Source organism: Rhodococcus sp. ACS1, assembly GCF_002300155.1.
GTDB lineage: Bacteria > Actinomycetota > Actinomycetes > Mycobacteriales > Mycobacteriaceae > Rhodococcus_F > Rhodococcus_F koreensis.
In genome coordinates this window covers 518,703-575,415 of the sequence record NZ_NSDZ01000006.1, presented here as the reverse complement: position 1 = coordinate 575,415, position 56,713 = coordinate 518,703, and the positions used below count along the sequence as shown (strand labels likewise).

Annotated in this window: 53 protein-coding genes and 4 pseudogenes (1 of these 57 running past the window's edge); 25 read left to right on the top strand and 32 right to left on the bottom strand. The window is 65.8% G+C overall.

Annotation, left to right across the window (positions count from 1 at the left end; genetic code table 11):
* Positions 1–257 precede the first annotated feature (257 nt).
* Positions 258–419, top strand: a complete 162-nt coding sequence (locus CJ179_RS52200; RefSeq protein WP_218834848.1) for a hypothetical protein — start codon at positions 258–260, stop codon at positions 417–419.
* Here the strand turns inward: CJ179_RS52200 and CJ179_RS31250 are convergent.
* Both CJ179_RS31250 and CJ179_RS31245 read right to left on the bottom strand, forming a co-directional pair.
* On the bottom strand, positions 401–838 hold the full coding sequence (locus CJ179_RS31250; protein ID WP_072943351.1) for a carboxymuconolactone decarboxylase family protein: 438 nt from the start codon (positions 836–838) through the stop codon (positions 401–403). The genes CJ179_RS52200 and CJ179_RS31250 overlap by 19 nt on opposite strands.
* A gap of 32 nt (positions 839–870) precedes the next feature.
* A complete protein-coding gene (locus CJ179_RS31245; RefSeq protein WP_095863978.1) occupies positions 871–1,509 on the bottom strand; it encodes an HD domain-containing protein in 639 nt (212 codons plus the stop codon).
* Between the two features lie 130 nt (positions 1,510–1,639).
* Between CJ179_RS31245 and CJ179_RS31240 the strand changes: the two genes are divergently transcribed.
* The gene (locus CJ179_RS31240) at positions 1,640–2,620 is read left to right on the top strand and encodes a GlxA family transcriptional regulator (RefSeq protein ID WP_244163809.1); all 981 of its coding nucleotides are present in this window, start codon (positions 1,640–1,642) and stop codon (positions 2,618–2,620) included.
* 48 nt (positions 2,621–2,668) lie between these two features.
* Here CJ179_RS31240 and CJ179_RS31235 read toward each other — a convergent pair whose 3' ends face one another.
* Positions 2,669–3,319, bottom strand: a complete 651-nt coding sequence (locus tag CJ179_RS31235) for a TetR/AcrR family transcriptional regulator (protein ID WP_072943283.1) — start codon at positions 3,317–3,319, stop codon at positions 2,669–2,671.
* Positions 3,320–3,507: 188 nt separating this feature from the next.
* Between CJ179_RS31235 and CJ179_RS31230 the strand changes: the two genes are divergently transcribed.
* Together CJ179_RS31230 and CJ179_RS31225 are read left to right on the top strand one after the other, a co-directional pair.
* A complete protein-coding gene (locus CJ179_RS31230; RefSeq protein WP_072943282.1) occupies positions 3,508–4,020 on the top strand; it encodes a DUF4863 family protein in 513 nt (170 codons plus the stop codon).
* Between the two features lie 23 nt (positions 4,021–4,043).
* Complete coding sequence (locus CJ179_RS31225) at positions 4,044–4,793, top strand: nitroreductase (protein WP_095863977.1); 750 nt, start codon at positions 4,044–4,046, stop codon at positions 4,791–4,793.
* 51 nt (positions 4,794–4,844) lie between these two features.
* Here CJ179_RS31225 and CJ179_RS31220 read toward each other — a convergent pair whose 3' ends face one another.
* On the bottom strand, positions 4,845–5,357 hold the full coding sequence (locus CJ179_RS31220; RefSeq protein ID WP_072943280.1) for a DoxX family protein: 513 nt from the start codon (positions 5,355–5,357) through the stop codon (positions 4,845–4,847).
* Positions 5,358–5,767: 410 nt separating this feature from the next.
* On the opposite strand from CJ179_RS31220, the gene CJ179_RS31215 reads away from it, so the two are divergent.
* The 5 genes from CJ179_RS31215 to CJ179_RS31195 all read left to right on the top strand — a co-directional run bounded on the left by CJ179_RS31215 (position 5,768) and on the right by CJ179_RS31195 (position 10,577).
* Positions 5,768–7,141: an MFS transporter gene (locus CJ179_RS31215; RefSeq protein WP_095863976.1), complete on the top strand. Its 1,374-nt coding sequence runs from the start codon at positions 5,768–5,770 to the stop codon at positions 7,139–7,141.
* A 164-nt stretch (positions 7,142–7,305) separates the two neighbouring features.
* Positions 7,306–7,686: a hypothetical protein gene (locus CJ179_RS31210; RefSeq protein WP_095863975.1), complete on the top strand. Its 381-nt coding sequence runs from the start codon at positions 7,306–7,308 to the stop codon at positions 7,684–7,686.
* Positions 7,687–7,728: 42 nt separating this feature from the next.
* Complete coding sequence (locus CJ179_RS31205; RefSeq protein WP_257015867.1) at positions 7,729–8,412, top strand: methyltransferase; 684 nt, start codon at positions 7,729–7,731, stop codon at positions 8,410–8,412.
* A 48-nt stretch (positions 8,413–8,460) separates the two neighbouring features.
* A complete protein-coding gene (locus CJ179_RS31200; RefSeq protein ID WP_095863974.1) occupies positions 8,461–9,936 on the top strand; it encodes an MFS transporter in 1,476 nt (491 codons plus the stop codon).
* On the top strand, positions 9,933–10,577 hold the full coding sequence (locus tag CJ179_RS31195; RefSeq protein WP_072943275.1) for a TetR/AcrR family transcriptional regulator: 645 nt from the start codon (positions 9,933–9,935) through the stop codon (positions 10,575–10,577). Before CJ179_RS31200 ends, CJ179_RS31195 begins: the two co-directional genes overlap by 4 nt.
* Positions 10,578–10,599: 22 nt before the next feature.
* Here CJ179_RS31195 and CJ179_RS31190 read toward each other — a convergent pair whose 3' ends face one another.
* The 6 genes from CJ179_RS31190 to CJ179_RS31165 form a co-directional block, all read right to left on the bottom strand.
* The gene (locus CJ179_RS31190; protein WP_095863973.1) at positions 10,600–11,901 is read right to left on the bottom strand and encodes a S9 family peptidase; all 1,302 of its coding nucleotides are present in this window, start codon (positions 11,899–11,901) and stop codon (positions 10,600–10,602) included.
* Positions 11,902–12,023: 122 nt separating this feature from the next.
* A complete protein-coding gene (locus CJ179_RS31185; RefSeq protein ID WP_072943271.1) occupies positions 12,024–12,509 on the bottom strand; it encodes an SRPBCC domain-containing protein in 486 nt (161 codons plus the stop codon).
* A 3-nt stretch (positions 12,510–12,512) separates the two neighbouring features.
* Positions 12,513–12,854 carry a helix-turn-helix transcriptional regulator gene (locus CJ179_RS31180; RefSeq protein WP_072943269.1) on the bottom strand — a complete coding sequence of 114 codons (342 nt, stop codon included), beginning with the start codon at positions 12,852–12,854 and terminating at the stop codon, positions 12,513–12,515.
* Between the two features lie 393 nt (positions 12,855–13,247).
* Positions 13,248–13,526, bottom strand: coding sequence for a hypothetical protein (locus CJ179_RS31175; RefSeq protein ID WP_072943267.1), 279 nt, complete (start codon positions 13,524–13,526; stop codon positions 13,248–13,250).
* A 170-nt stretch (positions 13,527–13,696) separates the two neighbouring features.
* A complete protein-coding gene (locus tag CJ179_RS51510; protein ID WP_167372227.1) occupies positions 13,697–13,837 on the bottom strand; it encodes a hypothetical protein in 141 nt (46 codons plus the stop codon).
* A 539-nt stretch (positions 13,838–14,376) separates the two neighbouring features.
* Positions 14,377–15,399, bottom strand: a complete 1,023-nt coding sequence (locus tag CJ179_RS31165) for an AraC family transcriptional regulator (RefSeq protein WP_095864048.1) — start codon at positions 15,397–15,399, stop codon at positions 14,377–14,379.
* 205 nt (positions 15,400–15,604) lie between these two features.
* Between CJ179_RS31165 and CJ179_RS31160 the strand changes: the two genes are divergently transcribed.
* From CJ179_RS31160 to CJ179_RS31145, 4 genes and pseudogenes are all read left to right on the top strand, one after another.
* Positions 15,605–17,212: a bifunctional 3-(3-hydroxy-phenyl)propionate/3-hydroxycinnamic acid hydroxylase gene (locus CJ179_RS31160; protein WP_095864047.1), complete on the top strand. Its 1,608-nt coding sequence runs from the start codon at positions 15,605–15,607 to the stop codon at positions 17,210–17,212.
* On the top strand, positions 17,209–18,312 hold the full coding sequence (locus tag CJ179_RS31155; protein ID WP_257015866.1) for an alpha/beta hydrolase: 1,104 nt from the start codon (positions 17,209–17,211) through the stop codon (positions 18,310–18,312). The genes CJ179_RS31160 and CJ179_RS31155 overlap by 4 nt, the downstream gene beginning before the upstream one ends.
* Positions 18,302–18,733 (top strand): annotated as a pseudogene (locus tag CJ179_RS31150) (iron-containing alcohol dehydrogenase); the annotation flags it as partial. The gene CJ179_RS31155 and the pseudogene CJ179_RS31150, both read left to right, overlap by 11 nt.
* Positions 18,727–19,320: pseudogene (locus CJ179_RS31145) on the top strand (hydroxyquinol 1,2-dioxygenase); the annotation flags it as partial. The pseudogenes CJ179_RS31150 and CJ179_RS31145, both read left to right, overlap by 7 nt.
* Here CJ179_RS31145 and CJ179_RS52995 read toward each other — a convergent pair.
* Positions 19,317–19,892, bottom strand: a complete 576-nt coding sequence (locus CJ179_RS52995; RefSeq protein ID WP_143548930.1) for a histone-like nucleoid-structuring protein Lsr2 — start codon at positions 19,890–19,892, stop codon at positions 19,317–19,319. The pseudogene CJ179_RS31145 and the gene CJ179_RS52995 sit on opposite strands and share 4 nt — an antisense overlap.
* Positions 19,893–20,139: 247 nt before the next feature.
* Here CJ179_RS52995 and CJ179_RS31135 point away from each other — a divergent pair, with 247 nt between their 5' ends.
* Positions 20,140–21,051 carry a MurR/RpiR family transcriptional regulator gene (locus tag CJ179_RS31135; RefSeq protein ID WP_095863972.1) on the top strand — a complete coding sequence of 304 codons (912 nt, stop codon included), beginning with the start codon at positions 20,140–20,142 and terminating at the stop codon, positions 21,049–21,051.
* A gap of 78 nt (positions 21,052–21,129) precedes the next feature.
* Here the strand turns inward: CJ179_RS31135 and CJ179_RS31130 are convergent, their stop codons facing one another.
* Positions 21,130–22,545: an amino acid permease gene (locus CJ179_RS31130; protein WP_257015865.1), complete on the bottom strand. Its 1,416-nt coding sequence runs from the start codon at positions 22,543–22,545 to the stop codon at positions 21,130–21,132.
* 454 nt (positions 22,546–22,999) lie between these two features.
* On the opposite strand from CJ179_RS31130, the gene CJ179_RS31120 reads away from it, so the two are divergent.
* The 5 genes from CJ179_RS31120 (at position 23,000) to CJ179_RS31100 (ending at position 29,184) form a co-directional block, all read left to right on the top strand.
* Positions 23,000–23,773 carry an enoyl-CoA hydratase/isomerase family protein gene (locus CJ179_RS31120; protein ID WP_095863970.1) on the top strand — a complete coding sequence of 258 codons (774 nt, stop codon included), beginning with the start codon at positions 23,000–23,002 and terminating at the stop codon, positions 23,771–23,773.
* Between the two features lie 2 nt (positions 23,774–23,775).
* Complete coding sequence (locus CJ179_RS31115) at positions 23,776–25,962, top strand: acetate--CoA ligase family protein (RefSeq protein WP_095863969.1); 2,187 nt, start codon at positions 23,776–23,778, stop codon at positions 25,960–25,962.
* Complete coding sequence (locus tag CJ179_RS31110; protein ID WP_095863968.1) at positions 25,959–26,759, top strand: crotonase/enoyl-CoA hydratase family protein; 801 nt, start codon at positions 25,959–25,961, stop codon at positions 26,757–26,759. Before CJ179_RS31115 ends, CJ179_RS31110 begins: the two co-directional genes overlap by 4 nt.
* The gene (locus CJ179_RS31105; protein WP_095863967.1) at positions 26,756–27,877 is read left to right on the top strand and encodes a C45 family peptidase; all 1,122 of its coding nucleotides are present in this window, start codon (positions 26,756–26,758) and stop codon (positions 27,875–27,877) included. The genes CJ179_RS31110 and CJ179_RS31105 overlap by 4 nt, the downstream gene beginning before the upstream one ends.
* A gap of 110 nt (positions 27,878–27,987) precedes the next feature.
* Positions 27,988–29,184 carry an MFS transporter gene (locus CJ179_RS31100; RefSeq protein WP_257015864.1) on the top strand — a complete coding sequence of 399 codons (1,197 nt, stop codon included), beginning with the start codon at positions 27,988–27,990 and terminating at the stop codon, positions 29,182–29,184.
* A gap of 69 nt (positions 29,185–29,253) precedes the next feature.
* Here the strand turns inward: CJ179_RS31100 and CJ179_RS31095 are convergent, their stop codons facing one another.
* The 8 genes and pseudogenes from CJ179_RS31095 to CJ179_RS31060 all read right to left on the bottom strand — a co-directional run bounded on the left by CJ179_RS31095 (position 29,254) and on the right by CJ179_RS31060 (position 36,420).
* A complete protein-coding gene (locus tag CJ179_RS31095) occupies positions 29,254–29,766 on the bottom strand; it encodes a 2-oxo acid dehydrogenase subunit E2 (protein ID WP_257015863.1) in 513 nt (170 codons plus the stop codon).
* A gap of 249 nt (positions 29,767–30,015) precedes the next feature.
* Positions 30,016–30,516 (bottom strand): MaoC family dehydratase, encoded by a 501-nt coding sequence (locus CJ179_RS31090; protein WP_095863966.1) that lies wholly within the window; start codon positions 30,514–30,516, stop codon positions 30,016–30,018.
* Entirely contained in the window at positions 30,513–31,286 is a 774-nt protein-coding gene (gene fabG, locus CJ179_RS31085) for a 3-oxoacyl-ACP reductase FabG (protein WP_095863965.1), read from the bottom strand. Before fabG ends, CJ179_RS31090 begins: the two co-directional genes overlap by 4 nt.
* Before the next feature lie 17 nt (positions 31,287–31,303).
* Positions 31,304–31,512, bottom strand: a pseudogene (locus CJ179_RS31080) (hypothetical protein); the annotation flags it as partial.
* Positions 31,513–31,739: 227 nt separating this feature from the next.
* Positions 31,740–32,576 (bottom strand): SDR family oxidoreductase, encoded by an 837-nt coding sequence (locus CJ179_RS31075; RefSeq protein WP_072943250.1) that lies wholly within the window; start codon positions 32,574–32,576, stop codon positions 31,740–31,742.
* A gap of 130 nt (positions 32,577–32,706) precedes the next feature.
* Positions 32,707–33,636: an AraC family transcriptional regulator gene (locus CJ179_RS31070; protein WP_257015862.1), complete on the bottom strand. Its 930-nt coding sequence runs from the start codon at positions 33,634–33,636 to the stop codon at positions 32,707–32,709.
* A 110-nt stretch (positions 33,637–33,746) separates the two neighbouring features.
* Complete coding sequence (locus tag CJ179_RS31065) at positions 33,747–35,267, bottom strand: long-chain fatty acid--CoA ligase (protein ID WP_095863964.1); 1,521 nt, start codon at positions 35,265–35,267, stop codon at positions 33,747–33,749.
* Between the two features lie 52 nt (positions 35,268–35,319).
* Positions 35,320–36,420 (bottom strand): polysaccharide deacetylase family protein, encoded by a 1,101-nt coding sequence (locus CJ179_RS31060; RefSeq protein WP_257015860.1) that lies wholly within the window; start codon positions 36,418–36,420, stop codon positions 35,320–35,322.
* A 102-nt stretch (positions 36,421–36,522) separates the two neighbouring features.
* Here CJ179_RS31060 and CJ179_RS31055 point away from each other — a divergent pair, with 102 nt between their 5' ends.
* A complete protein-coding gene (locus CJ179_RS31055; RefSeq protein ID WP_095863963.1) occupies positions 36,523–37,539 on the top strand; it encodes an NADP-dependent oxidoreductase in 1,017 nt (338 codons plus the stop codon).
* 577 nt (positions 37,540–38,116) lie between these two features.
* Here CJ179_RS31055 and CJ179_RS31045 read toward each other — a convergent pair.
* From CJ179_RS31045 to CJ179_RS30985, 12 genes and pseudogenes are all read right to left on the bottom strand, one after another.
* A complete protein-coding gene (locus CJ179_RS31045) occupies positions 38,117–40,183 on the bottom strand; it encodes an FUSC family protein (RefSeq protein WP_095863962.1) in 2,067 nt (688 codons plus the stop codon).
* Positions 40,184–40,520: 337 nt separating this feature from the next.
* Positions 40,521–41,206, bottom strand: a pseudogene (locus tag CJ179_RS54100) (IS701 family transposase); the annotation flags it as partial.
* A 225-nt stretch (positions 41,207–41,431) separates the two neighbouring features.
* On the bottom strand, positions 41,432–42,745 hold the full coding sequence (locus CJ179_RS31030; RefSeq protein ID WP_083395864.1) for an MFS transporter: 1,314 nt from the start codon (positions 42,743–42,745) through the stop codon (positions 41,432–41,434).
* Positions 42,746–43,062: 317 nt separating this feature from the next.
* A complete protein-coding gene (locus CJ179_RS31025; protein ID WP_095863961.1) occupies positions 43,063–44,232 on the bottom strand; it encodes a CaiB/BaiF CoA-transferase family protein in 1,170 nt (389 codons plus the stop codon).
* Between the two features lie 45 nt (positions 44,233–44,277).
* A complete protein-coding gene (locus tag CJ179_RS31020) occupies positions 44,278–45,069 on the bottom strand; it encodes an enoyl-CoA hydratase/isomerase family protein (RefSeq protein ID WP_072943237.1) in 792 nt (263 codons plus the stop codon).
* Positions 45,066–46,316 carry an NAD(P)/FAD-dependent oxidoreductase gene (locus CJ179_RS31015; protein WP_095863960.1) on the bottom strand — a complete coding sequence of 417 codons (1,251 nt, stop codon included), beginning with the start codon at positions 46,314–46,316 and terminating at the stop codon, positions 45,066–45,068. The genes CJ179_RS31020 and CJ179_RS31015 overlap by 4 nt, the downstream gene beginning before the upstream one ends.
* 47 nt (positions 46,317–46,363) lie before the next feature.
* On the bottom strand, positions 46,364–47,521 hold the full coding sequence (locus tag CJ179_RS31010; protein ID WP_095863959.1) for an acyl-CoA dehydrogenase family protein: 1,158 nt from the start codon (positions 47,519–47,521) through the stop codon (positions 46,364–46,366).
* Positions 47,518–49,089 carry a long-chain fatty acid--CoA ligase gene (locus tag CJ179_RS31005; RefSeq protein ID WP_072943234.1) on the bottom strand — a complete coding sequence of 524 codons (1,572 nt, stop codon included), beginning with the start codon at positions 49,087–49,089 and terminating at the stop codon, positions 47,518–47,520. Before CJ179_RS31005 ends, CJ179_RS31010 begins: the two co-directional genes overlap by 4 nt.
* 70 nt (positions 49,090–49,159) lie before the next feature.
* On the bottom strand, positions 49,160–50,062 hold the full coding sequence (locus CJ179_RS31000) for an SDR family NAD(P)-dependent oxidoreductase (RefSeq protein WP_095863958.1): 903 nt from the start codon (positions 50,060–50,062) through the stop codon (positions 49,160–49,162).
* A gap of 64 nt (positions 50,063–50,126) precedes the next feature.
* Positions 50,127–50,918, bottom strand: coding sequence for an acyl-CoA thioesterase domain-containing protein (locus tag CJ179_RS30995; RefSeq protein WP_241031239.1), 792 nt, complete (start codon positions 50,916–50,918; stop codon positions 50,127–50,129).
* Positions 50,919–51,073: 155 nt separating this feature from the next.
* A complete protein-coding gene (locus tag CJ179_RS30990) occupies positions 51,074–51,280 on the bottom strand; it encodes a ferredoxin (RefSeq protein ID WP_072943341.1) in 207 nt (68 codons plus the stop codon).
* Positions 51,281–51,298: 18 nt separating this feature from the next.
* On the bottom strand, positions 51,299–52,531 hold the full coding sequence (locus CJ179_RS30985; RefSeq protein ID WP_072943231.1) for a cytochrome P450: 1,233 nt from the start codon (positions 52,529–52,531) through the stop codon (positions 51,299–51,301).
* 314 nt (positions 52,532–52,845) lie between these two features.
* On the opposite strand from CJ179_RS30985, the gene CJ179_RS30980 reads away from it, so the two are divergent.
* The 5 genes from CJ179_RS30980 to CJ179_RS30960 all read left to right on the top strand — a co-directional run.
* Entirely contained in the window at positions 52,846–54,033 is a 1,188-nt protein-coding gene (locus tag CJ179_RS30980; RefSeq protein ID WP_095863956.1) for a lipid-transfer protein, read from the top strand.
* A gap of 3 nt (positions 54,034–54,036) precedes the next feature.
* A complete protein-coding gene (locus CJ179_RS30975; protein ID WP_072943227.1) occupies positions 54,037–54,492 on the top strand; it encodes a MaoC family dehydratase N-terminal domain-containing protein in 456 nt (151 codons plus the stop codon).
* Positions 54,489–54,884 carry a MaoC/PaaZ C-terminal domain-containing protein gene (locus CJ179_RS30970; RefSeq protein ID WP_095863955.1) on the top strand — a complete coding sequence of 132 codons (396 nt, stop codon included), beginning with the start codon at positions 54,489–54,491 and terminating at the stop codon, positions 54,882–54,884. Before CJ179_RS30975 ends, CJ179_RS30970 begins: the two co-directional genes overlap by 4 nt.
* Before the next feature lie 26 nt (positions 54,885–54,910).
* Entirely contained in the window at positions 54,911–55,714 is an 804-nt protein-coding gene (locus tag CJ179_RS30965) for an SDR family NAD(P)-dependent oxidoreductase (RefSeq protein ID WP_095863954.1), read from the top strand.
* A 69-nt stretch (positions 55,715–55,783) separates the two neighbouring features.
* On the top strand, positions 55,784–56,713 hold the 5' portion of the coding sequence (locus CJ179_RS30960; RefSeq protein ID WP_072943220.1) for a thiolase family protein. 240 nt of this gene lie beyond the right edge of the window; the window shows 930 of its 1,170 coding nt (coding positions 1–930); it begins with the start codon at positions 55,784–55,786; its stop codon lies beyond the right edge, outside the window.

The window sequence follows — 56,713 nt, the reverse complement described above, 5'->3', positions numbered from 1 at the left end:
TGTGCAGGCCGACGCGACCCAGTCGCGTCGGCCTGTCGTTGCGCGGACAGTCCGCACAGTGCATTACTGAGACATGTTCGGAAAGAACAGAATTCGTCGCTGTTCGGCCGCTGAATGCGAGTAACATTCAGTGTGTGCTGCAAGTTCGATGCAACCGATCCAGCGGCATGTCGGCCCCCGCTCACTGCCCCAAAAGCGGTGGCGGGGGCGCGTCGCGCGTACTGCCCCTAACCGTATCGGTAGTGCATCATGCCGTGATGGCCGCCCCCATGGGTGATGACCGCGACGGCGACCAGGATTCACAGGATCACGAAGAGGAGCAGCAGACCCGTGAAGATCCACAACGAGAGTTGCCCGAGCCGACGAACAACGACCCGTCGCCGGACAGTATCGTGCGACTCTACGGCGCAACCGGGTAGTGGCTGCTGACCGCGACCCGGTTCCAGGCGTTCATCACCGTCGCGAGCCAGCTGATCGCGGACACCTGCTCGTCAGTGAGCGAGCCGTCATCCCAGGTGCGCCGTTCCGGAACGGCGAGAGCGGTGACCTGTTCGGCGAGAGCGAGCGCGGCACGCTCCTGGTCGCTGAAGTACTGCGCCTCCCACCACGCCGCGACGACCGCGAGTCGATCGGTCGTCTCTCCCTTGGCCAGGGCGTCGCGGGTGTGCATGCGAAGGCAGAAGGCACAGCCGTTGAGTTGGGAGACGCGAATCTTCACCAACTCCACCAGGAGCGGGTCCACTCCCGCCGTTTCCAGGGCAGCCTTCACATCCGCGTCCAGCTTCATCAGACTCTTGTATACGGACGGGTGTTGCTTGCTGAGATTCACGCCGGTCATGATGTTCCCTTCGAGTAGGCGGTGCGTGCCGGTCATGCAGACCAGGCCGAGTCCATGATCCGCTCCACCATGCTCACGCGGCGGAAACCCGGGACGAAATGTTCGAGCACGTCGGCATTGACGGTGCCGTAAGTCGTGTCCGGCCGGTAACTGAGCCCGTCGACGAAGGCACGCAGAAACTCGTTCTTGAAATCGCCGCGCGGATGAACAGCGGTGATCTCCTCCACCTGCCCCGGATCCATACCGTCCAGACCCAACCCGACCACATCGGTGAGGACACCGAAGTTGGTGGCAGCGACCTCATCCCCCATCCGGCCCGGAATCCCCGGCGTGGTGTGCAACGCGATCGCCGTCCAGACCACCTCGGCAGCAGCACCCGAGAATCCCCGCTCGAGCAGGAACTGGCGAGCGTGATCGGCTCCGTCGAGCTCGAACCGCTGCTCGACATCCGAGAACGGACGCAGCAGACCCGTGTCATGAAACAGCGCAGACAGGTACAGCAGCTCCGGGTCCGGCCGCAGGCCGAGCTCACGGCCTCGGAGCGTGCTGAAGAGGAACACCCGCCGCGAGTGATGGAAGATCAGCGGGTTCGTCGTCTCCCGGATGAGGCGTGTCGCCTCCGCCGCCGCCGGCGTCTCGGGAATTTCCACTCCTGCGATGATCTCGGACATGGGCCCTGCCCTTCCAGATGTCGATGTTGTAGAACGGACGGTGTGCCCGTCCCCTTACGATGCCGAACATCCCGGGCCGGCGCCGCCCAGACCCGGCCATGAAGCACCCGAATCCGGACAGGCGGTAAGCGTGGACACCAGCCCCCACCCGCATCGGGTCGCGATCCTCGTCTACGACGGCGTGAAACTGCTCGACGTCGCCGGCCCCGCCGAGGTGTTCGCTGAAGCGAATCGCTGCGGCGCCGACTACCGGATCGTGCTGCTGTCACCGACCGGCGCCGACGTGGCGTCGTCGATCGGCATCCACCTCTCCGTCGACGGCGACGCCGAATCGGAACCCGCCCCCGACACCTTCCTCGTCGCCGGCGGCGACATCTACCCCCGAACCGCCATCGCCCGCGACCTGATCGACGCCACGAACACTCTCGCCACGCGAGCCGCCCGGGTCGGGTCCATCTGCACCGGGGCGTTCGTCCTCGCCGCGGCCGGACTGCTGGACGGCAAACGCGCCACAACACACTGGAAAGTCGCACACCAACTCGCGGCCCGGCACCCCACGACGCACGTCGAACCCGATTCGATCTACGTTCGCGACGGCACCACCTACACCTCCGCCGGTGTCAGCGCCGGCATCGACCTGGCACTGGCACTGGTCGAGGAAGACCACGGCCCCGAGCTGACCCGCGACGTAGCCCGACACCTGGTGGTCTACCTGCAGCGCGCCGGCGGACAATCACAATTCTCCGCCCCACTCCAGGGCCCGCCACCACGAACACCGGCCCTGCGCCGCATCGTGGACCTGGTGACAGCGGACCCCGCCGGGAACCACTCCCTCACCGAACTCGCCACACACCTCAACGTCAGTGCCCGACACCTCACACGCCTGTTCCGAACCGAACTGTCCACCACCCCGGCCCGCTACGTCGAACTGATCCGCTTCGACCTGGCAAAGGCCCTCCTCGACCAGGGACACAACGCAACACAGGCAGCATCACTCGCCGGATTCCCCAGTTACGAAAGTCTCCGACGAGTCTTCGTGCGAGAGCTGTCGATGTCACCGACCGTCTACCAACGCCGCTTCGGCACCGCACACCGCGCCGACGCGGAGTAACTCGACGCAGGCGTGAGGTGGTTGCAGCCGGGCACGGGACTGTCGTGGCTACGTTTGCACGACCGCAATTCCCGGCCACAGGGTCGCCGCAACCTTCTCGGCCAGATCCTCGCGATCGCTGTCACCTCGGAGAAAGGCGGCGTAATAGCTGCCGAAGCAGATGGTGGCCAGGGTGTGGGTGTCGATGTCCTCGCGTACTTCGCCGCGACTTCGGAGATCGTCGAGCACGCGTTCGACCAGATCTACCCGTGGTTCCACTGCGTGTTCGCGCACGATCTCGAGCAGTTCGGGCGTGCGGAAGGCCTCGCCCATGAAGTTGCCCATGAGAATCATGGCGTCCGGATTGAAGTAGCACGGGTCGACCCGCCGGATGGCCTCGGTGAAGGCTTCGAACGGTCGCAATTTCGCGAGTTCCAGGTTCGGGTAGGTCGCACGTTGCGCGCGGAAGCCGAAGTCGAGGGCGTCGACGACGAGTTCGAACTTTCCCGGCCACCGCCGGTAGAGAGTGGGGCGGGTGACGCCTGCATCGGATGCGATGTCGCCCAACGTCATTCTTGAGTACCCGTCGACGACCAACCGTCGCCGAGTCGCCTGGATGATGGCGTCGTCAAGGGATGGATTGCGGGGCCGGCCCCCGCGGGCGGCGGCCTCTGCGTCGGCACCCTCCTGCGAATCCGTGCCGACTCCCTTTTCCGCCATGACCACCCCTTCGCTCGTTCCGTTACGGTCGATAATCGTAACCGAGCCTGCTCCCCGCTTCGGGATCGCGCTGTCACCTCGATCGAGCCGCCGTTCGCAGTTACGTTACACCACTTGACTGTAACTTAACTGCGTCATAGTCTGGCTGTAGCCACAGACGTGGCGGAAGTCTCATCCAGGAGCGCGTCATGAATCCCAGTCAGGCCCTGATCGATCGCAGCATCCCGTTTCTCGACGAGGTCAAGAACCGGACCGCGGGCGGAGAGTTGGAGGGGTGGCTCAACACCAACTACGGGCCCGGGACGGAGTTGTACGACGACCTGGCTCGGATGATCACCGAAGGCGTCGACGACGGGTGGGCGGCGAATGTGGAGCTCGACGGACCGAGGTATCGCCGCAGCCGAATCGCATCGCCGAGCGAGGAACTCCACTATTTCAGCGTCACCGCGGTCTACATGAACAGCATTTCCCGGTACCGGGGCCAGTACCACCAGCATCCGTATGGCGAACTCAACCTGGTAGTGCCCCTTGATCCCGGCGCCGAGTTGGCCGGTCCGCGCGGATGGTGCGGCGCAGGCTGGACCGCACCCGGGCCGGGGAGCCACCACTACCCCGAGGTCCGAGGCGGTGCCCTGATCGCTCTGTTCTACCTACCGGCTGGGCGGATCTCCTACGACATCACGCCCGCCGCCACCGTCTGATCAATGAAAGGGGCGCATGCTCCATGAGTGATGTGACCACCACCGCCCCGCGAACGTCCCGCGCCGTACGCCTTGCGATCGAACACATGACAGTCGAGCAGGCGTTACTGAGCAGGCGAAGTGTTCGCGCCTTCCTGCCGACACCGGTACCCCGCGACGACATCGAACACTTACTCGAGTTGGCCGCACGGTCGGCCAGCAATTCGAACTGCCAGCCGTGGCAGGTTCATGTCGTAACCGGCTCAGTGAAGACGCGCCTGACATCAGAACTTCTCGCCGCCCACGACTGCGAGGACCGTGTAAGTACGCGGGAGTACAACTACCAGCCCAAGCCGAACGAATGGGCGGAGCCGTTTCGTACTCGTCGACGTCGATTCGGTGAGAGCCTGTACGGCAACGCCTTAGGCATCGCGGCAACCGACTCGGCAGCCAGGCTGGCCCACCATCGCCGCAATTACGACTTCTTCGGCGCTCCCGTCGGAATCATCCTGACGGTCAGTCGGAATCCGCTCGACGGTGCGCTCGTAGATGCAGGCCTCTTCCTGCAGGCATTGATGCTCGCTGCCCGCGGCGCCGGGCTCGACACTTGCCCTCAGGCATCGTTCATCGACTTCTACCCGGTTCTGCGCCGGCACCTCGACATCCCCGACGACCAGCTGATCGTCTGTGGACTTGCACTGGGTTACGCAGACAACGAACACCGGCTCAGCCGGCACCACACTCCCCGAGAAGCCGTCGCCTCATTCACCACCTTCTACGAAGACTCCCCATAGGACGGTGGCCCCCACGCGTTTCGCGTGGGGGCCACAACCGGTTTCACATTCCTATGCGCCCACCGTGACCTTCGAGGGCCGATAGAACAGCGCCAATTGTCCTACTCCGCCGAGAATTCCCGCACCGGCCGCAATGACGAGACCGGCCCATCCATCGACCGGATTGCCACCGAACACCCACTGCTCGAGACTGACTCGTCCTGCACCGAGCACCGCAACACACACCGCCGATACCGCTATGACAAAAGTGTATTCCCAACCTGAGCCCATGACATAGAAGCCCTTGGTGCGGTGCACCGTCCACGCGGCAACCAGCATCAGCGCCACCACCACTGCCGCCGCAGCGGTGGTGAAGAGGCCCGCCGCCAGGCCGAGACCCGCGACGATCTCCGTCCCGGCAGCCACCCGAGCATGCAGCATGCCTGGACGCATACCCAAGCTTTCGAACCACTTGGCGTTACCTGAAATTCGGCCACCGAGAAAGATCTTGTGGCATCCATGAGCAGCCATTGTCAGGCCGAGTGTGACGCGCAGCAGCAGCATGGCGAGATCGAACGAGTTCATCGCTGCAACCTCCCAGCGACCGGCCCCACAGAGACGGCTTCGACTTCTCCGATCACCCGTGTCGACGACAGACGATGTACCACGCGAATCGCCTCTGCGACCGCATCTTCCGTGCTCAATGGTTTCTCCTTCGGGATGTTGGGTAGATCGGCCGCGGCGGCATCGAGTGCCCCGCACCGAGTTCACGCCGATCTCCAGCGGTCGAAGCCTAGATTCACGTATCGTTACAGTCAAGATGCGTAACGTAATTGGTGTTTCGTTACAGCTATTGACTGTAACGAAAGACGCCTCTATGGTTCTCATCACCGGCCCCGATCCACCGTCCGCACCCAGAACAGCTGACAACGCGTGACGAGGGCCTCTGAACCAACAATCAACTCAACTCGCACCTGAGCGAAAGTGAAGTCGCAATGGCCTCTGAACTCTCCAGTTCGCATGCATCCGTCACCGGGGTCCGCGTCGGTGAACTCATCGACGGGCGGCCCGTGGGCCGCTTCCACTACCTCCTCCTCGCTCTCGCAGGCGCAGTCATGTTTCTCGACGGCTTCGACACCCAGTCGATCAGCTTCGCGGCCCCGGCCATCGCACGCGAGTGGGGGCTGCCCGTTTCCTCCCTCGGGCCAATCTTTTCCGCGGCCATCGTCGGCCTCATGGTCGGCTACCTGTGCCTGGCACCGCTCGCTCATCGATCCGGACAGCGACGCGCGGTCATCGTCTGCACCGCGATGTTCGGTATTTTGACCCTGCTGTGCGCATTCGCAGAATCGCCGCTTCAATTGATCGCACTGCGATTCCTCACAGGGGCTGGACTCGGCGCTGCCATTCCCAGTCTCGTCGGAATTGTCAGTGAGTTCACACCGGCACGGCGACGCTCGTCCTTCGTGATGTTCATCTATTGCTGGTACGCCTTAGGATTCGTCGCAGCCGGGGTCGTCTCCGGATTCGTCATTCCGCTGTGGGGATGGCGCGCGATGTTCATCGTCGGGGGCACCGTACCTTTGGTGCTGTTGATGTTCTTGCTGCGTTACTTTCCGGAGTCCCCCCGATACCTGCTCCTACGCGGCGCCGGCGATCGCGCAAATGCCACTCTGCGCCGGCTCGATCCCGCCTTGCCCTCCAACGCCATCGTCCTGACAGACGCAACAGACAACAGCCACCCCGCGGGAGAGGGGAAAGCCTCGATGATTCTCGACTTCGTACGAGGTCGGTGGTTGCTGAACACCCTTCTGCTCTGGCTTGCCTTCGGCGCGAATCTGGCGGCGTTCTATGCCATCCAGAGCTGGCTTCCGACAATCGTCGGCTCTCTGGGTGAATCATCACGCGTAGTCATCGCTTGCACTGTTCTCACTACTGTGGGTGGCATCGCCGCGGCCATGTTCATCGGCCCTGCCATGGACCGCACCAGTCCTTTTCGCACACTCGGAACGGTCTATCTCGTCGGCGCCGGATTCGTGGCCCTGCTCGGATGGGCGCTCGGCGGTGGCAGCACCGTGGCCCTTCTGGTCGCGGCGTTTCTCACGGGGACATGCGTCACCGGCGGTCAGATGAGCGTGATTGCCCTGGCGACAGTCCTCTATCCGACCGACATGCGCTCGACCGGAGTGGGGTGGGCACTCGGAATCGGCCGACTCGGCGGAATCGCCGCCCCTCTGATCGTCGGTGCCGCGCTGAGCGCCGGCATTGCGCCCCGCGAGGTCTTCCTCGCGATGGCGATTGTCCTCGTCGTCGCCGGCTTCTGCGTGCTGGCCCTCGAACGGCGCGTGCAGGCTGTTCGACAGCCGTAGCACCGAACCGCTGTCCTCCGAGGAACCACCCCGAGGGGTGGATTTCGACCCCGTACAGGGTGGCGGGATGACCACCCTGTCGGTGTTACCACCGGCCCGCTCCCGGAGCAGAGTTGGTGTCGTTCGCAAGACGCGGACTTCACCCACCAGGCAGGAGTAACACGATGACCTCGATCAAGACCCGCACCGCCGTCGCAGCCGCCGCAGGCGTCGCCGTAGGACTGGGGGTGTTGATGGCGCAAGGTGCCACCGCTGGCGCCGCACCCGCCGACGGGGTCGCTCCACACGCGGTTTCCCCGTACACCGTCCAGGTACGAGACCGCATCGGATGCGCCGACGCCTGGCCCATGGTCTCCTGCGACGCCCCCGACGAGGACCGGCCCCCGCAGGTCACCTTGGTCGAGCCCGGCACCACGCTGACCCAGCCGGGCGGCACCGACCTCTTCGGATCCTCGAGCGCCCAGTTCCACCCGGCGAACTACCCCCTCGAGCCCGACGACGGCGTGATCTCCCACCCGCTCGATCCCGACATGCCGTGGATGTGAACCCAATATCGTGGAGTGGTGGGCGACGACAGCTGAGAAAGTTTGGCCGACCATTTCGCCGACGAGGCCTACGCCTCGGCAAAGGGGCTCGTGCGCACCACTGTGTTGCACCAGCAACTGCTCGAGCATCTCCCGGCACCACCGGCGGCGGTGCTCGACGTCGGAGGCGGCGCCGGCCATCAATCGTTTCCGCTCGCCCGAGCCGGCTACGACGTGACCCTGCTCGACCCGTCCGCGGCGATGCTGGGCAAAGCCCAGCAGCGACTCCGGAAATTGCCCGATGACGCCCGGCACCGGGTGACGCTCCTACAGGCCGACGGCGAGAACGCCGACGAGGCACTCGACGGCCGACGCTTCGCCGCTGTGCTGCGTCATGGCGTGCTCGGATACCTCGAAGACCCGGAACCGTTGATCGACCAACTGTGCCGGTGCGCTGATGCCGGCGGAGTCGTCTCGATCATGGCAGGCAACGCCCACGCGATGGCGGTGCGCCCGGCTCTCGAACGACGGTGGGACGACGCCCTGGCCTCGTTCGATGCCAGCAGCGAGATCGGGGTGCTGGGAGTTCCGACCCACGCCCACACTGTCGAGGAACTCAGCGACCTCATCCGAGACCGCGGGATCGAGCCGGCGAGACCCTTACCGCCAACTCAGCCGAATCTTCCACCTCGTCGGACGCCAAGGTCCCAACTGACCGGGATCGCGCACCCGCATCGCGTCGAATGATAGATTCCCGATATGCGGAGTGAACGCTCCGCTTTGTTGGGAGTATTCATGAAAACCGCTTCGCCGCGGACGCACTTTCAATTGACATTTGCCGTTCTCACTATCGGTGTCGGCGCCTTTGCCCTTCTGCAGTCGCTGGTGATTCCGGTGCTGCCGACCCTCGAGTCGGCGCTGGGCACGACTCAGGCCGACGTCACGTGGGTGTTGACCGCCTACCTGTTGTCGGCGTCGATCTCCACCCCGGTCATGGGACGCCTCGGCGACATGCACGGGAAGAAGCGCGTGTTCGTCGTTGCACTCACCGCACTGGCGGTGGGGTCCCTGCTCGCCGCCCTCGCCACGTCCCTGCCGGTGATGATCGCGGCTCGGGTGATCCAGGGCATCGGTGGCGGTGTGCTGCCTTTGGCGTTCGGCATCATCCGCGACGAGTTCCCCGAGGAGAAGGTGGCGGGAGCAGTCGGCATCATCGCCGCACTCACCGCTGTCGGTGCAGGTCTCGGCATCGTCCTCGCCGGTCCCATCGTGACGGTGCTGAGTTACCACTGGCTGTTCTGGATTCCGCTGATCATGGTCGTCCTCGCGGGGGTGGCCGCGCACATCCTGATCCCCGACTCCCCCGTGCACACTGCCGGCAAGATCAACTGGCTCACCGCGCTGCTGCTGTCCGGGTGGCTGGTCGCGCTACTACTCGGTGTGAGTCAGGCGCCCACGTGGGGTTGGGGCTCACCGATCGTCGTCGGGCTTCTGGTGGCCGCCGCGGTCGTCGTCGTGACGTGGGTGGTCGCCGAAGCGCGATCCGCCAACCCGCTGATCGACATGCGGATGATGCGGGTCCGCAGCGTCTGGGCGGCCAACCTGCTGGCTCTGCTGATGGGCGTCGGCATGTATGCCGCATTCGGCTTCCTGCCGCAGTTCCTGCAGACACCCACGTCCGCCGGATACGGCTTCGGCGCTTCGGTCACCGAGTCGGGTCTGATGCTGCTGCCCCTGAGTGTGGGAATGTTCCTGCTCGGACTCGCCTCCGGCCGCCTGGCGGCTCGACTGGGTTCGAAAGTCCTGCTCATCGCAGGGTCGATCGTGGGTGCGATCGGCTACTTCGTGGTGGCGTTCGCGCATGACACCGAGATCGACATCTACCTCGCCACGTCATTGATCGGGATCGGCTTCGGACTGGCCTTCTCGGCGATGTCGAATGTCGTCGTCGCAGCGGTACCACCCGAACAGACCGGTGTCGCCAGCGGTATGAACGCGAACATCCGCACGATCGGCGGCTCTGTGGGCGCTGCACTCATGGCCAGCATTGTCACCGCGGGGGCGTCGTCCGCGGGAGTTCCGCCGGAATCCGGTTACACCCATGGATTCGTCATGCTGGGCACAGCAGTGGGCCTCGGCGCCGTTGCGGCCATGTTCATCCCGGCGATGAAGCGGGACAAGACCACGCGTCTCGAGGAGTCGGCCGCACTGCGGCACCCGGAACTCGCGATGGTCGCGGGAGGCACTCTGGTGGGCGACGAATCCGAATGAAGTCCGACATGAGGGTTCGGGGAAGCGAAAGGGCGCTGCGCCGCGACGCCGCGGAGAATCGGCAGCGGCTACTCGACGCGGCAGCGACCGTGTTCAGCGAGCGCGGCCTGGATGTGGGAGTCGACGAGATCGCCCGGGTCGCCGGCGTCGGAATCGGCACCCTCTACCGCCGGTTCCCCACCAAGGATGCATTGGTCAGTGAGCTCGTTCGCCAGGTATACGACGACTTCCTGGCCCTTGCCGACGAAGCCCTGTCCGCGCCGGACGGCGAAGGCCTCGAGCAGGTTCTGTATGGTACCGGTGCCATCCTGGCGTCGAACCGAGGATGTTTGTCCCGTATGTGGAACGACGACGAGACCACGATTCTGCGGGACGAGTACCGACGGATCCTGTTCGAACTCCTGGCGCGAGCCAAGCAACACGGGCGCATCCGCGAGGATGCCGCCGACGCCGACCTGGATCTCATCTTCTGGTCCGTGCGCGGCGTCGTCGCGACAACCCGCGGCGTCACCGACACAGGGTGGCGCCGGGCCATGGCGATCATGATCGCGGGACTGCGGCCCGGCGCGGACACCCTCGACGAGAGCCCGATGAGCGCCCAGCACGTCGCACAGATCATCGACAACCTGTCGGCCCGATAGCGTACGGCGGATCCCTACTGCTTCAAGCACGCCGCAGGTGGCCGGCGGTCCAGTCGGCCACCAGCGACAGCACCTCCGGATCCACGGCGTCGCGCACGAGTCGCCGATAGGCGCGCAGCGACGGCGGGGCCGTGTCACGTCGGATCAGATGCGTCAGGTCCGGAACCCGGACGGTGTCGACCTGGCCGGGCGCGAGTTCGGCGATCGCCGTGAGATCAGCCGGGTCCACCTGCACGTCCTTGGCTCCGGTGATCGCAAGGACCGGCGCGGGGTTCTCCCGCAACAGCGGTTTCGGGTCGAAGTCGAGAAACTCTCGGAACCAGCGCGCATTCACCCGGCGACCACCCATCCGCGCGGTGTCGGTGGTGCTCCGGGACAGCTTCTCGAGCGCCGCGCGTTGCCTTTCCTTCACATCGATGCGCAGTGCCCGCAGGACCGCCCGCACCGGAGCGGGCAGGCCGTCGACGGCCTTGCCCGACTGCCATTGCAGCACCTGCCGCCCCGTCACCGCCGGACACGCGAGAAGCACCACTGCCGCCGGGTCGACCCCCCGATCTGCTCCCAGCGCCACTGCGAGGCAGGCGCCCTCGCTGTGCCCGATGACCGCGATCGAATTGCGTCCGAATCCCCCTGTCGTGCCCAACCAGTCGACGGCGGCAGCGGCGTCCGCGATGTTGTCCGACAGGCCAGCCGACAGGTAGTTGCCGCCCGAGTGCGCGACCCCGCGCTTGTCGTATCGCAGCGAGGCGACACCTTTCTCAGCCAACGCGTCCGCGAGGGCACGGCTCACACCGATCGGGAGCTTTGCGTGGTCGCCGTCGCGATCGAGTCGGCCGGACCCGGTGAGGATCACCGCCGCCGGCCCGCCCTCGGCACCCGCCGGAACCGTCACAGTGCCGGTCAGTACGGTGCCGTCGCCGGACCGGAACCTCACCTCGCGTTCGGGTACTCCCACTCGTTCGACATCGAGCACGTCGCGGATCTGCGCCGCGACGCGAACGGCATCGGGCACGGTCACGATCAGTTCGTCGAACTCCGCTCCCGAGCCCCGTCCGAGGGTGCGCACGCGAATCGCCGGGACACCCGACCGCGCCGCGACGAAGGAGCGCACTCCCCTGCCGCGCCAGGTCCCGATGCACAGACGCCGCGGAATTCCCAGACCCGGTGCCCGCACACCCCGGATGTTCGCGAACGGGTCGGCTATCACCTCGGCGCCTCGAATCAGCGGCATGGGGACGGCGACGTCGCCGTGCAATCCGGCGAATTTTTCGAACCTGGACAATGCGAGACGTACCTCGCTCGCGCTCACGCTGATCTCGGCCATCGGACGCCCTCCCGTCGGTGCTGCCCCATGACGATCTCATCACTGTGTGACCGCATCCCGCACCGGATTGGAGGCGCCGCCTCGCACACGGACGGCGAGGCGGCGACAGTGAACCGGTACGCTCAACCCCTGATGAGATCGTCGATCTGGCCGATCGCCTGCGAGGAACCCTCGACTACGCCCATGTCGAGCACCTGCTGGAGACCTTCGGCGGTCGCATAGGTACTGACGTAGGTGGCAACGGTGCTGCCGCCTTTGTCCTCGAAGGAGAACTCGTTGGTGGACACCGGCATCGATTCGATCGGAGTGTAATCCGCATCGGCGAATCCGTCGGTGAAGGTGAAGCCGGTCGGTTCGTCGACGGAGACGATGTTCCAGTAGCCCGCATGCTTGTCACCCTCGGGGCCGGTCATGTAGTACGTGACCCGACCGCCGGGGGCGAACTCGTGGTCGACGACCGTCGCCGGGTACGTCGGCGGGCCCCAGATCTTCTCGAGCTGGCGGGGATCGGCATAGATCTGCCAGATCCGTGCTCGGGGTGCGGCGAACTCGGCGGTGATGGTCAGGGTCAATGCATCGGTGTCCTGGCTGACATTGGTGACAGGCATCGTTCATTCCTTCCATTGCGGTTCCGTTGCGATCAGTTCGTCGATGCGGGCGATCCGTCCACGCCACACCTGTTCCAACTCGGCGAGCATGGACGACACCGCGCGCACTGCTTCCACATCGCCCGTGGCGAGTTGTTCACGGCCGCTGCGTCGCTTGACGAGTAAGCCGGACTTCTGGAGGACGGCGACGTGCTTCTGGACGGCAGCGAAACTCATATCGTACTTCGCTGCCAGTGCCGAGACGGAATGTTCTCCGGCCAGCACGCGACGCATGATGTCGCGCCGCGTTCGGTCGGAAAGCGCGTGGAACAGGGCATCGGCCCGGTCCTCATCTGTCTCTGACACACCCAAAACATACAACCAATCGGTTGTATGTGCAAGACCGAAACTCCCCCGATCCCCGAAGGAGCCCATCGCCCGACACGGAAATACCTGTGTGGCATAGATCACACCTCTGCGATGCGGCCCGCCGGTGGATCTACCATTTCCTCGCGACGGTACACACCCAGTGCACCGCGCCGATGCACTCTTCGCCCGCCAAATCCATACCGGCCGAGGGTGATTGAAGCAGTCCGTTGCGCTGCGATCCACCGACCGCACGAGCGCGGCGGGGACCGAAGCGGTGTCTTTCCATACGTCACGGCGAGGCCCGGTCAGAGCGGAAATCCACTCCGACCGGGCCGCTTCGGTTCACCCGACCGATCACCGCATTCACAGACGGATCGGCGCCCGCCGTCCTCACCCGACGCAGATCAGCACACCCACGACCACCACCGCGACCAGCGAGGCGCCGCCGCAGATCAGCCACGCCTGGGTGGCGAGTTGCCGCCACTGATCGCACCGGCCGGTCATTTCCGCGACCGCGACCGATCGCCCCTCATTCGCATCGGACGCAGGTGGCCCCGACAGACGGCGGGCCTTCGCATCCGCACGTGCCGCCACACCGAACGACACGGGAACCACCAGCAGCGCAACCACCAGCAGGCCCACCATCGCGCCCAAACCCGTCCCGAACATTCTCAATTCCTTCCACACCACACGACGCCCGCCACAGGTGCCGCACGTCTGTCACCGCCCACCCGCACCCACGGGCACAACCAATCCCCGTCAGCTATATCGCCACACGGCCGCCCGATGTTGCACCCTCGGACCGCCGGAACTAGCGAAGGACAAGAGTCACCGCCGGCCTACACGCCCGGCACCGGGAAATTCCACATCGCCACGACGATCACGCCCATGACCAGTCCGGCGCACACGACGGTGCCAACGACACTGACACGCAACGCATCCAATAGATCGGCCCCCGATTTCTTGCTGATCCGTGCCATGACAAACTCTTTCTTTCACATGCAGGGGTTCTGACTGCCACGTCGGTGACGGTGCACCACATACACTCACCCGAGTTCGCCACCGGCACAACGGCCGATATACCTACACCCATACCCCTGTCGGGCCTCGAGAAGAGACAGCACCACAACTCGCTCCCGAACGTCGGACTTCTCCGCAGAATTACGTGTGTTTCATGTCACATGTTCGCGTTTCGCCTTGGTTGCCGGATAACGGACTTCGGAATTGCACCTACCGGTCGGTAATTCAGGCAGTCGGAAAACTATGCAATGGCATAGGTCACACTCTATGGACTTCCACGCTGCGTCTCACGAAAATCACTGATACGCCGCTCGTCACGACGTGCAGGCTGTCCGTGTAGCGCCCCTGCCAGCTGATTCCCATCGTTGGCGGGGGCTGCGCCTGGCTGCACCACGAACCCGCACAACTCCCACGTCGCCTCAGTGCGGACCGTACAGCCTTGCATTGCAGCACAATTCACCCCGGCATCACGAGAAGCCTACATCCACTGATCCACGCATCAATGGTGATTCGCTCGGAGCCTTGTGGCAGAGGGGGTTTCGCCGTACCGCCGCCGGTATGCGGCCGCAAATCGGGAAAGGTGAACGAAGCCCCACCGGTAGGCGATGTCTGTCACCGACCCCGTGTCCGGCCCGTTCGGTGCGAGAAGATCCTCCCGGACCCGGGCCAGTCGAAGCGACTCGAGATAGCGACTCGGTGACGTGCCCAGATCCTCCTGGAACGCGCGTTGCAGCGACCGCACGCTGACACCGACGTGCTGGGCGACGTCACCGATCGTCATCGACTCGGTGAGGTGTTGTTCGTAGTACTCCACGGCGCGGGCGAGTGCGCGGGGGGCGAGCCGAGGCTGATCGTGGTCGTGGAGGACTGCCGAGTAGGTGTGTGGCTGTGCGAGGAGTAGACCGGTGAGCAGCATGTCCTGCACGCTCGCGGCGGCGAGGGGGTGGGCGGTGAGTCCACTCTCCGCGTCGAGGTCGCGGATCACTACCTGCAGTGACGACATCCAGGTGGACAGTTGGGGCGTCGTCAGATCCACGGACAGATCGAAGATCACCGGCCCGGGAGCGGACCGTCCGATCAGGCACTCCAGTCGACGGTCGAGGGCGTGTTGTTCGATGCGCAGATGCATCTGCCGGTAGGACGCGTCCATCTGCATCCGGGCGCGCATCCTCGGCGACAGCAGTGCGGCGTGTGCAGGCCCGACGTGTGTGCGAGCGTCGTTGCAGGTGATCTGGTTGGTGCCCTCCACTGCGAGCATCAGGTCGTAGTAGTCGAGGTGTTCGAGGATGTCGACGTCGATACCGATGCCTTGTTCCAGATAGACCAGTTGCAGATCGCCGAGCGACGCCGCGCGCACCCGGCCCCGGAACGGCGCCGTGTCGACCGCGTCGATGCGACGGATGCGGTGTTCGCTGAGCAGGCTGGAGGCCTGGTGGCGGAACTCGTCGACGCTGGCGGTGGCGAGTGTGTCGTGGCGCGCCAGTGGGCCCGGCAACGCGGAGGCGTGTCCTGGATCGTGCATATCGAATTGGTGAATGCCCACGTCAACCTCGTCCGATCGAGCGCCCGGTCATCCCGATGGTATCCCCGGCGGGCACCGGGACCGCCGCCGCCGGAAGTTCGTGGCGTGATGCGGCTACCTCTGGCGCGTTGCGGATAGCGACCTGGATCACACCCTCGTAGCTTCATCGCATCGGGCAGAAAGCCCCAGGTAGCAAGGAGTTGTGGTGTCTGCAGATTTCGATGTCGCGGTGGTCGGATACGGGCCGACCGGTCTTGTGCTCTCGTCGCTTCTCGGTCGCGCGGGCCACCGAGTGGTGGTGTTCGAGCGGTGGCCGGATCTGTACGGTCTTCCGCGCCTGACTCACATCGACGGCGAGACCGCGCGGATCGTTCAGGCCGCCGGCGATATCGAGTTCGCGCTGCGTGATGCGTCCCCGAAGCAGGTGTACGAATGGCGCGGATGCGACGGCGAATTGTTGCTCGAAGTGGACTGGTCCGGGCGGTCCAGTGGGTTCGAGGCCCATTACTCGATGTACCAGCCGGATATCGAGTCGGCGATCGATCAGCGCATCCGGTCGTACCCGAATGTCGAGGTCAACCAGGGAGTCGGTGTCGTCGCCGTCGAGCAGGAGCCCGACCAGGTGACGCTCGTGGTCCGGCCGTGGAAGCGGGACCGGGACGAGCAGTGGGCCAGCGGATCCGAGGACCGGACCGTGACAGCGCGGTATGTGGTGGGCGCGGACGGTGCCAACAGCTTCGTGCGCAACGCGCTGGGCGTCGAACGCTCGGATTTACACGTCGAGGACCGCTGGTTGAACATCGACACCGAGTGTCTCCGTCCGCTCGGCCCCGAGTTCGAGGTCACTCGGCAGTATTGCGATCCGGCGCACCCGAACATGTTCATGCCGATCGGACGCAGCCGACAGCGATTCGAGGTCGCGGTGTTGCCGGGCGACGATCCCGAGAAGATGGAGTCCACGGAATTCGCGTGGTCGTGGTTCCGTGAGCGGCACGGCCTGGGACCGGACGACATCCGGATCTTGCGGCAGATCATCTACACCTTCTCTGCCCGCACCGCCGACAGGTGGCGCAGCGGCCGGGTACTGCTCGCCGGCGATGCCGCGCACACGATGCCGCCGTACATGGGCCAGGGCGCGTGCTCCGGGATGCGAGACGGGATCGCGCTGGCATGGAAATTGGATCTGGTCTTGTCCGGGCGTGCGGGCCACGGTCTGCTCGATACCTACGAGACCGAACGCCGTCCCCACGTCGAGGTCATCCAGCGGTGCGCGGTCGAACTCGGCCGGGTCGCGAATCTGAAGGATCCCGAGGCTGCGGCCGCCCGCGATGCCGCGTTCCGGCGCGGCGACATTCCGCCGATGCCACCGTTTCCCATCGTCACGACCGGGGTCATCGCCACCCGGGAGGACAAGACTCCGCAGTCGTTGGCAGGGACGTTGTCACCGCAAGGCGTCATCGCGGTCGGAGACCGAGTGGGCCGATTCGACGATGTATTCGGGTGGGGCTTCGTCGTTGTCACGACAACCGATCCCCGCGCGGTGCTCGATGCCGACCACCTGGCCTTCCTGAATTCGCTCGGCGCCGTCCTCGCAACCACCGAGCCGGGCAGCGCGCATTCGATCACCGACGTCGACGGGACCTACACCGACTACCTGGCCGCGCACGGAATCGAGGCGTTCCTCGCGCGCCCCGATTTCCATCTCTACGGAGCCGGAACGATGCACGAGCTTCCCGGACTCGTCGATGGCCTGCGTGCCGCATTGGGAACTGTAGGAGTGCCGACCCGCCGACCCGAAGGAGCCGCACTGTGACCGACACCGTAGTCGACACTGCGCTCTCGGCGGAGAATGCGGCGCACTGTCGCGCGATGCCGACGACCCGGTTGCTCGACGGCGGCATGCTCCACGCCGACGTCATCCTTCTCGAGCAGGCGATCGTCGCCGGTGACCGCTGGGATGTGGCCGCCGAGCGCCTGGGTGAGCACCGGTTGGAGTTGGCCGAGTGCGCGCTGGGGTCCGGACACGCGGTGACCGCCCGGCGCCAGTTCCGGGCCGCGGCCGCCGCCTTCGTATTCGCGCAGATGGCGATCAATTCGGACACCGACCGCAAACGGGAGCTGTACGACAGATTCGGCGCCGCAGTCGCCGCGGCAGCCGCGGTGGTTCCGTCATCGATGCGGAAGGTCGAATTGCCCTACGCACGTGGCTCGTTGGTCGGCTGGCATGTCCAGCCGGCAGGCACTCCGGTGGGCACAGTGGTGGTGTTCGGCGGCCAGAGCGGGTGGGGTGCGACGTATCTGCGCTATGCCGACGCGCTCGCCGAACGTGGAGTGGCGACCATACTGGCCGAGGGCCCCGGGCAGGGCGAGACGCGGCTGCGGCACCGAATCTACCTGGACGTCGACGTGGCCGCCGCGTACGGCCACTTCGTTCGCTACGCGACCGAGCAGTCCGGTGGCCCGGTCGGGGTGTGGGGCAACAGTGTCGGTGGACTGTTCGCGGCACTGACTGCCGCCCGCAATCCCGCCGTCCGCGCATGCTGTGTCAACGGTTCGTTCGCCGCGCCCCGGTTGCTCCCGTTCCGCGCCTTCACCGAGCAGGCCGCCGCCATGTTGGGCACCGCCGACGAGGCCGCGATCACCGCGAACTTCGCCCGCCTACGCTTCGACCCGGACAAGGAGTCGATCCGGTGCCCGCTGATGGTGCTGCACGGAGGCGCCGACCCCCTCGTGACCATGGAGGACCAGCAACCGTTCCTCGACGGAGCGACAGGCGGCGACGTGGTCCTGCGGGTGTGGCACGACGGTGAACACACCCTCTACAACCACGCCGACGAACGTAACGACGTCGTCGCCGACTGGTTCGCCGACCGGCTCTCACTGAGCGAAGAGAACACGCACCATGCGTTTTGAACACGAAACCTTGCCGCAGCGTGTCTGTTTCGCCACGGGTGAGGCGCGGGCGATGCTCGCCGGCGAGGTACCCCGGCTGGACGCGTCCCGGGTGATGGTGATCGCCTCGGCGGCCGAGGCCGGGCGCGCCGAACAGGTCGTGCATCGACCTGCCGGTCGTGCATCGCCACGACAAGGTGGTGATGCACGTGCCGGTGGGGGTGGCCGAGCGGGCCCGGACAGCGGCCATTACGCACGACGTCGACGTCGACGTCGACGTCGACGTCGACGTCGACGTCGTGGTTTGCGTCGGTGGCGGGTCGGCCACCGGGCTCGCGAAAGCGGTGGCGTTGACCACGGGGCTGCCGATCGTGGCGGTCCCGACCACCTACGCCGGCTCGGAAGGACGAACGTGTGGGGGCTGACCGAGACATCGCGCGAGAGGCGACCGTGTTCGGTCCGTTCTTCGTCGACGACGCACCCGAAATACCCTGCGGTGGTGACATCGCCGGCGGTGCGACCGGACAACCGTGCTGGATCGAGAGCACCGTCACGGACACCGACGGCCGTCCCGTCCCCCACGCCCGCATCGAGGTGTGGGAATGCGACGAGAACGGCTACTACGACGTCCAGTACGACGATCACCGGATCGCCCGCCGGGCCCACCTGTATTCCGACGACAACGGAAGGTACCGATTCTGGGGGCTGACGCCGGTCCCGTACCCGATCCCGCACGACGGTCCGGTCGGCCGGATGCTCGAGGCCACCGGCCGCTCCCCTGTGCGGGCAGCGCACCTGCACTTCATGGTCTCCGCACCGCACCAGCGGACGCTGGTCACCCACATCTTCGTCGTCGGCGATCCGCAGATCGACATCGGAGACTCCGTCTTCGGCGTCAAGGACTCGCTGATCACCCACTTCGAGCAGCAACCCACCGGCACACCCACCCCGGATGGACGCGAACTGAATGACCGCAGCTGGGCCAGAACCAATTTCGACATCGTACTGGCTCCCGAGACTCGGGCCTAACGCTCGGGGTGCGCGTCGGTGTAGGCCTCCCAGACTTCGGCGCGTAGTCGTCCGCGGTCGGAGACGGGGAAGCCGTGTTCGCGGGCCCAGGCTCGAACCTCGGCAGTGGACGGTGAAGGCGCCGCAGCACTCCCCTCATCTGCGGTAGAAGCGTCGGCGACGGACGCGTCGGCGACCGGTTCCTCGTCGTCGGTGTCGTCGTCTCTGTCGGTCTCCACGTCATCGGCGGGGAGATCGTCGACCTGGTCCACGGCGCCCACGGCCAGGTCTTGGGCGGTCCGGAGGATCTCGTCACCGCTGTGTGGGAGCAAACGGTCGATGTCGACGTCGCTCCGGGTGGTGCCTGCGGTCACGGCCGCCACCTGTACTGCGTCGAGGAGTTGACCACGCACCGATTCGTCGAGGGCGGCGAACTCGGGCGATGCCTCCAACAGCGTGGCAGCGTGGTCGACCATCTCCTGCGGGCTGCCGGCGAGGCGTCCGGCACCCGCCGCGGCAAGCTTCGTGTGGCGGGCTCGGCCCAGCCAATATCCCACGATCACCGCGATCGCGACCTGCATTCTGATCATCATCGTCGACTCCCACGGATGGACTTGACCGTGCGGCCTACTGAGGCGACTACCCTGGACCGCCTGCACTCAATCGCCCGTGAGCGGTCGTGCAGGCATCACGGCAGACGCATACGAGCCGCTTCGAAACGAACACCCGAAGAGTGCAACGGCAATTGCAGTAGCACGTCTAGAAGCAAGTTCCCAACTACTACGATGGCGTTAGCTCGTCAGTGATCGACCACAGATTTTCGAGGAGAAGAGGGCGCGCATGGCCACGAAGTCCAAGTCGGCGGGTCCTGCGACCTTCGAGGAATTGCTCACCGAGATTCGTCAGCGCGAGGGCAAGTTGTCGCCGTCGCACAAGAAGCTCGCCGAACGGGTGATGTCCGACCCCGAGGCGGTGGCGTTCATGACCATCTCGGAGCTCGCGGCCGCGGTCGGCGTCAACGAGGCCACCGTCGTACGGTTCGCGACGGGGCTGGGACTCAAGGGATACCCCGGGCTGACGCGCCTGTGCCGCGAACGCCTCCAGGAGCAGGCGCAGCTGCTGCGTCGTTTCGACAACCTCGAGCACATGGCTGCGGAGGGCGCCGGCCTGCTGGAACAGACCGTCGCCCTCGATCAGGCCAACATCGCCCGCACGTTCGCCCGGATCGAGGGTTCCACCTGGGATTCAGCGGTCGAGCACCTCGCCCGGGCGCCGCGTGTGCACGTCATGGGGTTGCGCAAGTGCCACGCGCCGGCATACTTGCTCGGATACTTGCTGCGCATGCTGCGCGAGGACGTGGAGACAGTCAACGCCAGCGTCGGTTCGCTGACCGACGACCTGCGGCGGGTCCGCGAGGGCGACTGCTTCGTGGCGATGTCCATCCACCGCTACAGTGTCGACACCGTCCGGGCCGCCGAGTGGGCGCGGCACAGCGGCGCACACGTCATCGCGTTCACCGACAATGCCAGCTCTCCGCTTGCCGCGTCGGCGCACGACACCTTCTACATCGACGCGTCGAGCGCCTCGGTGTTGCGGTCGATGACAGCATTCACGTCCCTGGCGCAGGCCATGTCCGGCGGCGTCGCACAGCTTCTCGGACACCGGGTGCGCGAAACCCTCCTCGAGGAGGAGAAGCTCTTGAGCAGCTTCAGCGTGTATGTCACCGATGCCGCGACAGGCAAGCACCACTAGCCGATCCACGCCCGGTCCGCACACAGGAGAGTGGGGTGCACCCGATCGGGTGCACCCCACTCTCTTTGTGCGCGAGGGCTACTGCCGGCGGGTTTCGGCCAACGTGGTGTTGCTGTTGTCGGCGGGAACGGTGGTGCGTCGCTGATGAATCAGGCCCGCAGCGACGGCCAGCGCGGTGACGATCGCGGTCAGCACCAAGGGCGTTCGAGTGGCGGGAGTGAACGCCATACCGGCGACGATGGCGACCAAGACGACGCCGACCACGTACGACAGGTACGGGAAGCCCCACATCTTGACCGGTAGCGCAGCGTTCTCCTCCGCCGTCTTCTTGCGGCGACCGACGATCTGGGTGCCGCAGATGCACAGGTAGACCACCACGGCGACGGCGCCGGACGAGCTGAGCAGGAAGGTGAACACGGCGCCGGTGGGCAGGAAGTAGTTCGCGATGACCGCAAGAAATCCGGCGCTGGAGGCCGCAAGCACCGCCTTCACGGGAACTCCGGACTTGCCGGTCCGGGCGAGCACTCGGGGTCCTTCCCCGCGGCGGGCCAGCGAGAAGAGCATCCGGGAGGAGGAGTAGACGCCCGAGTTCAGGCAGGACAGCACCGCCGTGAGGACGACGAGGTTCATGATGGTGTTCGCGCCGGGCAGGCCGAGGAGGTTCAGCACGGCGGTGTACGGGCTCTTGGTGACCTCGGCGGTGTCCCACGGCAGCAGGGTGACGACGACGAGGATGGAGCCGACGTAGAAGATCAGGATTCGCCAGGCGACGCTGCGCATGCTCTTGCGGACCGCCCTGACCGGATCCTTCGCCTCACCTGCGGCGATGGTGACCAGTTCGGTGCCGAAGTACGAGAAGAACACCGTCAGGGTGGCGATCAGCAGCGGGGTGAGACCGTTCGGGAACAATCCACCGTGCCCGAGCAGATTCGAGGTGCCGGGAGAATCGAAGTGCGGCAGGACGCCGAGGATTGCGGCGACGCCGACACCGATGAACAGCACGATCGCCGTCACCTTGATCATCGCGAACCAGAATTCGAATCGCGCAAAGGAGGTGACCGCCGCCAGATTCACCCCGGTCAGCGCCGTCATGAAGATCAGTGCGTACAACCAGGTGGGCACGGCGGGGATCAGTTGGTTCGCGATCGCGGCGCCGGCGATCGCCTCGAAGGCGACTGTCACGCACCAGTGATACGCGTAGAGCCACCCGACGGAAAGCCCGGCCCACGAACCGAGTTCGCGGGAGGCGTAGGTCGAGAACGAACCGGTCTCGGGACTCGCGGTGGCCAGTTCGGCGAGCATCCGCATCACCAGGATGATGAGGAGCCCGGTGAACAGATAGACCAGGACTATGCCCGGGCCTGCGGAGGAGATCGCCTTGCCGCTGCCGACGAACAGACCGGCACCGATGACGCCGCCGATGCCGATCATCGTCAGCTGACGAGTGTTGATGGAGTGCTCGAGCGTTTCCGAGCTGGAAATCGAGGTTGGCACGATGCCTTCTTCCGTGTAACGCGGATGTGACCCAGGTAACTGTGTGTCAGCCATGAAACACGTCATCGCCACGTTATGCAAGTCAATTTGCACTCTGTCTACTAGATGCAATTTTCAGGTCGCGTTCGCAGAAATGCGCCCCCACCAGCCCGAACGCCGAAAGATCAGGTCGCGGATGACACTCGAAATGAAGTTCGCCGCGAAGGCGAGAGCCCGCGCCACGACTCGAATCACCAGGCGCCACAACGGGAGACGGGATCGCAACCGGCTTGTCATGCTGTCGAATTGCAATTTCACATCAACGTGCAATTTTACTTGCATCTGCCGCGGCGATGCGGTTGTATGGATGACAGGAACCCTCCCCGGAAGCACCGCGACCGGCAGCACCCCTGCGGCCACACCGTCAGCGGGACAACGCATTACAACCAGATCGACGAGAAAGTGACGTGAGACGATGACGACCGTCCTGGCAACCCGTTCGGGTTCGACCGCGACCCTGGCCCTGAACCGCCCCGACCGCCTCAACGCGGTGAGCGAGGAGCTGTACCAGACGCTGATCGACGAACTGGTCGCGGCGGATTCCGATCCGGACGTGCGCGCGGTCGTGATCACCGGCGCAGGCCGCGCGTTCTGTGTCGGCGCCGATTTGAAGGCCCACAAGTCCGGCACCCGCAGCCGGGAAGAGCAGGCCCACTACCTCGACCTCGGCCAGAGAGTCTGCGAGCAGATTCAGACGATGGACACCCCGGTCGTTGCCGCGGTCAACGGATACGCACTCGGTGCCGGCGCGGAAATGGCGGTCAGCGCCGACTTCCTCGTCGTCGCCGAGGACGCCCAGATGGGCTTTCCCGAGGTCGGCATCGGCACCTTCGTCGGCGGGGGTGTCACCAACCGACTCCCCCGCCTCGTCGGACTGCGGCGGGCCACTGACATGCTGATCCTCGGCGAACGCTTCACCGGCGCCCAGGCGCTGGAGTGGGGACTGGCGCACTCGGCCGTCATCGCGGACGAGCTACTGGACGCGGCGCACGCGCTCGCCGACACCCTCGCCGGGAAGGCCCCGCTCTCGCTCGCCCGGATGAAGGCAGCGCTGCGGCGTAACGACCCCCTCGACATCGTCCTCGAGACCGAGCCGCAGGAGTTGCTGGCGCTGATGAGCACACAGGACTGGGCCGAAGGTGTGGCCGCATTCGCCGAGCGCCGCGCCCCGATCTTCGAGGGAAAGTAGCGATGACAACGATGGCTCAGCCCTCCCCCGCCGCGGTCGCTCCCGCCCCGCGGGCCGGAACCCGCACGGCGCTCCAGCGCCTCTTCGATCCTCGCTCCATCGCGATCGTCGGCGCCTCGACCAGCCCGACCAAGCGCGGCTTCCAGGCCGTGCGCGCGCTGCAGCAGGCCGGGTACGAGCACCCGGTGTACCCGGTCAACCCGAATGCAACCGAGATCCTCGGACTCGAGGTCGTCCCCTCGATCGACGGACTGCCCTACGGCGTCGACGTCGCCCTCATCGCCCTACCCGGCGCCGCCGTACCCGACGCCGTGCGCGAGTGCGCGGCGGTCGGCATCGCCGGAGTGGTGGTGCTGGCCAATGGATTCAAGGAAACCGGAGACTCCGGGGCCGACCTCGACGCCGACCTCGCGCGAGCGATCGCCGAGACCGGTGTGCGGGTGATCGGTCCGAATACCTCCGGGATGCTCAACGTCTCCACCGGCGCGAACCTGGTGGGCCTGCAGAACGTGCCCATGGGCCCGATCAGCGTGGTCACCCAGAGCGGAAACATGCTGCTGTCCCTGGTCAACGACAACCGCGCTCTGAAAGGTCCCGGCTTCCACGCCTACGTCGGCCTCGGCAACCAGGCCGATGTCCGCTACGACGAATGTGTCACCGAACTCGCCCGCGACACCGGCACCGGTGCCGTCGCCATCCACTCGGAGGGTTTCGCGGACGGCCGGGCGTTCCTGGTCGCCGCGGCGAGCGCGGTGCGGGAGAAGCCGGTGGTGGTACTGCGCGGCGGCCGCTCCGAGGTCGGGCAGCGCACCGCGCTCTCTCACACCGGGTCGATCGCCGGTTCGGACGCTGTCGCCACCGCGGTGCTGCGCCAGGCCGGTGCGGAATTGGTAGACCGCTCGGACGAACTGGCCGTCGTGGCAGGAGCAATGTCCACCACCGCGCCGATCGCGTCCGGCCGCAAGGTTGCAATCCTGTCCGACGGCGGCGGCCACGCCACCCTGGCCGCCGACGCACTGACCGCGCGCGGAATCGAACTCGCGCAGATCGGTGACCAGACCCAGCGGGTCCTGCGTGATCTGCTCGGCGGGCCGGCGTCGGTGGTCAACCCCGTCGACGTGGCCGGGGCCACCGACGCCGATCCCACGGTGTTCGCCGACGCGGTGGACGCCCTGATGCGGGATCCGGCGGTCGGATTGGTGCTGATCGTGGGACTGTACGGCGGTTATCACCTGCGGTTCGACGCCAGCCTGACAGACGCCGAGGACGCCACCGCCGACAGGCTCCTCGAGCTGACCACCGCCCACCGGGTTCCCCTGCTGGTGCAGAGTTGTTACGCCGGGGACACTGTCTCCAACCACGACCGCCTGCGCGCCGGTGGGGTCCCGGTGATCAGTTCCATCGACCACGCCGTCCGGGTGGTCGCCGCCCTGGACCGGCGCGGACGACGACTGGCCACGGCGTCGCAACGTTCGCCCCTCACCTTGCCCGCCCCCGCACCGCGTGCTGCGGTGGGAACGGGAATTCTGGACGAGCCGACCGCCCGCGCCTTCGTCGAGGACGCCGGGGTCGACATCGGCGGATGGACCTTCGCCCGCACCGTCGACGAGGTCGTCACCGCGGTCGTCGGATACGGGCGGCCGTGTGCACTGAAGATCGTCTCGCCGCAAGTGATCCACAAGTCCGACGTCGGTGGCGTGAAACTGAACGTGGTCGGCGCCACCGCCGCGGAGAATGCACAGGCGATCATCGACGCGGTCACCGAGAACGTGCGCGGCGCAGTGATCGACGGCATCGTCGTCACCCCTATGGCCGATCAGGGCGTCGAACTCCTCGTCGGCGCCACCCACGACCCGATCTTCGGCCCGGTGGTGGCATTCGGCAGCGGTGGTGTGATGGTCGAAGCCCTCGAGGACGTCACCTTCCGCGCGGCGCCGTTCACCGAGATCGAAGCCCACGAGATGATCGACGAGACCATCGCCTCCCGCCTGCTCGACGGCTACCGCCACCTTCCGGTGATCGACCGGACTGCGCTGGCCAGGTTCCTCGTCCACGTCGGTGACATCGTTGCAGCACACCCCGAGATCGGCGAGCTCGATCTCAACCCCGTCATCGCCTCGAACACCGGGATCGTCCCCGTGGACGTGCGTATCGTCTTGTCCGACAAACTTTCTGGAGAACACGCATGAGCGACCCCCTGCTGACCGACCGCACCGGCGACACCGTCGTCTGGACCCTCAACAACCCCGAGGCCCGGAATCCCATCTCCGAGGCCGACACCATCGACGCGCTCGAGGAGGCCGTCACCGCGGTCAACCGCGACCCCAGCGTGCGGGTGGCGATCCTCACCGGCGCCGGCTCCGCGTTCTCCTCCGGCGGCAACGTCAAACACATGCGCGACAAGGAAGGCATGTTCGGCGGGTCCCCCGCAGAACTGCGGCAGGGCTACCGGCACGGCATCCAGCGCCTCCCGAAAGCGCTGTACCACTGTGAGATCCCGACGATCGCCGCCGTGAACGGGGCAGCCATCGGCGCCGGCTGCGACCTGGCAATGATGTGCGACCTGCGGATCGCCTCGACCACCGCGCAGTTCGCCGAAAGCTTCGTCAAGGTCGGCATCATTCCCGGCGACGGAGGCGCCTGGCTGCTGCCCCGTGCCATCGGCATGGCCCGGGCAAGTGAGATGGCCTTCACGGGTGAGGCGATCGACGCGCAGACCGCACTCGAGTGGGGCATGATCTCCGCGGTCACCGAGCCCGAGCACCTTCTTACCGCCGCCCACGAACTCGCGTCCCGGGTGTCGGCGAACCCGCCGCACGTGCTGCGGATGACCAAGCGGTTGCTGCGCGAAGGGCAGCACCAGAGCCTCGAGAGCATCCTCGAGCTGTCGGCGGCCATGCAGGCTGTTGCGCATCACACCGAAGACCACCACGAGGCTGTCGGGGCCATGCTCGAACGGCGAGCCCCGCAGTTCAGCGGACGATGAACGCCCGTATCGACGAGACCACGGTCGCCGGACTGCGATGGGTGGTGGTGACGGGTGAACGCATCGCCGCGTTCACCCTGCTGGGTGAGTACGCCCGCGCCTCGATCACCGCCGTGCAGAAACAGTTGCCCGAACGCGAAGGCCTGCAAGTCTTCACCCGCAGTGGTCGCGGACGACGCATCCTGGCCGATGTGGCGGCAGCCACCGAACAGGCGTACCCGCACCTCGCCGCCGAGCTGCGTGCGCTCGCGGCCGGCGCCACGCTGCCCTACGAGGATTTGCTGCTGGCCAATCTGCGCGGCGACCTCGGCGTCGACGACGGCACCGGCTGCACGGACCTCGCCTGGCGCGGCACATCGTCTTTCATCGCGCACAACGAGGACGGCGCCCCCGCCCTCGACGGACACTTCATGCTCCTGACCCTCCACATCGACGGTGACCTACCGGTCACCGTGCAGTGGTACCCCGGGTTCCTGCCTTCCAACACACTCGCCGCCAACGCCGCCGGACTGGTGTGGGGCATCAACCACATCCAGGTCACCACTCCGATCGCCGCCCCCGGCCGCCATTTCGTCGCCCGCCGACTGCAGCAGTGCACCACCTTCACCGACGCCGTCGACTTTCTGCGCACCCACCCCAGCGCCGGCGGCTTCGCCTACACGATCGGCGATACCCACACCGGTCGCGCCGCAGTCGTCGAAACCGCCGCGGGGCGTCACGCCGTCCGTGAACTCTCACCCGACAGAGCATTCGAATGGCACACCAACCACATCCGGTTCATGCCCGACCCACCGGACCGGGCGCCGGCTGGAGCCGCCACCGCCAATCTCGGGCAGCGCGACGAGAGTCTTGCTCGGGGCAGGGTCCTCGAAAACATCACCCCGGCCCTCGAACCCGGCGTCGACTGGTTCGACCGAGTCCTGGCCGGATCCCCCGTTCCCACCGGCGTCCACCGCACCGCCGCGGGCGACGACCCCCTCGCCACCCTGTGCACCACCGTGACCAACCTGACCGACCAAACCATCTTCATTCGCAACCGACACGACCGAACAGCCTCACTGTCGCTGGCCGACTTCGTCGCGGGACCGCCCTCCACTGAACGATCGGCGACCGAGTGACGTAACGCTCAGGACTTCGTCCGATGTAGCCGCTGCTACATTTTCCTGGTGACGAGTGAGGGAACCGGAGCGCGCTGGCTGACGGAACCCGCCGCCGACAGCGAACGGCCATGACCGGCGCCGCGTCACCAGCCGCGCGGTGGCGGATGTGGCCGCTGTACGCGGCCGGTTTCACCACGGCCTTCGGAGCGCATGCCGTCGCGGCGAACCTCGCCTTCGACCTCGAGGACCCGGCCGGCTCCCTCCTGTATCTCGGTCTGCTGCTGGCGCTGTACGACGGCGCCGAGGTAGTGCTCAAACCCGTGTTCGGGACCCTCGCCGACCGGATCGGTGCCCGACCGGTCCTCCTCGGTGGCCTCCTCGGATTCGCCGCGGCCTCCGCCCTGTTCGTCGTGGTCGGCGACTCGGACTGGCTGTGGTCGGCCCGGCTCGGGCAGGGCGCCGCCGCGTCCGCGTTTTCCCCGGCCGCAAGTGCGCTGGTCGCACGGATGACCCCGAAAGCCGGGCACGGCACCGCGTTCGGAACATACGGCTTCTACAAGAGCCTCGGCTACACGCTCGGCCCACTGCTGGGCGGCGTGCTGGTGTGGCTCAGCGGCCTCACACTGCTGTTCGCGGTGATGACCGCCCTCGCGCTCACCATCGCGGCATGGGCGGCGCGCGTGGTGCCCGCCCTGCCGCCCCTGCCGCGCGACCGACAGACCGTCCTGGACCTGGCACGCCACCTGACGGATCGGACGTTTCTCCGGCCCACCCTCGCACTCGCGTTCGCAACCTCGGCGCTGTCCGTGGGAGTGGGATTCCTGCCCGTCAGCGGCGCCGCCGCCGGGATGGGCTCGGTGGCGACCGGCGCTGCCGTGTCCGTCCTCGCCGCCTGCGCCGCCCTCGTGCAGCCGCGAGCCGGGCGGGCACTGGACGCAGGTCGCATCTCGGCCGGCACCGGAACCGCGCTGGGCCTGCTGATCACCGCCACCGGACTCGGGTGCGCGATGCTCCCCGGTTTGCTCGGTGTGCTGCTCTCCGCAGTGGTCATCGGCACCGGCACGGGACTGATCACCCCGCTGGCTTTTGCGGCGCTGGCCGGCTCGACTCCCGACGAGAGGATGGGACAGACGATGGGTGCCGCCGAACTCGGACGCGAACTCGGCGACGCAGGAGGATCTCTACTCGTCGGAGGCGTCGCCGCGGTCGCCACACTCACCGCCGGGTTCGGCGCCATCGCCGCGCTCACCCTCGTCGTCGGCGCCGGGACCGCGGCCGCACCGCTGCGCCGCCATCTCGGTTTCGTCTCGCCGAAGGACGAGTGACAGCAGCGGCAACAACTGGTCCGTCTCGCTCGCGCGTTGGCCCAGATCGATTGAGACAAACGGAGATCGTCAGGTTTGGTTCGAGTTCAACCTGTGCTTGATGCAGAGCTGCAGGCCAAAGCCCGTTTCCAGCCGTTGCCGCACCGTGGTGAGGTTGATCACCGGATGGTCGCCGAGCGCTTCGACCGCGTCGGCCACGAAGAACGGCGGGAACGACAGCTTCATACCTGTGCGTGCGTGGAACACCGCCTTGTCCCGGTCCCGCACGCGGGCGATCCCGGTGACATCGATCTCGACGACTGTCGTCAATTGCGCCGAGGTGTGCAGGGATTCGACCATTCTCCGGGCGATGGTGCGACGGATCCGCGGCAGCTTCTCGACGCGGTCCGCGCCGGACACCGTGACCGGTTCGACGATGGGCGCGGGTTCCGGCAGTGTCACCCCCGCGGCGTTCGCTCCGATCATCGCCAGCGGGCCACCGACCTCGACGACAGTGTCCTCTGAAGCGAGGATGTCGACGAGAATCCCGGCCGTCGGCGACGGGACCTCGGTGTCGACCTTGTCGGTGGACACCTCGAGCACCGGTTCCCCCTCTTCGATGCGGTCACCTCGCGATGTGAGCCAGCGGGTGATGGTCGCTCGGTGACGTTCTCACCGAGCGACGGCAGCACCACGGTGGTCGCGGCGATCTGATTCAGCGGAGCTTCGCGCTTGCGGGCGGTGGAACCCTCGGGGAACGGCTTCGGCGTTGCAGCATCCTTTCAGCGTGAAGACTGATTTTCACAGGTCAGATGTCACCCCATGCGGGTGTGGCCCCCCGTCGATCATTTGTCAGCGTGCAATCTCTCCGGTGGGGATTTCGCAAGTCTGCGAGGTTAATTCGGGAACGTAGATGCTGACAATCTCTGCAATACAAACCGGCTTGTCGGCATTCTCGCGTTCGATCGTGACGGCCGTGACAACCTGGACGCCCGAGGGGACGGTTTCAACGTTTACTATGTCAACCGCGGCCCGAATCCGCGAGCCGACGGGGACGGGTGCTGGGAATCGAACCTTGTTCGACCCGTAGTTGATTCCCATTCGGACGCCGTCGACGGCGTAGACCTCCCATACAAGCATCGGGATCATCGAGGTCAGCAGATGTCCGTGGGCGATGGTGGCGCCGAACGGTCCGTCAGCAGCCCGTGAGGGATCGACGTGAATCCACTGGTGGTCACCTGTCGCGTCAGCGAACGCGTCGATTTTCTCCTGGGTGAGGGTGTGCCATGACGAGTAGCCGATCCGGATGTTCGCCACCGCGTGCAGTCCGTCGATTCCGTTGAGTGTTTTCATACCTTGGGCCCTCCGGCGATGTAGAGAACCTGCCCGGAGACGAATCCGGCTCCCTCACTCGCAAGGAATGAGATCGCGTGTGCGATGTCGTCGGGGACCCCGACTCGGGCGACGGGGATGTCGGCGGCCGCCCTCTTCTTGAGATCGTCGAACTTCATTCCCATTCGCGCTGCCGTCGCGGCTGTCATCTCGGTCTCGATGAAACCGGGAGCAACGGCGTTGGCGGTAACGCCGAATTCGCCGAGTTCGAGGGCTAGAGTTTTGGTGAAACCTTGCAGCCCGGCTTTGGCTGCGGCGTAGTTCGCTTGACCGCGGTTTCCGAGCGCCGACACGCTCGAGAGGTTGATGATTCGCCCAAAACCGGCCTGAGTCATGTGTCCCTGAACCTCTCTCGTCATCAGGAACGAGCCACGCAAGTGGACGTTCATGACGGTATCCCAATCGGTGGCCGACATTTTGAACAGAAGATTGTCGCGGGTGACGCCGGCGTTGTTGACCAGAACGACCGGCGCTCCGAGTTCCGTTGTGATCTTATCCACTGCCTTCTCGACACCAGTTCCGTTGGAGACGTCTGCGCCGACAGCAAGTGCGGTTCCTCCGGCCTGGGTGATCGTGTCGACCACGTACTGGGCGGCGGCCTCCTCGAGGTCGAGGACGGCGACAGCGTGGCCGTCTGCTGCGAGCCGCTGCGCGACGGCGGCGCCGATTCCCCGTGCAGCACCGGTGACGATTGCGGTGCGGCGGTGTTCGGGATGGGGTGATGTGTTCACGAGATTGGGGGTACCTCTCAAGGATTGGATCGATGTGACTTCGGGTCAGGTGAGCATTCGAGGATCAGTGCCATGCCCTGTCCTCCGCCTACGCACATGGTTTCGAGGCCGAACTGCTTGTCGTGCGTCTGCAGTAAGTTGATGAGGGTGCTGGTGGTCCGCGCACCGGTCATGCCGAACGGGTGGCCCATGGCGATGGCCCACCGCTGACGTTCAGTCGCTGTTCGCCGACACCGAGCATGAGGTCGTCGATGTCGCTTGGATGGAGTGCAGGTACTTTCGCCAACGCGGCCGTGACCATCTGGACGGGGAGGTCATCGGGCCGAATGTCCTTCAATGAGTCCTCGATCGCTCTACCGATCGGCGAACGTGCGGTGGCGACGATGACAACTTCAGGCATGGTTGTTCCTTCAATCGGTGATTGCTGATGTGGAAGAAGATGGGGACGAAGGTTCAGCCGGCGCAGCCGGAGATCCCGCCGTCGAGCGGAATGATGGTGCCGGTCAGATAAGAGCCGGCACGGGAGGCCAAGAACCGGACCGTGCCGATCAGGTCGTCGGTTTGTCCGTAGCGGCCCAGTGGGACGCGCCCGACGAGCTCTGCCTCGACCTCTGGATCCGCCGCGACGTGTCCGAGCATGTCCGTCAAGACAGGCCCGGGGGCGATCGCGTTGACGGTAATACTGTCGGATGCCAGTTGCTTGGCTAAATGGCGGGTGACCATGTGCAGACCGGCTTTGCTCGCACTGTAGGAGTAGTTCTCCCAGCTAGGTGTAGTCAAGGCATCCACGCTGCCGATGTTGATGACATGAGCGGGCCGGTCGGGGCGTGCCGCATTGCGCAGAAGCGGAAGCGTTCCCGTGATGAGGTAGAACGGAGCGACAAGGTTGGTGTTGAGCACCTTCGTCCAACCGATGAGGGGAAACTCTTCAAGTGGCGCACCCCAGGTGGCCCCGGCATTGTTCACCAGGATGTCGATGCTTGTCAGGTGCTCGCCCAGCCAGTCGACCAGACCGGTCACCCCTTCGGCCGACGACAGGTCACTGGCGACGGGGGTGCAGCGTCCTGTCGTTCCCGCAGCGTCTGCCCCGGCATTGATGGCTTCGGCCGTCGCGCGGCACTGTTCTTCCTTTCGGCTGGTGATGACAACGTGGGCACCGCCCTGTACCAGGCCGCGGGCGATCATGGCGCCGATCCCTCGTGAGCCACCGGTTACGACGGCGGTCCTCCCGGCGACAGAGAAGAGGGTGTCGGGTGCCGGTCGCACTTCGGAGGTGGTTGCACTATTCATATTATCTACGCTAGGACCGCATTGACGTTATCTCTTGGAGGTCAGCGCACTTCGCTTGCGTCGCGCGCAGTAGACACAAGCGGAGCCGCGGGCAAGCCCGGTCGTCGAGCGGGCCCGCGGGTCTGCTGATTCAGTCGTTTTCGGCTGCCGCAAAACGTGTGTCGGACGGGCGCTCACCGAAGGCCCGCCGGTACGCATTACTGAAGGTGCTGAGGTCGCCGAATCCTGACGAGTATGCCACCTGAGTCACGCTCTGGTGGCTCCAGCCACGGTCCTGAAGACGCAACCGGGCCAACGCCAGACGCTCCTCTCGGATGAGGTCCGACGGCGTTGTCCCAATCCGCTGCAACTGGGCCTGAACGTGCCGGAGCGACCAGCCGAGACGCGTCGCGACCACGGCACCTGTGAGGTTCGGGTCGTGCGCATTTTCTCGAACAAAGCGTCGGATCGCGGTGACCAACCCTTCCTGAACATCGACGGAGGGGGCGGCCGTGTCTGCGTTGTAGGCGAGCGCCACGAGATCCACGATTCGGTCGGCGATCGCGTCGAATTGACTACCGGTGAGCTCGTGCCGCTCCCTGCGCAGACTACTGACCACGTCGACAACGACGCGCCCCAGTCCGGATGTCGCATCGAGGACGGTGCCGGCGTGCGGCAATGTCGGCACCCGCGCCTCGATCCGGTCACGGGGAATCACGAATGCAACGGAGGAGAAGCCGTCACCATGGCGCAGAACAGTCGCGGTGTCCAGCGACGTGAGAGCCATGACCGCCGGTGTGATCGTGGCTTCACGACGATCCTGCTCGAGGATCACTTCACCCCGGACCGGTAGGAGCAGTTCGTAGGCGCCATGTGGATGTCTGCGGATGTCGGCTGCCGTGCGGGAGAGGACCTCCGCTTCGCCCCACCAACGAACTAGCTGGTACGTGTCCGAATATTGATGCTGAAGGGTTCCCTGGTAGCTGTCCGCAAGGGAGAAGGCCATCGGACAGTGGATCGACGAGACCTGATCGCGCCACCAATCACCGCGCTCGCGCTGGTCGTGCTCGTTGCTGCGCAACGTATCGACGGAATACAAGGTCACAACACCTTCTCACACCGGTATGCCGAAACTGTGACTCGCGCCACCGTCGACGCTAGCGTGCGCCGGCGCCCACGCCTACGGCGTGATCATCGCAGAGCCCGCTTGAGGAGCTTTCCTGTCGCGTTCATCGGCAAGGTGTCCCTGAACTCCACCAGGCGCGGGTACTTGTAAGCCGCCAACCGTTCCCGTGACCAGCCGATCAGGTCTTCCTCCTTCAACTCCGATCCGGGCTCGCGGATGACGAAGGCTTTCACTTCCTCACCGATTCGCTCATCCGGGATTCCGACGACGGCCACGAGGCTGACCTCTGGATGGCCGGTGAGCACCTCCTCGAGCTCGCGCGGGTAGACGTTGAAGCCTCCCCGCACGATCAAGTCCTTGGCGCGATCGACGATGAAGTAGTAGCCGTCCTCGTCTCGCGTTGCGATATCGCCCGTGCGGAACCAGCCCTCGCGGATCACTTCCTTTGTCGCCTCGGGCCGCCCCAGGTATCCCTTCATCACGTTGTATCCACGTACGGCGAGTTCTCCTGGCTCCCCGGCGGGGACCTCGTTCCAGTGATCGTCGATGAGCTTCACCTCTACCCCCCAGATCGGTTTGCCGATCGATCCCGACCGGTTTGGTTGGTCGAGCGGGTTGAACGTGACGGTGGGACTGGTTTCGGAGAGTCCGTAGCCTTCCCGGATCCCGACACCGAAGACATCCCGGAACCGCTCCAGCACATCGACGGGCATGGCAGCTGCGCCGGACAGCGCGATTCGCAGGAGACCGGCGAGGTCAACGTCAATTCCGTCAGCGGCCCTATTGAGCAGAGCCCAGTACATCGTCGGGACACCGGCGAAGACTGTCACCCGGTGCTGCGTGATCAACGCCAGGGCCTCGGCTGCGTCGAATCGTGGCAGCAGGACCAGGGTGGCCCCCACTGCGAAGCCGGCGTTCAGCTGTACGGTCTGTGCGAAGGAGTGGAAGAGCGGAAGAGTGACCAGGTGTACGTCGTCGGCGCGGGCGTCGAGCAGTTGGTTATGCCCGATGGCGTTGAGGACCATGTTGGCGTGGGAGAGCTCCGCCCCCTTCGGCTTGCCGGTCGTCCCGCTCGTGTACAGGACCACCGCTGTGTCCGTTGCCTCGGTCACCTGCAGGACGTCTTCCACTGGGTGTTCGGCCAATGCCTCAGCCAAGGTTGTTCCCACGCCTGGATCATCGAGCAAAGCGGGGCCAAGGATGACCAGTTGCTCGCAGGATTCGACGTCCTGGAATCCGCGCCACGCCTCGTCGTCGAGCCCCGGCACGGTACAGAAGTATGCCGTCGCGCCCGAGTCACGGAGGTGGTAGGCAACCTCCTCCCGCTTGAGCATCGTGTTGAGCGGCACGACGGCTCCACCGGCCTTGAGGATGCCGAAGTAGACAATCGGAAACTCGACAACATTCGCGATCGTCAGGGCAACGCGGTCGCCTGAGCGCAACCCCAGGGAGAGAAGATATTGGGCAACACTGTTCGCAGCCGCATCGATTTCACCGAAGGTGAGGGTTCGGTCACCTTCGATGACAGCGGTTCTGCTGGGAGTGCGTCGAGCAGTGTCGGCAAGCATGGTGGCCAGGTTGAGCATGATCCTGCTTTCAGATGATGACGGTGTAACGTTGTGAATGTGGATTGCCGACTCAGGACCAATCCCAGTCGTATTCAGCTCCCACCCGCTTTGCCAACGGCTTGAACATGCGCTCTTCGTAAGTCGCCATCGTGTCGAGGCCGGGAATGGGCGCGAGGTTCAGGATCTCGGCAAGCCGCTCGAAGTCGAGTTCAGGTTTCGGCAAGCCCGCAGCAAGCGCGAATCTCTGTAGTTGGTTGGTGAAGCTCTCATTACACGGCGGCTTCCCGAAGTTCACCGGATGCTTCATCGCCTCATCGAGGGTTACAAACTCCACGCCACGCTCGAGGAATGCCTCCAGGATCGGAGCGAGGGTGTCACGAGAGATCGTGGTGCCGTGTACGAGCCAGATGAGGGGTGCGTCGGCACCGAACAGGGTGTGCGCGGTGTCCGCGTGCTTGTAGAGCATGTCAACCGCGGTCGACACGTGCAGGTCGCGTACCTGCTTCTGCACGTCCTTGTCGCCTAGGGTCATCGCGCGGAAGTAAGGCATGATGAACGCGAAATCACTGAACCAACTGGTGATCGGGGCAGTGCGGTAGCCGAGATCTGCGAGGTAGTTCTCGACTTCCCCTCGACGTCGTTCGGATCCTGATGACATGTCCATGGGGTACCGGAAGTACTTCGACGGTGCGGCGTCGATCAGATGACCGATGTACTTCTCGGCCGTCTCAAAATCGCGTCGGAATGCCGCGTCGGGCATCCAGCGCAATGGAGCGTGCTGGTGAGTGTGGTTACCCAGGTGATGGCCCGCTTCGGCCCACGCCTCGAAGGCCTCGATTTGCTCTGGCTCGTTCTCGAGCCGGTATGTGTGAGAGAAGCCGTAGGTGCCCTTGAGTCCGTAGTCGTTCAGCGTTTTCGCCACAGACCGCGTGATGTCGGTGGGAGTCGTGTCGTCCGGCATGGGAACGCCGTCCCACAGGACGAAGTCATCGATCGTGACCGCAATCTCGAGAGGGCGGTCGGCGCGTGTGTCATTCATTGCGTTGACTCCGGATCTACCAGGAGGACTCCTCGGCACGAAGCCCATTTCCACCGACCCTATGAAGTGATGGACATCACGTCTTGGCTGTTTGCGCGCATCAGCTTTTATCAGGCGCACCGTATTCGGCATTGAGATGCGCGCTGTGCGCGCTCGTCGAATCCCGTGCGCATAGGGCCAAGTTTCGCCTCGTCATGACTTCTACCGTCGTTGGTGACGAAGGAGTAGCACACCGTGAATTCATCACAACAGATCGTCCTGGCGCAGCGCCCCCACGGGCACGTGAGCTCGGAGGACTTCCGAGTGGAGGACGTCGCCCTGCCCGAACTCAAGGCTGGCGACGTCGCACTCGAGACCCTCTTCATCTCGATCGATCCGGCCATCAGGGGCTGGCTCGACGACCGACCGAGTTATCTTCCGCCAGTCGCAATCGGAGAGCCAGTTCGCGCTTTCGGACTGGCCCGCGTGACCGCCTCACGCAACAGCAACTTCACCGCGGGCGACATCGTTCGTGGCTTCGTCGGCTGGCAACGGCACCAGATCGTCAGCTCGCCCGGTACCGACTGGGACCGAATCGCATCACGCGAGGACGTCCCCTTGGAGCACTACCTTGGCATCCTCGGGATGACGGGCCTGACCGCGTGGGCCGGAGTGTGCGACATCCTGCGGCCGGAACCAGGGCACACCGTCTTGATCTCCGGCGCCTCTGGCGCAGTCGGAAGCGTGGCCGTCCAACTCGCGAAGCAGGCGGGCGCACAGGTTGTCGGCATCGCAGGAGGCGCCGAGAAGTGCTCGATGGTGGCCCGACTGGGCGCCGACGCCGTCGTCGACCGCAAGGCCCCTGATTGGAAGGACCAGCTCGAGGCGGCAACACCGGACGGCATCGACCGCCTCTTCGAAAACTCGGGGGGCCCGATGTTCGAGGCATCGATCACCCGGCTGAACAACCACGCACACATCGCGTTGTGCGGCCTGATCGACGGCTACAACTTGACCGAACGCCCCTCCGGCCCAAACAACTTCGGACAGCTTCTCACCAAGCGTGTCCTCACCCAAGGATTCGTCGTGCTCGACTACATGGACCGCGCAGCAGAGGTTGAAACCACGCTTGGCGAACTCATCAGTTCCGGACAGTTGGAGGCCGTGCAATCGGTATTGCCCGGATTCGAGGAGCTGCCGGCCGCCTTCGTGGACTCGTTCCCCAACGGCCAACCGGGCAAGCTCATCATCGATCTGACTGCCAGCCTCTGAAACCACCTCAGTCGGAGCTTCGTATTTCGTCATCGCGCGGCCGGCATACGGCCCCCGACGCAGGCGAGGTATCCCACCGATCCACCTCTACTGCAGGTCCTCGCCAACTCCGTCCACTGGGATCACTCCGCCCCTGTCGGCACGCCCGTCGATTTGCACAAGGTGTTGACCACCGAGCCCGCCCGACGCGCTCACAATCTGCTCGGGCTCGACGAACAATAGGTGAGCGGGCCGACGAATCCGCCTGCCCCTACACTCGCGGCGGCCGCGATGACGGAATCATCGTTCGCGCCGACGGGGCGATCGCCTACGGGCCGATCTGGAACTGGACCACAAGTTCGGCGTGGGCACATGTCACCCGACATCGGCTGACCGTGAACCCCGTCTACGCCAAACTCCATGAACTGGGTGTCCCCGATCATCAGCAGCAACTCTCCCACCTCATCAAAGGCAGCCACCTCGACCGCGGCCCCCTCACCTGGCTACGCCGCGGATGGCCCGCCCTCTTCGAACATGCGCCGACACCCTCCCCGCATCCGACAACTGAGCTGAGCGCCCGGGAGTGTGTACGACGCCATCAGACACGCGTCAATGCCTCCCCCATCGTGCGGTTGAGGGTGCTGAGCGAGCGGACGGCACTGCGAACCGGCCCGGGTGTGGTAGTCGACCGCAGCATGACGTCGGGTGCCGAGGTTTCGGTGAGTTTCTCTGGAGGCTCTACGTGCTCGCCGGCGAGTGCGCGTTTGACGTCGGCGATGGTTGCCTTGGTGACGTCGGCTGCTTGGCGCAATGCCTTCGCGGTCGCCTGCGACGGTCCGCTGTCCGGTTCGCCGCGAGAGGCGCTGACCCCTGCTCGGGCGAGTGCATGAGACGACCGATTGCTGGCCGTCATGATCCGCAACAGCCGTTTTGCTCCCCGACGGGTCCGCGTCGTCGGTCCCATTTCCAAGGGTTTGCCCGCCGTGACAAGGTCCTTCAGCGCGTTGTCCAGCTTCCGGATGTCGGCGACGAGGTCAGTCTCGTGGCCTGGTTGGACGACGGCTCCGATACCGGTGTCGATGATGGCAGTCATCTGATCGAGGTAGTCGTCGATCTTCGAGATCAGCGTCGATCTCGTTCCGGTGGAGAAGATGAAGCACGCCGCCGCTATTCCGACGATTCCCCCGGCCGCCGTTTCGTAGATGCGCAGTTCTAGTACCTCGATGCTGAATGTGCCGAGCAGTCCGTACAGCATCGCAAGCATGACGGTAACGAAGAAGGAGAGCAATGCGTAGGCAACCGTGACGAGGTAGAACGCGAAGAATACGCAGACAACGAGCAGGAGCAGCTGCAATGGCTGGTTGTTTCCGACCAACGCGGACAGCAATACTCCTGCAAGAACTCCCGCGATGGTGCCGACGACGCGGTGGCCTGCGCGCGAGAGAATCTCACCGCGGGTAGACGCTCCGGTGAAAACGAGGAAGGCCGTCAGGACCGCCCAGTACCAGCGGTCGGGCGAGATCAGCTCACCGAGAATCGTTGCAGCGCTGGTCGCGACGGCTACCTGGATCGCGGCTTTGGTGCTCGGATTCCATCCGGTGTCCGCCTCTTCGGCCTCGTCCGGTTTCTTCCTCGGCTCGGATTCTGTTCGCAGGGCATTGTTGGTGATGTGATGGATCGCGATGTGTGCCTGCACTGCTCGCATCGCGACGGCGGTCGCGATACCCTCCGGAGTCGATGGATCGGACTTGTTTGCGGCCGCGGTGGCGAGGCGTCGGGCAGCGCGGAGTTGGTTGTCCGACGGATTGTTCTGCAGGCACGATCCCAGTGCCGTGGTCGCCTGCCCCAGCGAGTTCGGCCACGACTTGTTCGGGTCGAGCGCCCACAGCGCGCTGACGAGTTGTTCGGTAGCGATTTGCGCGTCGAAGATGCGAACGGACAGATCATCGTTTGTGACACTCAGGAGCTGGGCTGCATCGTTGCGGTCGAGCCAGTCGTCGATCATCAGCGCGGTGCTTCCGAGCCGGTCGAGTTTCTTGCGGAGTAGATCGAGATTCCGATCACCCCTGTTCGACGCCACCTCCAGCACGTCGATCGACGCGGCCCGCAGCGCCCGAACCAACCGTTTGAGTTCGAGCCCGGGCCGGTCCGGCAGGATCACTGTACGGACGAGGAGCGAGATACCGACGCCGGCGACGACGGACACGGCGAGGATGGGAATCTGCCCAGGCTCGGCCCGAAGGAAGAGCGCGAAGAAGTAGCAGATGAACGCAACCATTCCGAGCGCCGTCCCTCGGGGGCCGTAGCGCCGCACCCAGACGGCCGCGAAGAGCACCGCGATGAAGCCCACATCGGCGACCTTCCCGAACTGTGACAGCACCGCGGACATCGACACCGCTGCGATTGCAGGAAACACGAGCAGCAGTGTCGTGATCACCCTGCTGTGCTGATCCCTGTCCTTGACCGCCGCCGAGGACTGCATCGCGACGACCGTCCCGAGCAGCGCGACGGTGAGTGGCTGGCCGATCACGTTGGAACCCGGTAGCAGCACCACCATCGCGAGCACGACGGTGATCGTCGTGGCGGTTGCGGCACGGAGCCGCAGCCTGCCGGGATCGGAGACCGCGAGAAAACGGACCGTCTCCTGTACGAACCGAAAAGCCATTCACCGATTGTGCGCCTTCAGCACCCGCGCATCCGTCATGACACCCCTACACATCGCGGTGCTCTGCGATATCACCCAATCCCGAAATACTTCCTGCCGATCGTTAATCCTATGCACCGTACGTTGATTCGGGAAGTGTTCGCGTCCTACCCATCGCGGTCAGTCTCGGACGATATCGCTTCTGATCGTGTCCGCGTGTTCGGTAATGGCAGATGCGGGCCTGGTGCTGTCGGCGTCTCCGCCAGTGTGACCAGGACCAGACGTGCTCGTCGGGGTGCACGTGCCGCAGGATCAGATGCACGAGCAGTCGCCGGATCTGAAGGTACCGTGTAGCCGATCATGCCCTGATCGTCGATCCCGATTCCCCGTCTACTGCTTCGGTTTCGTCCCGGCCAGCCAGCGAGGGCGAGCATCGACAAGGTGGTGTGGGCGTACCAGGCACGGTAGGTGCGCACCTGATACTGGTCCAGGCCGGCCTCGCTGCGGGCCTACTGGAAGCATTCCTCGACCCGCCACCAGGAGCCGGCGGCGGCGAGTTCGGTGAGCGTGGTGCGGCGGGGTCCGGCGCAGATGTAGTCCGCGATCTCGGTCGGATCCGACAGGGATCGGCGGGCGAGCAGCCAGTGCCCCCGCCCGGGTGCCCAAGCGATCCGGATCGGGATCCGCACCCAGGAATACTCCCGCGGGCCGTGCCCGCCGTCGCCGGCAGAGATACGGCGCCACTCTTCGGCGGGACCGCGGCGATCGTCTCGTCTGCCCGGCCGGTGTGCCCGCCGGGATAAAGACGTCGTCGCCCACGCGAGTGGCCAGCACGTAGGAAATATCGCGTTCGACGAGCCAGACCCGCAGAGGTCCATGATTCGGGCAGGTACAGCTCCCGGTCGATCAACGCGTGCCCAGCGGAACTCGCGTAGGCGAGGAACACCCCGATCTGACATTGTCCACCCACCCAGCGGTGCCCGAGTACTGGCGCTGCACGCCGGCCGAGCGGGTGCCCTTCTTCAAGAACCCGGTGTCGTCGACCTATGCCGACATCGGCATAGGTCGATGATTCGCACACCGGCCACGTTGCTGATATGGCCTGCGAGCCCGATATCGGCGGTCCGCAAGGGAATGTGCACTGCTTGTTCGAGCAGCAGCTTCATGCTCAGACTTTCGGTGGATTCAGTCCCCGAGGTGTCGACAAGCGTTCCCCGTGGTGGATCCGATGCGATCGAAATCCACCACGGGCGCAGCTGAGCGCGCGCTCTACCTGCCAGCCGCCGCGGACATCGCGGCGACGTCACGTTCCGGCTTGATCAGAAGCGCGCCGATCACTCCCGCGACGATCAGGATTCCCCCGAGCAGGGCGAAGCCTGACTGATAGCCCGCGAGCGGAGTCGCCGAGCCCGTCACGAAGCCACCCAGCATCAGCGGCGCGAGAACGCCACCCATGCTGTAGCAGGCGACGATGATGCCGATCACGGTGCCGCGCTGTGTCGCGGGGACGACGTCGGAGATCAGCGTCCACGCCACCCCCTGTGCCCCCACGACGAGGGCGGCTCCGACTACCAGCAGAGCGATCTGCAGCGGACCGCGTTCGGGAACCATCCACACCGAGGTGCTGAGGCCGCCCACCGTGACCAGTGCACAGGGCAGCAGACCTCGCGCGGCGCGCACACTCATGCCCCGCTTGGTCATCGCCCGGGAGACCGCGCCGAAGGCGATCATCAGCACCGCGCTGAGCAGGTACGTCAGCGAGACCAGCCAGCCGGCAGTCTTCGCGTCGTAGCCGGCGCCCTGTCGCAGCGCCAGCGGCAGCCAGCTGATCTTCGTTGCCGCTGTGCAGAAGGTGGCGAAGAACAGCACCGTGACCCCGATGACGGTGCCGGAGAACAGCAGCCGCCGGAACGGCACGTGCTCGGGCAGCAGGGCGATCGACGACTGCTGGTGCCCGGCCACCTCCGGGCCCTCGCGGCCGAGGAGCAGCCAGGCCACGACGAACAGCGCACCCGCCACCGCCGCGACCGCGAAGGCTGCATGCCAGTCGAAGCTGGTGATCAGTGCGGTGATTACCGGCGCGGCGACGACCGGGCCAACTGCGACGCCGGCGCCGACGATGGAGGTAGGCAGGGCCCGCTTCTCCGGGGCGAACCAGGTGTGGGTGACGCTGAAAGCCATGGCAGCGCTGGGCCCTTCGGCAAATCCCAGCAAAATCCGGGTGATGATCAGGACCGTGAAGCTGGTGCTCCAGATCATCGGGACCAGACTGAGGGTCCATAGAAGAGCGACGCCGCCGAGCAACCAGCGAGCCGGTACCTTGCCGACGAAGTACCCACCGAGGATGGCGCCGACGGCGAAGAGCCAGAAGAATGCGCTCTGCATGAGGCCGAACTGGCTGGCGTCGATGCGGAGATCCCGCATCATCTCGACACCGGCGAGGCCGACGATCGCCTTGTCAGCGTAGTTCAGCAGCAGGAATGTGAACAGCAGCACGACGATCGTCCAGGCCTGACGCCTGGTCACCGGGCCGCGCGCCGCGGCTTCCGGCTTTGCTGCCGGTGAAGACTGGTCAACAGTCATGAGCGACCTTCCTCGAATGAAGAGTTTATCGGAGGGGTGGGAGGCGAACCCACACGATTCCTGCCCGGCGCGGTGACGCTCACACGGGGCTTCGCCTCTCAAGAGTGAAGCACGCCACACCGACCGAAGCAAGAGCTATACCCGACTAACAATTAACTTAAGCGTGTTCTTACAGTTAAATTAAAGATCATCTTTCGAACACCACTTCACTAATGGCGTTCTCGGACGCGCGCAGAGCCAGCCACGTGGGCCGCCGGGCGTTAAGGGCCCCCGGCGCCGCCGGGGGCCCTCCGTTGTGGGGCTGATCGCCGGTATTGCTACGCAATCACGCCTTGCGCCCGCAGTCCGGCGATGCGGCCGGGAACGTAACCGACTTCGGCGAGTACGTTTTCGGTGTCGGAGCCGATGACCGACGCGCGGGACGGCTCGGCGGCCGGGGTGCCGGAGAACCGCGGCGCGGGAGCGGGTTCGATTGCCCCGTCGAGGCCAGTCCTGAATGTGCCGCGCGCGTGGTTGTGTGGATGCCGAGGGGCTTCGGTCAGGGACAGGACGGGAGTCACACAGGCTCCCCTGCCGGCGAACACGCGCTCCCAGGCATCGCGATCGCGACTGCCGAAGACCTCGCCGAGAGTCTTGCGCATGGCTCGCCACGCGGTGCTGTCGCGTCGGTCGGCGAAGTCCGGGTCGTCCTCGAGTCGCAGAACCTGGAGCAGGGCCCCGTACGACCGCTCGTCCCCGATGCCGAGGGCGACGTGCCGGTCGTCGGCGCAGCGATAGACCCCGTAGCAGGGGCTGCCGCCGTCGATCGAGTTGCGTTCTCGTTCGTCTTCCCAGCCTCCCGCGTTGAGGAAACCGTGGATCATCGCCAGCAGCGTGGCCGAGCCGTCGGTCATCGCGGCGTCGACCACCTGGCCCCGTCCTGTGCTGCGCGCGCTGAGGATCCCGGCGAGCAGGCCAAAGGCCAACAGCATGCCACCGCCGCCCATGTCACCGATTAGGTTGAGCGGCACGACCGGCTCGTCGGCCGGCCCGATGGCGTGCAGGGCCCCGCTGAGGGCGATGAAGTTGATGTCGTGCCCCGGCTCGGCGGCCAAAGGACCATCCTGACCCCAGCCCGTCATCCGGCCGTAGGCCAACGCCGGGTTGCGCGCCAGCAGGGCATACGGTCCGATACCCAGACGCTCGGCGACTCCCGGGCGGAAGCCTTCGATCACGGCGTCCGCGGTGTCGATCAGCGCTCGTACGACGTCGGTGCCCTGCCCGTGCTTGAGGTCGATCGTGACCGAGCGCCGATTGCGGTGCAGGATCGGGTGGGGGTTGGGCTTCCCCGCGTCCTGTGGTCGGTCGATGCGGATTACCTCGGCACCGAGGTCGCCGAGCAGCATGCCGGCGAAGGGGCCGGGACCGATGCCTCCGAGTTCGACGACACGGATGCCGGACAGTGGCCCGCGGTGGGCCGTGGCTTTTCTAGGGGCGGTGGGAGTCATGGTGGGAGCTCTCGTTCGGAATTGGGCGTCGCCTCCACACGGGAGTCAGGCGATCACGAATCGGGGCGCGCGCTTTTCCACGAAGGCGACACGCGCCTCCTCGGCGTCCGGGGAGGCCGCGCACGTGGCGAACTGCTCTGCTTCGAGGGGTAGGTAGTCCCCCAGGGACAGGCTCGTGGCCGCCTGCAGGTTGCGCCGCGCCGCCGCGACGGCTGTGGGCGAGTGGGACGCGATCTCGGTAGCGGTGGCCATCACCCTCGCCGAGAGTTCCTCGGGTGGTAGCACGTCGTTGACCAGTCCCCAGTCGAGCAATTCGGTGCCGCGCAGTCTCGGGGAGAGCAGAAGCAACTCTTTCGCCCGGAGCGGCCCGACGAGCCGGGTCAGGTGCCACACACCGCCGAGGTCGCCGCCGAAGGCGACCTTGACGAACGCGGTGCTCATCACGGCCGTCGTCGAGGCGTACCGGAAGTCGCAGTTGAGCGCGAAGGACATCCCGGCGCCGGCGCAGCCACCGCGGATCTCCGCGATGGTCGGTGTGTTCATGTCGTGCATGCAGGTCACCAGACGCGTGTAGCGCATGAGCGACGTACGGCCCCGCAGGTGGTCACCCGCCGGGTATGGCGGCGGGTCGGTGTCGGCGTTGTCGCGTCCGACAGAGAAGTGGTCGCCGGTGCTGGTGATGACGACCGCCCGGATGCCACGGTCGTTCTCCGCCCGTTCGAGGGCGGCGAGCAGCCCGTCGGCCATCTCGATCGTGAAGGAGTTGCGGCGCTCGGGGCGGTTCATCGCGATCGTCGCGACACCGTTTTCTTCTCGGTATACGACCGTGTCGGTCATGGTTGTGTCCTCACTGCTGGAACGTCTGTGATGGGTGATGGAACCGGGCCGACACCGGCCGTCGTCGGTGTGCGCTGCGGAGGCGGTGCATCGGCGACGAGCCGCGCTCGCCACGTGCGCGCGATCCGCGGCATGTTCCAGGCGGCCACGGCGCGGGTGCGCCCGTCCGCGTCGAACTGCACGGCGGCGAACGGCCCTTCCTCCGGATCACCGTCGACGACCGTGAACCCGAGGTCACCCGAGATGCGCCCGTAGACCTGGATCCTGTTGTCGTACTGGTCTGTCCAGAAGTACGGGATCGGTGCGAACGGGATGCGGTGGCCGAGCAGCGTCCGGGCAGCCGCCATCCCCTGCTCTGTCGCGTTCATGCGGTGTTCGACGCGAATCCGGCCGAACCGAGGATGGATCCACGAGGCGACGTCGCCTGCGCCGACGATGCCGGGCGCGGCCTCGCAGCACTCGTCGCACAGCAGCCCGTCACCGACCGGCAGACCGCTGTCGCGCAGCCAGTCGACCGCAGGTACCGAGCCGATCGCGACCACGACAACCCGGGCGGGAGTCACCGTGCCGTCGTCGAGACGCACACCGGCAACCCGGCCGTGCTCTTCCGTGAAGCCGACGACTCCGGTGCCGCACCGCAGGTCCACTCCGCGGTCGATGTGCAGCCGGGCGACCCGGGCCGCCATACCGGCACCCAGTTGGCGCACCATCGGCGCGTCCAGCGGATCGACAATCGTTACAGCACACCCTAATTCTCGGGCAACCGCCGCGGCCTCGGCGCCCAGGAAGCCGGCGCCGACGACCACGACGGGCGGGCGCTCCTGCAGTGCCTCCCTGAGGTCCCACGCGTCGTCGAGACCGCGCAGCACGTGCACGCCGTCGAGGTCGTGTCCGAACGGAAGTCGCCGGGGCCGCACCCCGGTTGCGACGACCAGTCCGTCGAACGGTACTCGTGTGCCGTCGCCCAATTCGACGGTGCGCGCACCCAGATCCAGGCGCTCCGCTCTGATACCCAGCAACCAATCCACGTCGAGGGCGTCGAGCGACTCCTGGGCGCGCAGAGCGACGCGCTCACGTTTCCACTCGCCGCGCAGGACCTGTTTGGACAGGGGCGGTCGGTCGTACGGGGCGTGCGGCTCGTCGCCGATCACCGTCAACCGCCCCTCGAAGCCGTCCCGGCGCAGTGTTTCGGCGGCGGTCAATCCCGCCGCCGATGCGCCGACGACGACGACATCTCGGAGTGTCATCGAATGTTCCTTCGGTTGGGTTCGCTCACGACGTTCAGCGCTCTCGTCTACAGGCTGAGGTCTTTGGCGATGATGGTCTTCATCACCTCGCTGGATCCGCCGTAAATGCGGTTGACGCGGATATCGGTGTACAGCCGGGCGATGGGGTATTCGCGCATGTAGCCGTAACCGCCGTGCAGTTGCAGGCACTTGTCGATCACCCGGCCGGCGGTCTCGGTCGCGAACAGCTTGATCCGCGCCGCGTCCGCCGGGGTCAGTTCCCCGACTGCCTCCAACTCGATACCCCGATCCACCAGTGCCTGCGAGGCCTCGACCTCTGTGGCGCACTCCGCCAGCACGAACTTCGTGTTCTGGAATGCCGCCACCGGCCGGCCGAAGACGACTCGTTCCTTGACGTACTCCTTGGCGTGTTCGATCGCGGCTGCGGCCCGTCCGGTGGCGTCGACGCCGACCAACAGGCGCTCACGAGGCAGATTCTGGCCCATGTAGGCGAACGCCTTGCCCTCCTCGCCGAGCAGATTTTCCACCGGCACAACGATGTCGGTGAAGGACAATTCATTGGTGTCGCTCGCCTTGAGGCCGATCTTGTCGAGATTGCGGCCGAGTTCGAAGCCCGTGCTGTCGGTGGGCACGACCAGCAGGCTCAGGCCGGTGCGGCGGTCGTCCTCAGTCGGGAGTGAGGTGCGGGCGACCACGACGCACAGCTCGGAGTTGCGGGCACCGGAGATGAAGGTCTTCGCACCATTGAGCACATAGTGAGTGCCGTCCTCGGACAGCCGTGCGGAGGTCCGGATGCCTGCCAGATCCGAGCCGGTGCCCGGTTCGGTCATTGCGATGCACAGGACCGTATCGCCCGATGCGATCCCGGGCAGCCACCGCTTCTTCTGCTCCTCGGTGGCCAGGGTGAGTAGGTAGGGCAGGACCATCCCGGTGCTGAGCCCGTAGTGGCCGAGCATGATGACGGCGCGGGCGCTTTCCTCGGAGAGGATCGCCTGATACTTGAAGCTGACCTCGCCCGGGCCCCCGTATTCCTCGGGGATGCCGAAACCGGTGACGCCGATGTCACCGAGTTTGCTGAACAGATCGCGGGGCGGGTGGCCGGCTGCTTCCCAGTCCGGATAGTGGGGAACGACCTCCTTGGCGATGAAATCGCGGATCATCGTGCGGAATTCGTCGTGGTCGGTGTCGTAGACGGTGCGTTTCATGTCGGCTGCTCGTTTCGGGAAGTCGTTGGAAGGGTGGTGTCGCGGTCGGTGTATGCCGCGCGGAGTTCACGTTTGAGGATTTTTCCGGTGCCCGAGACCGGCATGGCGCCGACGAAGTCGACCGTGCGCGGCGCCTTGTAGCCCGCGATGAGGGTCTTGGTGTGAGCGCGCAGTTCTTCGGCAGTGACCGTGTGGCCCGGCCGCGGCACGATCACGGCGTGCACCCGCTCGCCCCAATCCGGGTCGGGGACGCCGATCACCGCACAGGACGCCACCGCCGGGTGGGCGGCCAGGGCATTCTCCACCTCCGCGGAGTACACGTTCTCACCACCGGTGATGATCATGTCCTTGAGGCGGTCGACGATGTAGAGGTAACCGGCCTCGTCGAGGTATCCCCCGTCGCCGGTGTGCATCCAGCCGTCCCGGAGTGCGGTCGCGGTGGCTTCCGGCTTGCGCCAGTACCCGGCCATGACGTGGTCGCCTCTGGTCACGACCTCGCCGATCTGGCCGGGAGGGAGGCGGTGACCGTCCGGGTCGACGACGGCGATCTCGACGGTGGGCGTGGCCCGGCCGACCGAGCGTAGTCGGGCGCCTCCGGTCCTGTGCTCGTCGCCGCCGAGGACGGTCAGCACGCCGGTCTCGGTCATCCCGTAGACGTGGACGAAGTTGATCGAGGGGAAGTGTTTCATTGCCAGGTCGAGCAGGCTTTGCGGGGTGCCCGATGCGCCGTACCCGATGAATTCGAGGCTGCTGACGTCGTAGGAGTCGAAGTCGGGGTGCTCGCAGAGCCTTTGGATCATGGCGGGAACGAGCGCACACCCGGTGACGCGGTGTTCGTCGATTGCGCCCAGTACGGCCTCCGGCGTGAAGGTGGGCAAGAACACCAGGGTGCCGCCGAGCAGGGTCTGGCCGTACCAACTGAGAAGGGCTCCGATGTGGAAGAGCGGTGCCGTGCACAGCGTGGCTCCGCCACGTTTCACCGACGACCCGGCGAGGTGGTAGCTCAGCAAGGAGGTCATGAAGGAGCGGTGGGTGACCATCACGCCCTTGGGTTTGCCGGTGGTGCCGCCGGTGTAGAGCAACATCGCCAGCTCGTCGCCGCCTCGATGGATGTGGGGAACCGGTGCCGCGCCGGCGACCAGTTCCTCGTAGGCGAGCATGCCCTCGGGGGTCGGCCCGGCGCCGCAGTAGATCAGGGTGCGTAGGCCGGGGGCTCGCTCACGCAGCTCGGGGCCGAAGTGTGCGAACGCGTCGTCGACGAACAGTACCTCGGTGCCGGAGTCGGTCAGCGCGTAGGCGATCTCAGCGGCGGACCATCGGGTGTTGATGGGGTTCGCCACTGCGCCGGCCCACCAGCTGGCGAAGAATACTTCGTGGTGGTGGGCGGAGTTCAGCGCCACGATGCCGACCCTGTTGCCGGTGCCGACGCCGATCCGCTGGAGTGCCCCGGCCAGTCGAGCCACCCTGTCGGCGACCTCTCGGGTGGTGCGGGAACAGTCGCCGTCGACGGTCATGACCTCATCGGGCCACTGCTCGAGTGCGCGGTGTAAGGCGTGGGTCAGATACATGACAACTCCCGCTGCGCCGTCCGGCGGAACCGTCGGATCGGATGGTGGTTGTGCGATAAGGGGTCCGCGGTCACTGGCCCGCACCCTCGAGTTGGATCAGTCGGGGGCGGATGACCTCGGCCGACTTCGGGAACGACGCGGCGCCCATCAGTTCGGCCAGCTCGTCGACCGACCAGGGGCGGTCGGTGTCGACGGAGTGCGCGAGCGAGTAGCCGGCGTAGAGACCGACATGGCCTCCGGTGACGGAGAAGACCTGCCCTGTGAAGGGGCAGTCGGCGGTGGCCAGGTAGCCCACCAGTGACGACACATTCCTCGGGTGGAACCGGTCGAACGCGTCTTCGTCTTCCGGTGCGGCGACCGCCGCGGCCAGAATTGGTGCGGTCGTGACCATCGGCGTGCGCGCCGCCGGCGAGATCGCGTTGGCGCGGACCCCGAATCGGCCCAGTTCTTCTGCCGCGAGAACGGCCTGGATCGCCAGGCCTGCCTTCGCGGCGGCGTAGTTCCATTGGCCGACATTGCCGTGCAGGCCGGCGGCGGATGTCGTGTTGACGATCGAGCGGTCGGCCGACGCACCCGACCGACTCTGTTCACGCCAGAACCGTCCCGCCGCCCGGGTGAGCCCGAACGCACCCTTGAGGTGGACGTCGACCACGAGGTCGAACTGGTCCTCGGTCATGTTCCACAGCATGGCGTCACGCACGACCCCGGCGTTGTTCACGATGACGTGGAGGTCGCCGAAGGACTCGACCGCTGCTGCCACGAGCTGCTCTCCGGTGGTCATATCAGCAACGGAGCCCTCGACCGCGACGGCTTCCCCTCCGGCGGAACGGATCTCGTCAACCACGGCCTGTGCGCCATGCAGATCGTTCACGACGACCGTGGCGCCTTCGGCGGCGAGTAGCAACGCGTGCTCGCGTCCCAGGCCGCCGCCGGCACCGGTGACGACGGCCACGCGATTGTGCAACTGTCCCATGGTTTTTACTCTCTTTCTGCGGGGGAACGACCGACACGACCGGTCGGTCTTCCCGTGGGATGGTCTAGGTGGTGCCCGGTTCGGCCCGTCGGGAACGCGGACGGATCGCCGCCTCCTGGGTGACGGAAGCGACCAACGCGCCGTCCCGGGTCCAGAATTCACCGAGGTTGAAACCCCTCCCGTCCACTGTCGACGTGCTGCGCTGAGCGAACAGCAGCCACTCGTCCGCACGGAAAGGGCGGTGGAACCACATCGCGTGGTCGAGGGAGGACAACATCATCTTCGAGGGCTCGGCCCGGATCGGGTAAAGCAGCTCGATGTCCAGGACCGCCGTCTGGGGCAGCGTGATATCGGAGCAGTAGGTGAGTGCGCACGCGTGCAGCAGGGGGTCGTCGGGCATCGATTCTTTCGTCCGGAACCACACCGCCTGACGTAGCTGGCCACCGTCCTGCGCCCACGTCGCACCACCAGGCGACAGCGGGGCGATGCGCATCGCGGTCACCTGCGCGTACTTGGCAATCCGGTAAGCCGCGGGTTTGATCTCGGACCAGTATTCGAAGGCGTCGGCCAGATCGTCGGGCGGCAGCACCTGCGGCATCCGCGTCTGTCGTTCGGCCCCTGCCTCCGGGCGCTTGAAAGATGCGGTCAGGGTAAAGATCGGTTGTCCCTGTTGGATTGCGGTCACCCTACGGGCCGAGTAGCTGCGCCCGTCGCGCATGCGTTCGACGGTGTAGTCGACGGGCCGGTCGGTGTCCCCGCCTCGAAGGAAGTATCCGTGCAGCGAATGCACCGTGCGGTCCGGGTCGACGGTATGCCCGGCCGCAGCGAGGGCCTGGGCCGCGATCTGTCCTCCCATCGCTCGCATCGGTGAACCGCCATGACACCATCCCTGGAAGCGATCGGGGTCCGAGCGCTCGAGGCTGAGGAACTCGATCAAGCCGGCACCGTTTCGGGTGTCCCCCGGCCCGGCAGGCCGAGTGCCACCCGGCTGCACCGACGTCGTGGGCATCGTCACGTCTCTGCTCGCTCACCGAGTTCGATGGCGACCGCCGGGCACAGCCGGGCGGCCTCCCGGATCTGGTCGTGCAACTCGGCGGGCGCGTTGTCGACCAGCAGAACCGCGACACCGTCCTCGTCGCGCTGGTCGAACACGTCGGGGGCCGCGAGCACGCACTGCCCGCCACCGACGCACTTGTCTTCGTCAATGTGGATTTTCATCATTGTGGTCCTTTCGTGTCACCAGGTCACCAACAGTCGATGCACCCCGTAGATCGACATGTCGTCTTTGAAGGCGACGTTCTCGAGTGGCTCGGCGAGCGCCAGTGTGGGAATTCGGCGGAACAGCGTGCCGAACACGACCTGCAGTTCGACGCGCGCCAACTGCTGCCCCAGGCACTGGTGGACACCGAAGCCGAACGCAAGGTGGTGACGGGCCTGACGGGTGATGTCGAGGGCGTCCGGTCCGGACACGCCTTCGTCGTGAAACGCGAGGGCATCGCGGTTGCCGGAATCGAGGGACAGGACGACACCGTCGCCGCGTCGGATGAGAGTCCCGGCGATCTCCATGTCCTCGCTGGCGACCCGGCGCAGACCGCTGTGCACGATGGTCAGGTACCGGAGCAACTCTTCGACCGCGCCGGCCAGTAGTGCCGGGTCGCCGCTCGTGCGGAGCAACTCCACCTGGTCCGGCCTGCCGAGCAGCGCGGCCGTGCCGAGCGCGATCATGTTCGCGGAGGTCTCGTGGCCGGCGGTCAGTAGCAGCAGACCCATCCGTGCCACCTCTTCGCGGGTCATCAAGCCCGGGACGAGCTGCTCCACGGCGAGGCGGCTGAGCACGTCGTCACCCGGATTCACGCTCTTGGCGTCGACCAGCCCGGCGATGAACTCGATCAGTTCCTCCGCTGCCGCGGTGGTCTGCTCCGGCGTCGATGCCTTGGCGACGAATACCTTGCTCAGTCGCTGAAACACGTCGTGGTCGGCGTACGGCACCCCGAGCAGCTCGCAGATCATCAGCGACGGCACCGGGAGCGCGAAGGCCTCCACCAGGTCGACCGGCTTAGGCCCGGCGAGCAGCTCGGTGATGAGCGCGTCCACGATCTCCTGGATGTGCTCGCGCAACGCCTGCATCCGCTTCGCGGTGAAGTCGCGGGCCAGTACTCGTCGGGGATCGTCGTGCGCGGGACCGTCCATCTGGAAGAACGTCTTCGCGCGCGCCCGGCGGGCCCTGATGGCGGCCGAGGAGTGGGGGTAGCCCGGATTGTCGGTGTCGGCGCTGATCGCGGAGTGACTGAGCACGGCGCGGATGTCTTCGTGCCGGGTCACGAGCCAGGGCTCGCTGCCGTCCCAGATCCGCACCCGTCTGAGGGCCCCTTCACGGCGCCACTCCGCGAGCGTCGCCGGCGGGTCGAAGGGGCACCGGGCGACATCGCGGTGCATCGGAAATGCCGTGGCTTCGGTGGTGTCGAGCATTGGAACTCTCCTGTCACGAGCGAGCTCACTCGCCAATCGGTTGATACTCGAACCATACTTCACTTACTGCGTTCTATGTCAAGGCCTGAAGCAGGAATCCGAGCCGCATATTTCGCCTCTTACCGGCCACGAACGAGAGGCTCCCGCCGCTCGTCCGACGCTGCGATCGGATCTAACACTGAATTACATACTGATGCGGCGACGCCTGCGGCCGAGCGTTGACGCAGGTCGGCGGCGAATTTCACGAACGCCCTTGACAGGCCCGCGTCCGATCACCGAAAGTGAATCATCGTTAGAGTAAAAGGGAGATCGAAATGAATCACAGAGTGTTGGTTGCCGGTGTCGGCATGGCGCCGTTCAGCAAACCGAGCGCCGGAGACTCCTACGACTTCCAAGGTCCGAGGGCGATCACGTCCGCCCTTAAGGACGCTGGGCTGACCTATGACCGGGTGCAGCAGGTCTACGCCGGATATGTTTATGGCGATTCGACCAGTGGTCAGCGAGTCGTGTACCAGCTCGGCAAGACCGGGATCCCGGTGCTGAACGTCAACAACAACTGCGCCTCCGGATCTTCGGCGTTGTGGCTGGCCCGCCAAGCGGTCGAATCCGGTGCCGTCGACTGCGCACTCGCCGTCGGCTTCGAGCAGATGCCACCCGGCGCCCTGAGCGCGAAGTGGACCGATCGGCCCGCCCCGCTGAGCGACTTCGTCGCGGCACTGGGCGAGATCTACGACATCGATCCCGACGTTCCCATGACTCCGCAATACTTTGCCGCGGCCGGCCTCGAGTACTTGCAGAAGTACGGTGGCAGTGCGGACACCTTCGCCGCGGTGGCGGTCAAAGCCCGCAGCCACGCCGCGAACAACCCGTATGCGGTGTTCCGGGATCCGGTCACCGTGACCGACGTGCTCGACTCCCCCCGGATCGCGGGACTGCTGACCCGGCTGCAATGCTGCCCGCCCACCTGCGGCGCCGCCGCAGCAGTGGTCTGCTCGGACGAGTTCGCCCGAGCGAACGGACTGACCCCGAGGGTTGCCATCGCGGCGCAGACCCTGCAGTCCGACGCCGACGACCTCTTCGCGAAGAAGAGCGCGATGTCGCTGGTCGGCACGGATGTGACCCGGAAGGCCGCCCGGGATGTGTACCAGCAGGCAGGTGTCGACCCCCGCGACATCGCGGTCGTCGAACTGCACGACTGCTTCACCGTCAACGAGGTGCTCTCCTACGAGGCGCTCGGCCTGTGCGACGAGGGCGGGGCCGAGAAGTTCATCCTCGAGGGCGAGAACACCTACGGCGGCAGGGTGGTCACCAACCCCTCCGGCGGTCTGCTGTCCAAGGGACATCCGCTGGGGGCCACCGGTCTCGCCCAGACCGCCGAGATCACCTGGCAACTGCGCGGCGAGGCGGGCGATCGACAGGTCGAGAACGCCACCCTGGGCCTCCAGCACAACCTCGGCCTCGGCACCGCAGGTGTGATCACGCTGTTCGAAAGGTTGTCCTGAACCATGCCCATCGACCCGACGATCGTCGGCACCCGTACCCCCGAGTTCCAGACCACAGCCGAACGCGGCCGGTTGCGCTCCTTCGCGCAGGCGACCGGACAACCCGATCCGGCGTACACCGACCTCGACGCCGCCCGGTTGGCGGGTTACCGCGATCTCCTGATCCCGGCGACGTTCCTGTTCTGCCTCGAGATGGACAACCCCGACCGGCACCGATTCCTCGCCGACCTCGGAGTCGACATGCGCGCAATCCTGCACGGAGGACAGCGATTCCACTACCACGCCCAGGCGTACGCCGGTGACACCCTGACCTTCTGGACCGAGGTGACCGACGTCTACGACAAGAAGGGCGGTGCCCTCGACTTCATCGTCCGCGACACCCACGTCAGCCGTGACGGCACCCCCATCGCAACGCTGACGAGCACCATCGTCGTCCGCGACCCGAAGGCGGCCGCATGAACACCGCATACCTGATCGCGGGAGACACCTTCTCCCTCGACTGCCCCACGATCACCCGCACGACCCTCGCCCTGTACGCCGGCGCCTCCGGGGACCACAACCCGGTCCACATCGACATCGACGCCTGCCACGCCGTCGGAATCGAGGACGTCTTCGCCCACGGAATGCTGTCGATGGCCTACCTGGGCCGGTTGCTGACCGCGACGTTCCCGCAAGACCGCCTCCGCAGCTTCGAGGTTCGATTCACCGCGATCACACCGGTGAACACCACACCGACCTGCACGGGCACCGTCGCCAAGGTCGAGGACGGCCTCGCCCACCTCGATCTCAGTGTCGCCCTTCCCGACGGAACGGTCACCCTCTCGGGCACCGCCGTCGTCACCACCCACTGATTCGACCAACGCAAGGACTCCCCATCATGAAAACCCTGGACGGCAACGTCGCACTCATCTCCGGCTCCGGGCGCGGCATCGGCCGCGAAGTCGCACTCAAACTGGCCGCCGAAGGCGCCAGCGTCGTCGTCAACGACGTCGACAAGGAACCCGCCGACGAGACCGTCGCCGACATCGTGTCCGCCGGCGGAAAGGCGGTGGCCTGCATCGGTTCGGTCACCGACCACGACTTCGCCGACCGCTTCGTCGCAACCGCCACCGACACCTTCGGTGGGCTCGACATCATCGTCAACAACGCCGGCTACATCATGGACAACGTCATCCAGAAGATGACCGACGACCAGTGGCAGAACGTCCTCGACGTACACCTGCAGGCGCCGTTCCGGATTCTGCGTACCGCCCAGCCCTACATCAAGGCGAACCCGACCGATCACCACCGCAAGGTCGTCAACGTCTCCTCCGTCTCCGGTGTCTACGGAAACCCCGGGCAGGCCAACTACGCTGCCGCCAAGGCCGGGGTCATCGGGCTCACCAAGACCCTCGCCAAGGAGTGGGGCCGCTACAAGGTCAACGTCAACGCCGTCGCCTTCGGGTTCATCCTCACCCGCATGACCGAGGCCGTCGCCGGCGACGACACCTACGTCGAAATCGAAGGCCGCAAGATCAAGGTCGGGGTCAGTCAGGACATCATGAGCGCGGTCAAGCGCACCAACCCCCTCGGCAGGCCGGGCACACCCGCCGAGGCCGCCGGCGCTGTCTACGCGCTCTGCCTGCAGGAGACGAATTACGTCTCCGGCCAATGCCTTACCGTCGACGCCGGCTCCCGCTGATCTGCGTGCCGACCACCGTCCCGAAACCCTCACCGGCCCACAGGGCCCCTCACTCCCTCGGAGACCATCATGCGTGATGCCGTCATCGTCGACGCGGTACGCACCGCCGTCGGCAAAAGGAACGGATCACTGGCGAAGCATCACTCCGCCACCCTGTCCGCCCACGTCCTCACCGCACTCGCCGAACGCAACCATCTGGACCCCGCCGTCGTCGACGATGTCGTCTGGGGCTGCGCCATCGGCGTCGGTATGCAGAGCGGCTGCATCGGCCGCGCCGCCGTCCTCGCCGCCGGTTGGCCCGAATCGGTTCCCGGCCTGACCATCGACCGCCAGTGCGGATCCTCCCAACAGGCGGTACACCAGGCCGCGGCCGGGGTCGTCGCCGGCCAGTACGACGTCGCCGTGGCCGGTGGCGTCGAGATCATGAGCGCCGTGCCGGCAAGCGCCACTCTCGCCGACGGCCAGTTCGGCCAGCCCTTCGGCCCCGACGTGTGGAAGCGCTACGACGACAGACGATTCCATCAGGGTGTGGGTGCGCAAATGATCGCCGCCGAGTACGGAATCACCCGCACCGAGATGGACCAGCACGCCCTCGACTCGCACGCCCGCGCCGCCCGGGCGATCGACGAAGGACGCTTCAAGGACCAGATCGCGCCCATCACGGTGACCGGCGACAACGGCGCCGAACACACCTTCGACACCGACGAGGGCGTGCGGCGCGGCTCCACCCTCGAAACCCTCGGCGGACTCGCGCCTGCCTTCGGTGAGGGTGGCACCATCACCGCGGGCAACGCCTCACAGATCTCCGACGGCGCCGGCGCATTGCTGATCACCACCAGCGAGTTCGCCCGCGCGCAGGGTTGGACGCCGATTGCCCGCATCCACACCGCCGTCGTCGCCGGCACCGACCCCGTGACCATGCTCAAAGGTCCCATCCCCGCCACCGCCAAGGTATTGAAGAAGAGTGGGCTGACGCTCGACGACATCGGAGTGTTCGAG

Excerpts from the sequence above, each read along its gene's own strand:
- CJ179_RS52200 (WP_218834848.1), top strand. The coding sequence starts at position 258 with ATGGCCGCCCCCATGGGTGATGACCGCGACGGCGACCAGGATTCACAG.
- CJ179_RS31250 (WP_072943351.1), bottom strand. The coding sequence starts at position 838 with ATGACCGGCGTGAATCTCAGCAAGCAACACCCGTCCGTATACAAGAGT.
- CJ179_RS31245 (WP_095863978.1), bottom strand. The coding sequence starts at position 1,509 with ATGTCCGAGATCATCGCAGGAGTGGAAATTCCCGAGACGCCGGCGGCG.
- CJ179_RS31235 (WP_072943283.1), bottom strand. The coding sequence starts at position 3,319 with ATGGCGGAAAAGGGAGTCGGCACGGATTCGCAGGAGGGTGCCGACGCA.
- CJ179_RS31230 (WP_072943282.1), top strand. The coding sequence starts at position 3,508 with ATGAATCCCAGTCAGGCCCTGATCGATCGCAGCATCCCGTTTCTCGAC.
- CJ179_RS31225 (WP_095863977.1), top strand. The coding sequence starts at position 4,044 with ATGAGTGATGTGACCACCACCGCCCCGCGAACGTCCCGCGCCGTACGC.
- CJ179_RS31220 (WP_072943280.1), bottom strand. The coding sequence starts at position 5,357 with ATGAACTCGTTCGATCTCGCCATGCTGCTGCTGCGCGTCACACTCGGC.
- CJ179_RS31215 (WP_095863976.1), top strand. The coding sequence starts at position 5,768 with ATGGCCTCTGAACTCTCCAGTTCGCATGCATCCGTCACCGGGGTCCGC.
- CJ179_RS31210 (WP_095863975.1), top strand. The coding sequence starts at position 7,306 with ATGACCTCGATCAAGACCCGCACCGCCGTCGCAGCCGCCGCAGGCGTC.
- CJ179_RS31200 (WP_095863974.1), top strand. The coding sequence starts at position 8,461 with ATGAAAACCGCTTCGCCGCGGACGCACTTTCAATTGACATTTGCCGTT.
- CJ179_RS31195 (WP_072943275.1), top strand. The coding sequence starts at position 9,933 with ATGAAGTCCGACATGAGGGTTCGGGGAAGCGAAAGGGCGCTGCGCCGC.
- CJ179_RS31190 (WP_095863973.1), bottom strand. The coding sequence starts at position 11,901 with ATGGCCGAGATCAGCGTGAGCGCGAGCGAGGTACGTCTCGCATTGTCC.
- CJ179_RS31185 (WP_072943271.1), bottom strand. The coding sequence starts at position 12,509 with ATGCCTGTCACCAATGTCAGCCAGGACACCGATGCATTGACCCTGACC.
- CJ179_RS31175 (WP_072943267.1), bottom strand. The coding sequence starts at position 13,526 with ATGTTCGGGACGGGTTTGGGCGCGATGGTGGGCCTGCTGGTGGTTGCG.
- CJ179_RS51510 (WP_167372227.1), bottom strand. The coding sequence starts at position 13,837 with ATGGCACGGATCAGCAAGAAATCGGGGGCCGATCTATTGGATGCGTTG.
- CJ179_RS31165 (WP_095864048.1), bottom strand. The coding sequence starts at position 15,399 with ATGCACGATCCAGGACACGCCTCCGCGTTGCCGGGCCCACTGGCGCGC.
- CJ179_RS52995 (WP_143548930.1), bottom strand. The coding sequence starts at position 19,892 with ATGATGATCAGAATGCAGGTCGCGATCGCGGTGATCGTGGGATATTGG.
- CJ179_RS31135 (WP_095863972.1), top strand. The coding sequence starts at position 20,140 with ATGGCCACGAAGTCCAAGTCGGCGGGTCCTGCGACCTTCGAGGAATTG.
- CJ179_RS31120 (WP_095863970.1), top strand. The coding sequence starts at position 23,000 with ATGACGACCGTCCTGGCAACCCGTTCGGGTTCGACCGCGACCCTGGCC.
- CJ179_RS31115 (WP_095863969.1), top strand. The coding sequence starts at position 23,776 with ATGACAACGATGGCTCAGCCCTCCCCCGCCGCGGTCGCTCCCGCCCCG.
- CJ179_RS31110 (WP_095863968.1), top strand. The coding sequence starts at position 25,959 with ATGAGCGACCCCCTGCTGACCGACCGCACCGGCGACACCGTCGTCTGG.
- CJ179_RS31105 (WP_095863967.1), top strand. The coding sequence starts at position 26,756 with ATGAACGCCCGTATCGACGAGACCACGGTCGCCGGACTGCGATGGGTG.
- CJ179_RS31100 (WP_257015864.1), top strand. The coding sequence starts at position 27,988 with ATGACCGGCGCCGCGTCACCAGCCGCGCGGTGGCGGATGTGGCCGCTG.
- CJ179_RS31090 (WP_095863966.1), bottom strand. The coding sequence starts at position 30,516 with ATGAAAACACTCAACGGAATCGACGGACTGCACGCGGTGGCGAACATC.
- CJ179_RS31075 (WP_072943250.1), bottom strand. The coding sequence starts at position 32,576 with ATGAATAGTGCAACCACCTCCGAAGTGCGACCGGCACCCGACACCCTC.
- CJ179_RS31065 (WP_095863964.1), bottom strand. The coding sequence starts at position 35,267 with ATGCTCAACCTGGCCACCATGCTTGCCGACACTGCTCGACGCACTCCC.
- CJ179_RS31060 (WP_257015860.1), bottom strand. The coding sequence starts at position 36,420 with ATGCCGAATACGGTGCGCCTGATAAAAGCTGATGCGCGCAAACAGCCA.
- CJ179_RS31045 (WP_095863962.1), bottom strand. The coding sequence starts at position 40,183 with ATGGCTTTTCGGTTCGTACAGGAGACGGTCCGTTTTCTCGCGGTCTCC.
- CJ179_RS31030 (WP_083395864.1), bottom strand. The coding sequence starts at position 42,745 with ATGACTGTTGACCAGTCTTCACCGGCAGCAAAGCCGGAAGCCGCGGCG.
- CJ179_RS31025 (WP_095863961.1), bottom strand. The coding sequence starts at position 44,232 with ATGACTCCCACCGCCCCTAGAAAAGCCACGGCCCACCGCGGGCCACTG.
- CJ179_RS31020 (WP_072943237.1), bottom strand. The coding sequence starts at position 45,069 with ATGACCGACACGGTCGTATACCGAGAAGAAAACGGTGTCGCGACGATC.
- CJ179_RS31015 (WP_095863960.1), bottom strand. The coding sequence starts at position 46,316 with ATGACACTCCGAGATGTCGTCGTCGTCGGCGCATCGGCGGCGGGATTG.
- CJ179_RS31010 (WP_095863959.1), bottom strand. The coding sequence starts at position 47,521 with ATGAAACGCACCGTCTACGACACCGACCACGACGAATTCCGCACGATG.
- CJ179_RS31005 (WP_072943234.1), bottom strand. The coding sequence starts at position 49,089 with ATGTATCTGACCCACGCCTTACACCGCGCACTCGAGCAGTGGCCCGAT.
- CJ179_RS31000 (WP_095863958.1), bottom strand. The coding sequence starts at position 50,062 with ATGGGACAGTTGCACAATCGCGTGGCCGTCGTCACCGGTGCCGGCGGC.
- CJ179_RS30995 (WP_241031239.1), bottom strand. The coding sequence starts at position 50,918 with ATGGGAGGACAGATCGCGGCCCAGGCCCTCGCTGCGGCCGGGCATACC.
- CJ179_RS30990 (WP_072943341.1), bottom strand. The coding sequence starts at position 51,280 with ATGAAAATCCACATTGACGAAGACAAGTGCGTCGGTGGCGGGCAGTGC.
- CJ179_RS30985 (WP_072943231.1), bottom strand. The coding sequence starts at position 52,531 with ATGCTCGACACCACCGAAGCCACGGCATTTCCGATGCACCGCGATGTC.
- CJ179_RS30980 (WP_095863956.1), top strand. The coding sequence starts at position 52,846 with ATGAATCACAGAGTGTTGGTTGCCGGTGTCGGCATGGCGCCGTTCAGC.
- CJ179_RS30975 (WP_072943227.1), top strand. The coding sequence starts at position 54,037 with ATGCCCATCGACCCGACGATCGTCGGCACCCGTACCCCCGAGTTCCAG.
- CJ179_RS30970 (WP_095863955.1), top strand. The coding sequence starts at position 54,489 with ATGAACACCGCATACCTGATCGCGGGAGACACCTTCTCCCTCGACTGC.
- CJ179_RS30965 (WP_095863954.1), top strand. The coding sequence starts at position 54,911 with ATGAAAACCCTGGACGGCAACGTCGCACTCATCTCCGGCTCCGGGCGC.